Below are 57671 nucleotides of genomic sequence, written 5' to 3' on the forward strand. Positions count from 1 at the left end.
AGAAATCATCCCTGTTGCAGAGGAAGAAGAAGTCAAAATGGCGATTCATCCAGATGATCCGCCATGGTCTATCTTCGGACTTCCGAGAATCATCACAAGCAAAGAGAATTTAGACAGATTCGTCAATTTATTTGATAGTCCCTATAATGGACTTTGTTTATGCAGCGGTTCACTCGGAGCTAATCCAAACCACGATTTCCCTGAATTTGTCCGCTACTTTGGAAAAAAGGAAAAAATCAACTTCGTACATCTTAGAAATATAAAATGGATCGGCGAAAAGTCATTCCAGGAATCCGCTCACCGTTCGGAAGATGGCTCATTGGATATGTATGAAATTGTCCGTGCACTGAGAGAAGTTGATTTTTCTGGACCGGCACGACCGGATCACGGCAGAATGATCTGGGGTGAAACAGGAAAGCCGGGTTACGGGCTGTACGACCGTGCACTTGGTGCGACCTATTTGAATGGAATGTGGGAAGCGGCAACAAAAGAAAAAAACAGAGAGTCTAAATAGAAATGAGGGATATACATGAAGATTCCTTTTCAAATAGATTTAAACGGTAAAGTAGCTGTCATAACCGGAGGCAGCGGGGTTTTATGCAGTCAATTTGCCAAAGCCTTAGCTAAATGCGGAGCGAAAGTTGCTGTTATCAGCAGACGGCAGGAATCGGTTGATCGCGTGGCAGAAGAAATCCGTGCAGACGGGGGGATCACACTGGCAGTTGCGGCAGATGTCCTTGATAAAGCCAGTCTTGAACGGGCGAAAGAAGAAGTGAATGAAAAATTAGGAACATGCAGCATCCTTATTAATGGAGCGGGCGGCAATCATCCAAAAGGAAATACCGATAAAGAATACTTTTACAAAGAGGATTTGGAAGACCCTGAAACGAATACATTTTTTGACTTAGATACAGAAGGAGTCAGATCAGTCTTTGATTTAAATTTTCTCGGTGCACTTCAGACCACACAAATATTCGCAAGAGATATGGGTCAAGGAGATGTCATTATTAATGTTTCCTCCATGAATGCCTACACACCATTAACAAAAATCCCTGCTTACAGCGGTGCAAAAGCGGCAGTAAGTAACTTTACCCAGTGGCTTGCTGTCCATATGTCTAAAGCAGGCATCAGAGTAAATGCCATTGCACCAGGCTTCTTTTTAACAGAGCAAAACAGAAACCTGTTAATGGATCCAGACGGAAATCCTACTGAGCGGGCTAAAAAAATTCTTAACCAGACACCGCTCGAGAGATTTGGAGAACCCGAGGATTTGAACGGAACCCTGTTATGGCTTGTCAGCAACGAAGCATCTCGGTTTGTCACGGGAACTGTGATTCCTGTTGATGGAGGGTTTTCGGCTTATTCGGGGGTTTAACTATTGGATTGGCAGATAGACAGATTTGGTGAATAAATACGGAAAAGTGGTTGATTCCTATTTAGGTGAAATGTAACAATAGTAAAATTCTAAACTCAGATTCGTACATGGACGTCCAACTCAGCGAGCGAGTGGGAAAAAGAATAAGGAAAAACAATCAAAAAGAACAGCTTAAATGCTGTTCTTTTTGATTGGATGTTAATGTCGTTGCAGGAATAGCGATCATCGTTTTTCTTTGCTATGTCGGCGGGAGATATATCCTCTCTGGCATTGAGTACACAATGATTTCTACAGAAAAGGAATATAAAAAAGAGAGAAAGATCATTTTTTTGAAGGCAGCTGGATTTATTGCCATATCTTTAGCCGTATTTTCTATATTTATAGAAGTGCCGACTCGATTTGAGGAATGGATTGAGACGTTTGGCTTTCTGGTTTTAGCTGGCTTTTTCATGTTTTTCACAAGCTATATTTCTTTAAAAAGATCTTTTCAAAGAAATAAAGATTTACAGGATGACTCAGAGTAAGATGAACAAAAAAGAGCATCATCCGCTGATGCTCTTTCCAGTATCAATAAATTTCTTTAATCCCCGAAAGCCGGATCGAAAAGATATTTTTATTCTCATCTTCAAGTGACAACGTTTGATCGCTTAAATCCAAGTTATGGACACGTCCTTTTAACGTTTGGATTGCACCGTCAATGTAGTAGTTAATTGTAACAAGTTTATTCCGCCTCAATGCTTTTAAAATCATGTTCATTTCTCCTTTCATGTGATGGTTTTTCATTTATATTTTGTTTAGTTAGTCTAAAAGAGTTGTTTTATATGAATATATTCCTATTATACTACAAGTTTTTGAAAGCGATTACATAAAGTTTGAACACTTTGTGAAAAAAAGCACATTGGCTGCATTTTAATAACAGTATTGAAACAATCAGAGCATAATGATAACTTTAGTTATAAGAAAAATCGGATATTAGCCAATTGGATGGGCTCGAAACAATCGAATTGGTTGGTCAAATATAAACAGTTTTTCATTAAAATAAGCAGAAAAGAGCTTCTTTCTTTTCTAGGGGAAATGAGGACAAGGTAATGGGAAAAGGATTAGAAGGAAAGCGTATTGTGATTGCAGGCTCACGGAAAACAGATGAAATCAGCGCATTAATTGAAAGACAAGGCGGAATTCCGTTAGTCCGTTCCTTGCAAGGAACTGTTTTTCTTGCAGAGGAGCAGGTGGAACCAGATATTCGCACATTTATTAAGGAAGGTGCGGATTGGGTGATCTTTACAACGGGTATAGGTACAGAAACCTTGTTAAATCTTGCAAGAAAAATAGATGAGGAGCAGGCCTATCTTAGCGTTATAAATCGAGCACAAATTGCTTCAAGAGGATACAAAACCTTTGCTGCTTTAAAGAAACTTGGCCTCAAGCCTGTTGCAAAAGATGATGATGGAACAACCAGAGGGCTGATCCGCGAGCTGCAAGAACAAGACTTTAGCGGTAAGAAAGTAATGGTTCAGCTGCATGGGGAAACAGCGCCTGCTTTGATAAAGTTTCTTGAAGATAAGGGCGCAACTGTTTTGCAGATTTTGCCTTATCAGCATATTGCGCCAGATCAAGAGGCTGTTCGTTTACTATGTAAAGAAATGCAGAATAGTGAAGTTGATGCCGTCTGCTTTACTTCTGCAATCCAAGTTCGAGAGCTGTTTGACTATGCAAAAAAGGCAGATTGTCTGCAAGACATTCTTCATGCATTCAAAACTCATGTTTTACCAGTTGCTGTTGGAAAAATCACCGCAGAAGCTTTAATAGAAGAAGGCATAGATAGCCCGCTTGCGCCGGAACTTGAAAGAATGGGTGCGATGATCATTGAGCTTTCAAAGTACTACGAAGAGTTAAAAATCAAATAAAGGAAGATGAATTATGCCAAAATGGCTGAACAATACCATTTATGTTTTCGTTCTAGTTATCAGCATGGGGTGCATTTCCCACGGATTTGAGTGGAAAAAGTAAGCTTTTTGCATTCAAAATATAGCAGAAATCCATGTTTTTCTGTGAAAGGTATGCAGGAAGTTCTTGACATAAAGACGTTTACTCCGCATAATATATAAAAATCAGTGAACGTTGACGTGGGATTAGTATGCGGGTCTTTATGTGACAGAGAGCGGGGTTTATCAGCTGCAAGACCCTGCCGCAGCAAAGCCGCAGAACCTGCCCAGAGAGTCCTATGCTAAAATCATAGGCGCCATAAACCTGGCGTTATCAGGCAAAGCGGGATGCATTATGCATTCAACTAAGGTGGTACCACGGAAAAGCCAGCCCTTTTCGTCCTTTATCAGAGGATGAGAAGGGCTTTTTTTATTGAAAATAAAAGAGTTTTTGGCATCTTGCAAACCTGGAGTTAGACTGATAAACCCTGGATTTAGACTGATAAAACCTGGAGTTAGACTGATAAACTCAGGATTTAGACTGATAAACCCAGGAGTTAGACTGATAAAATCTGGATTTAGACTGATAAACCCAGGAGTTAGACTGATAAACCCAGGAGTTAGACTGATAAACCCAGGATTTAGACTGATAAACCCAGGATTTAGACTGATAAACCCAGGGACTAGGCCGTTAAACCTCGGAGTTCAACCGATAACACCAATAATCGTCATATAAAACATGCAACAAGACCGATAAAACGCAGTAATTGGCTGTGATTCCTATATGCACACCAGCCAAATCTAATAATTCAAATGAAAAAATAGAAATGAGGTCCAATGATGAAGAAAAAACGAATCGTCATCAAAATTGGAAGCAGCTCCTTAACGAACCGAAAAGGAGAAATCGATCAGGAGAAGTTTACCGATCACATCTCAGCCATAGCTTCCTTAAGAAAAGAAGGCCACGAAGTTTTACTAGTCTCTTCAGGAGCAGTAGCAGCAGGTTTCAGAAAACTGGGCTATCCAGCGAGACCCCTCACGTTAAAAGGAAAACAGGCAGCTGCAGCGGTTGGACAAAGTTTGTTAATTCAATCTTATATGGAGCAGCTTGGAAGCTACGGAATCATTCCTGCTCAAATTCTGCTTACTAGAAATGATTTTTTGAAAAAGGATCGATACAAAAATGCGTTTGCTACAATTAGCGAGCTGCTGGACCGTGGAATCCTGCCCATCATCAACGAGAACGACACGGTTTCAGTCGAGGAATTGACTTTTGGCGACAATGACATGCTGTCCGCTCTTGTCAGCGGACTTGTTAAGGCAGAGCATCTGGTTATTTTAACTGACATTAATGGCCTATATGACTCCAACCCGCGAGAGAATCCCCTTGCCGTAAAATTCGATCAGCTGCTAGAGATTACAGAGGAAATGATGGCAGGTGCAGAAGGCACAGGGTCAAACGTTGGAACAGGCGGGATGAAATCCAAACTGATTGCAGCCAAAACAGCATTGTCCCTGGGTGTAAAAGTCTTCATAGGAATTGGAAAAGGGAAAGAGAAATTTATTGATATTTTAGAAGGAAAAGGCGACGGTACCTACATAGGAGGAGACATCAGGTTAACCTTCAGCAACAGCAAACAATGGATTGCCCTTCATTCGCCTGTTAAAGGGGAAATTTATGTTGATCAAGGTGCCGAACTTGCGCTCACATCAAATGGAAGAAGTCTTTTGCCGGCTGGAATCTATGATGTGAAAGGCACGTTTGAAGAAGGAGATGTCGTTGAAGTCTTCGGAACGAACGGACTGCTTGGAAAAGGGGAAGTTCTTTATTCCTCTGAAAGTCTAAAACAAGTCATTGGAAAACGAAGCTCTGATGTAAAAGAAGAATTTTTATTCACATCTATTGAAGTTATCCACCGAGACCGATGGGTTAAAGCATAAATTAAGGGAGGGAAAGCACATGAGTGAAGTGCAAAGAAAAGGGAAGGCAGCAAAGTCAGCAAGCTATCAAATGATCAGCAAATCGACAGAGGAAAAAAATCATGCACTCGAAAAAATTGCACAGCAACTAGAATCGGAACAGGAATATCTCATCATGGAAAACCAAAAGGACATAGCTCTTGGGAAAGAAAACGGTCTATCAGATTCCCTCCTGGATCGCATGCTGCTGGATAAAAAACGGATCGAAGAGATGTCACATGCCATCCATCTCCTAATCGGCCTGAAGGATCCTATTGGAGAAACGCTGGAAACCATCGAAAAAGAAAACGGATTGCTCATTCAGAAAAGGCGTGTACCGCTTGGTGTTATTGGTATGATTTACGAAGCAAGGCCAAACGTAACGATTGATGCGGCAACCCTTTCTTTAAAAACAGGGAATGCAGTCATTCTTAGAGGCAGTTCATCAGCCAGGCATTCAAATAAGGCGCTGGTTGAAACGATCCATAGGGCTCTTGAGCATACGAATATTCCGCTGGATGCCGTTCAGCTCATTGAAGACACGAGCAGAGATACAGCTAAAGAGCTTTTCAGCTTGAATGAGTACCTGGATGTCTTAATACCACGGGGCGGAAAAAATCTGATTGATACAGTTGTAAGAGAATCAACCGTTCCTGTACTAGAAACAGGCGCCGGGAATTGCCATATTTACATCGATGAATCTGCAGAACCAAACATGGCGGAACAGATCGTGCTTAATGGAAAAACACAGCGGCCATCTGTGTGCAATGCGATCGAGACAATCTTAATTCATGAAGAATGGGTTAAGGTCAATGGAGAGCGGCTGTTTCAATTGCTCGACAATCAATTTGTTGAGATTTATGGGGATGAGCAAGTATGCAGTCTTTTTCCAAAAGCAAAACCTGCAGCAGAAGAAGACTGGAGCACAGAATACTTAGCTTTGACAGTCAGCATCAAAGCTGTGAAAGATATTGATGAGGCAATTAAGCATATCAATCAATACGGAACAAAGCATTCAGAAGCCATTATTAGTAAAGACGAGGGAAATGCTGCACAGTTTCAAACGCAAGTAGATGCGGCAGCCGTTTATCATAATGCTTCAACAAGATTTACAGATGGATTTGAATTTGGCTATGGGGCAGAAATAGGAATCAGTACGCAGAAGCTCCATGCAAGGGGACCAATGGGATTACCTGCCCTGACATCCAGCAAGCACTTTATTTACGGGAAGGGACAGATTAGGGAATAAAGTGCAAAAAGCTGTTTTTAGAACCTCTCAATAGGTTTGGAACCTAAAGTTCAATTCGCAAAACTTTTCTCAATTGAAAATATTCTTTAATACATTATTTTAACGAACAAACGTTCTTTAATCAATATATTTTTTTATGAGTATCTGATTAGGCAGACTCTAATACTATCTTTAAACATTAAAACGAAAAGGATGATGAATGTGGAAACATCAATCAAATGGACAGGACAAATGAGCTTTTCGGGCACTACGCCATCAGGCCATGAAATCATAATGGATGCAGCGGAAGAATTCGGCGGACAGAACACTGGTGCAAGGCCAACAGAATTGCTCTTGCATGCAGTAGCCGGGTGCACAGGCATTGATATTATCTCTATTCTCCAAAAAATGAGGCTGAATCCTGTCTCATTTAACATGGAATTAAACGGAACACGGGCAGATGAACATCCAAAACGATTCACAGCTATTCATATTCACTATTCATTAGAAGGGGATTTGCCTGAAGAGAAAGTCATTCGTGCCATCCAGTTATCCATGGATAAATATTGCTCTGTATCGAAATCATTGAATGCGGAAATAACAGCAGGGTATTCGATTAATGGGGTCAAGGGAAAACAGCACATCTAACGAGAGTGTCCCAGTAAAATGGGGCACTTTTTTCTGGTGTATTTAATTGATTTCCTCAACCATTTAATCTCTTTCCTCTTGGTATAGCGTACATTTTCATGCGTAGCAGGAGCCAGGAACAATTAGATTCCGACATTATTATCCAAGAAGCATCTCTTACTCTCCGCATGACTCGGCTTATGATCCAAAAAACAGGTTTTATAATCAGCAATGCGAAACTTATGATCTGCTCGTAAATGGCTTGTTTCTACCACCGTAATATGCTTCTTTTAAAAACGTTCCCCAGTCATCGTAGACATGAATTTAGAAAAAAACTGATTGTAGTCTAGATCAAAGGCGATACGATGTTTTTTCTCCTTTTCTTTAAACTTCACATATGGTCTTATATCTGCAATACTGTGTCCTCTTTCCATGCCTTCTCTCGATTGAACGACATAAACGGGCAATGACCTGCAGGTGAGCATTTCAGGGTGAAGAGGTGCCATTAATGTTAAAGCATCGTGCATTGGACTGCCGAGTGCATTCGGGTTTCTTTTTTTGTAAAAAGCATAATAGTAATCAAGAATCGGTTTAAGTAATTTTGCCTTTCCTTTTTCAGCAATGTAATCAACCATTTCCTGGCTTACAATGGCTCTTTCTGTCACATTTAAAGGGATGATGGTCAAGTTGTGGGCATGGGTTAGAACGACTTTAACAGCCACTGGGTCAGCATGAAAATTAGCCTCAGAGACAGGGGTTACGTTTCCCGGGACCCAAAAGGCTCCTCCCATTACATAATAAGCTTGTACGCTGCTCATTAATTTGCGGTAATGAATAAACATGGTGGCCAATGAAGTAAGCCGCCCAATACTGACGATGATTAATTCCTCACCATATGACTCAATAAAGCTTGCAATATCCATAAAGTTTTCTATCTGACCTTCAACATTTACATCAGGAATGATGGAACCCAATCCATATTCCCCGTGTATCTCGGGGTAATAAGTAGGCTCTTCACCAGTCAGGGGCAGCTCAGCCCCGCTGAAAATAGGGATATCTTTTTGGTTATATAATTCGTGCAAATACTGAACACTTGCAAGAGCATTTTTTCTGGGAACATTTCCGTAGTCGGCCACAACTCCTACAATATCAATCTCTTCATGCAAAGCTCCGTAAATAAGCGCTACAATGTCGTCAATGCCGATATCGCCAAATAAGAGTACCTTTAATCCCATAAAAGAAGCCCCCTGTTTTTTATCTTGTTGGGATCACTGCATTCAACAGCTTAAACAAAACTTGTTCATTTTAATATGTATCCTCGAGCAAATGGAATAATAACCCTTTTATGGGTTGCAGATGTCATTTGGTTCTAATTCCCTATTAGTTTCCGGTTACACCATTGTCGTAAATTTAAAAAAGCGAAATCCCTTGTAGGAATTTCGCTTTTCCACATTTACTTATTCAAAATGCTCTCCTCAAGAACAGCAGATTTATCCCCATACACCTTCGTAATATGGTTTTCTCCCCAAGCACAGAGGGAATCTAAAATGGTTTGCAGGCTCCATCCATATTCACTGAGCTCATATTCTACTTTTGGCGGAATTTGATGATGGACAATCCGGTTGATGACACCGTCTTCTTCTAACTCGCGCAGCTGCTGAGTCAGCATTTTTTGCGTAATGTTCGGCATCAGGCGTTTCAATTCATTTGTCCGTTTTTTTCCGTGAGTCAGATGGCAAAGAATGACGCACTTCCACTTTCCGCCAATAACTTCGAGCGTCGCTTCAACGGATATATTATATTTCTTTGGCATGGAAATCCTCCTATCTAATAGGCACCAAAAAGTGCCTACCGAACTTTATAGTTCCTATAGCACTTAAAAGTACGTACTTTTCTTTATGATTGATATCTTTCATAATAACATTTGCCGGTTGATTTTTACCATACTCTATTTTTTAATAGTTATTCAAATATTTAGGAGGAGATACTAATGAGTTTAGATAAAAAAAGAAGTACGCTGGCGCTGCTGGCATTAGCAGTCAGTGCCTTTGCCATTGGTACAACAGAATTTATCAGTGTAGGGTTATTGCCGCTTATCGCTGAAGATTTGTCGATTCCGGTGACCACAGCGGGTTTGACCGTTTCTTTATATGCATTAGGAGTAACGTTTGGTGCACCGATCCTCACATCCTTGACATCAAATATGTCACGGAAGACTTTATTGCTTTGGATCATGATTGTGTTTATTCTTGGCAATAGTCTGGCTGCTGGTGCTTCAAGCATTGGTCTTTTATTAGCTGGGCGTGTGATTGCTGCCTTCTCACATGGAATTTTCATGTCCATCGGGTCAACGATTGCAGCTGATCTTGTTCCTGAAAACCGCAGGGCAAGCGCGATTTCAATTATGTTTACCGGACTTACAGTTGCAACTGTTACCGGCGTTCCGTTTGGGACTTTTATTGGACAGCAATTTGGGTGGAGACTTGCATTTATCGTCATTATTATCATCGGTCTCATTGCTTTAATCGCCAATAGTATTCTTGTGCCGGCTGATTTAAAAAAAGGCAAGCGGACCACGTTCAGCGATCAAGTGAAGCTCGTGAAAAATGGCCGTTTACTGCTAGTATTCAGTATTACTGCTTTAGGATACGGAGGGACATTTGTTGTCTTTACGTATTTATCTCCGCTCCTTCAGGATGTAACTGGATATAAAGAAGGAACGGTTGCAGTTATTTTGCTTGTATATGGAATTGCGATTGCAATCGGCAATATGATTGGCGGTAAATTATCGAATAAAAATCCGATTGTTGCCCTATTCTATATGTTTATTGTGCAAGCGATTGTGCTCTTTATCCTAACATTTACAGCACCATTCAAGATAGCTGGCTTAGTGACCATTTTAGTGATGGGATTATTTGCTTTTATGAATGTGCCAGGCTTGCAAGTATACGTAGTGATGCTGGCGGAACGCTTTGTGCCTAGTGCCGTTGATGTTGCTTCAGCTATTAATATTGCTGCGTTTAATGCAGGGATTGCGATCGGCGCATTCTTAGGAGGGATGATTACAGATTCCATAGGACTTATACACACTGCGTGGATCGGATCATTGATGGTTCTTGGAGCGGTCATTCTAACAGGATGGAGCCGGGCTTTGGAGCGTAAGGAGCAAAAAATAAAAGGACAAAAACTAGCTGGATAATAAAAAAATCAGGAGGTCATATAAAATGATGAAAAATTTACAAGATACAACAACTTTGCATAACGGTGTCAAAATGCCTTGGTTTGGGCTTGGAGTTTTTAAAGTAGAAGAAGGACCAGAGCTTGTAAATGCAGTGAGAACAGCGATCAAACTTGGTTATCGCAGCATTGATACAGCAGCTATATATGAAAATGAAGAGGGTGTCGGACAAGGAATCCGTGAAGGGATAGCTGAAGCTGGCATCTCAAGAGAAGACCTTTTTGTGACGTCAAAAGTCTGGAATGCTGATTTAGGATATGAATCAACAATCTCAGCTTATGAGACAAGCTTAGCTAAACTTGGTTTGGAATACTTGGATCTGTACCTCATTCATTGGCCTGTAGAAGACAAATACAAGGAAGCATGGCGAGCGCTGGAGGGTCTATATAAAGAAGGAAAAATAAAAGCGATTGGTGTAAGCAACTTCCAGATTCATCAGCTTAAGAAGCTGATGAAAGACGCTGAGGTGAAACCAATGGTAAATCAGGTGGAATATCATCCGCGTCTGACCCAAAAAGAGCTCCAATCATTTTGCAGGGAGCAGGGAATTCAGCTCGAAGCCTGGTCACCATTAATGCAAGGCCAACTATTGGATCAGCCTCTGCTTAAAGAACTGGCTGATAAATACAATAAATCTATTGCACAGATCATTCTGCGCTGGGATCTGCAAAATGGAGTGATCACCATTCCAAAATCTACGAAAGAACACCGGATTGCTGAGAACGCATCGATCTTTGATTTTGAGTTAACAAAAGAAGATATGGAGCTTATTCATGGATTGAACCAAGACCACAGAGTCGGACCTGATCCAGACAATTTTGATTTTTAATAAAGGAAAGAAAGGAGCAGACGTAATCTGCTCCTTTTTTCAATTCACGCATAAATAAAAACGCCATTCTCTATGGAATAGCGATTAGAATATTATTTTTTAAAAGAAAACAATTGTAAAAACGGATTTTTCTTTTTATCTGTAATTTTAATTTCATCCATAAGAAGCTTATCTTGCCGATCGGCTATCCATTTATTTAATTCTTGTTTGTCCTGACAGTGGGTCAAGTAGGTTTCCCCGCCTTTTCCAATCGCGTTAATCACATATCTGCAAGAATTGTTTTTCATTTTTTCCACCTTTTTTCGTAATGAACAGTTAACTTCAATCCATTATAACAATTTATAAAAGATAGTCTACCCTAATTTTGATTTATTTTTTGTTTTAGAAAATGTATGTTTTTCCACAGAACCAGCCACATATAATGCTGGAACATTTGAAATAGAGTCCATATAAGTAATATTAACTAATTTTTAACAAAAATTTACACCTAATTTCCAAATTATGTTGTATATTTATTGAGTATGTCTATTTCATTTCTTTGGGGGAAAAGCAAATGTCTATTTTTACTAAGTTCTCGTTAAAAAATCGGGCAGCCATTGTCATCATGGTGTTCTTGGTGACAGTGCTCGGCGTGTATTCGGGTTCGGGCCTTCCAATGGAGCTGCTGCCAAGCGTTGACGCACCGATGATTACGGTCACCACGTTTGGTGAGGGAATGGATGCTGAAACGGTGACGGAAGATGTGACGAAACCGCTTGAACGTCAATTGAAAAATGGTACTTACCTTGACAGCATGACCTCTTCTACAAGTGAAGGAATCTCCATGATTACGCTGAATTACACGTCAGAAGCTGACATGAAGGAGGCTGCTTCAGAGGCTGAAAAGCTGGTCAATCAAGTTCAGCTGCCGCAAAATACAGGAAAGCCGGTTGTGTCCCAGCTTAACTTCTCTATGATTCCGCTTGCCCAGGTGGCACTTGAATCTGAAGAAGGCTTTTCAAAAGCAGATGAAGATCGAATTGAAGAAGACATTAAAACGAAATTTGAAGACATAGATGGTGTATCAAGCGTCACTTTTTACGGAAAGTCCATTTCGGAGCTTTCGGTCAAAATCGATCCGGAAAAAATGAAAGAAAAGAAAGTGTCCGCCGATCAACTGATGATGGCACTTCAATCTCTAAATGCATCTGTTCCTGCAGGTGAAATCGCAGTGGACGGAAAAGCAAATGCCATCAGGGTGCTCGGAGAAGTAACAGACAAAACGCAAATTGAGAATGCGATACTTGCACCGGAAACAAAAATTAAAGATATTGCGGATGTTTCCATTCGTCAGTTTTACGAGGCAGATGCGAGACTAAATGGAAAAGAAGCACTTGTCTTAGTTATTTTTAAAGAAGCAAGTAAAAACGCTGTTGAAATAGGAAAAGAAGTCGACCGGAAAGCCGAAGAATTAAACGAGATCTATAAAGATGACTTCTCCATCCGCACGGTTCAAAATACAGCAGAGGATGTTGAAGGCGCCGTGCTTGGCATGGCAAAAGAAGTGGCCATTGGGGCAATCGCTGCAACGCTCATCATTCTGCTGTTTTTAAGAAACATCCGAACAACCTTAATCGCGGTAGTCAGTATTCCGCTGTCCATTTTAATTACACTGTTTTTACTTGATCAATCAAACATTACACTAAACATTTTAACCTTGGGAGGATTAGCGGTTGCAGTCGGGCGTTTGGTTGATGACAGCATCGTTGTCATTGAAAATATTTACCGCCGTATTCAGATTGAAAGATTATCAAAAGAAGTCATTTTGAGCGGAACGAAAGAGGTTTCCACTGCTATTACGTCTTCAACGCTTACGACAATCGCGGTCTTCTTGCCTATTGGCCTTGTTGGAGGTTCAATTGGAGAAATCATGACTCCGCTGATTTTGGCGGTCGTCTATTCAATCCTTGCATCTTTGCTTGTCGCATTAACAGTAGTACCGCTGTTAAGTTTTGTACTATTGAAGAAGGTGAAGCAGAAGGAACATCAGCCGTCTGCTAAGTATTTATCGATTTTGAAATGGTCACTGAATCATAAATGGATTGTTTTAGTCGCCGCGTTCATCATTTTTGTGGGATCCATTTTCACCTTCAATTCGATTCCGCAGGCCAGTGTTAACAGTCAGTCTGAATCATTCGTAAATGTTTCATTAACCTATCCGGCAGATTATGATTTAGAAGATGCCAAGGAAAAAGCAGGGGAATTTGAACAGGAATTATTAAAAGAAGATAAGCTCAAGGATTTATTTTTCCAGATGGGCTCTACAGCAGAAGATGCAAAATACGGTCAGGTTTTTTCTGAAAAACAAGCGAATTACTCGGTGATTTTTGATAAAGGAAAAGATGTTGAAGCTTTTTTAGAAAATCTTAAGGAAAAAAATGAAGAATATGCACCGGGGAAAATTGAAGGAACTCAGTTCTCATTTGGAAGCTTTGGCGGAGGAAACGGCATTCAGCTGAACGTGACAGCTTCCAATGAAGAAGACCTTGCAGAAGCAGGAAAGCTTGCTGCAGCAGAACTTGCGAAAATCGAGGGAATCGAAAAAGTCAAAAGCAATTACGAAGAATTCAAAAACGAATGGATTGTCAGTGTGGACCAGGAAAAAGCGGGGGCACTCGGTTTAAGTCCAGTACAAATCGGCCAGCAGGTCCGCGCCATGCTGAATAAAACACCGCTTGGCCAAATCAAAGTCGGCGAAGAGCAGCTTCAAGCTGTTATTGAATACGATGATGTCGACTTCTCAACAACAACACAAGTACTCAATACTTATGTTTCCTCTCCTGTTGCGGGACCTGTCCAACTAAAACAAGTAGCAAAGATTGAAGAACGGGACATCAAAACTCAGGTGTATCATCAGGACGGAAAAGAAACGATACAAATTTCAGGTGAAATCAGTGCAGAGGACTTAAAAACGGCAGGAATGAAAATCGATCAAATGACAAAAGAAATTGACCTCCCGGAAGGTGCATCTGTCTCCATTTCAGGCGCAACTGAATCGATGCAGGACGATTTCACAGATCTCTTTAAAATGATGGGAATCGCTGTATTAGTCGTGTATCTCATCATGGTCATCACCTTCGGCCAGGCAAGAGCGCCATTTGCGATTCTGTTTTCGCTGCCGCTTGCTGCAGTTGGAGGCATTCTGGGACTCGTCATCTCACAGACACCAGTTGACATCAATGCCTTGCTCGGAGCTTTAATGCTGATTGGCATCGTGGTAACAAACGCCATCGTGTTAATCGAACGCGTTCAGCAAAACCGCGAAAAAGGTTTTGACGCCAGAGAAGCGCTATTAGAAGCGGGATCCACACGTTTACGACCAATCATTATGACAGCCGTAACGACTATTGTAGCCTTAACTCCAATGATCTTCAGCGCAACTGAAGCTGCCAGCATGGTCTCAAGAAGTCTGGCTGTTGTCGTTATCGGAGGATTAGTTGTATCTACCGCGCTGACACTTGTCGTTGTGCCGGTTATGTATGAGCTCCTTGCGAAAATGGGAAGAAGACGGAAGAAGAAAAAGGATGTTGTGGAGGAAGTTGGAATTTAAGTATAAAAGAACGCAGAGGTGCGGACTTTTGAGGTGCCCTCTGTTTTTTACAATTGAGATAGAGGATTATTAATAGGAAGGGGAAATCACGATGGCATTAGAAATGAGAACTGCTTGTGAAAAATGTTCCGTAAATCTCCATAACAAATCAGAAGCTTACATCTGCTCGCATGAATGCACGTTCTGTCACACTTGTACGGAAGAAATGGAATTTGTCTGCCTAAACTGCGGGGGAGAACTTGTGAAGCGTCTGAGAAGCGGTAAAGCGGTTTTGAGCTGATTGAAAAACGATATAGAAAAAAACAAAGAACAGTCAATATCTCACTGTTCTTTGTTTTTGCTTGCTGGCATACAAATTGATCGCAAATGATAGTCCAGGGTTTTCATCATCTTCTCGTACGTAAAGACAGAAGGATGAAGGAGATGATGAAGGGCTAGTCCGTCCACAAGTGAATGAAGGCGGTTTGTTTCAGCTTCCATCTCCAGTCCATCCTTTAACATGCCTAGTTTAAACAGCAGCTGCAGGACATGACCCAGTCCATCATGCATTTCGTGGTATACATTTTCACTTAAAGCCCTCAGCTTAGTATCGACGAGCATTTTTACAGAAAAAACGAGCCACACCTCCATTTCAATTCTTCTCTCGTCATCAGCGGGAAGCAGCTCAGAAATCGATTCTTTTACAATGTCCAGCGGATTCCCTTCATAAGACTTAGACAAGGCACGCTGCCTCACCCGTTCTGATACCAGTTTCATGGAAAAGGAAAGCAGCTCAGACTGTGTGGAAAAGTAGTGCCGTAAAGCTCCGACCGAAAGCCCGGCAACACTTGCAATTTTTCTTACCGTTGCCTGCTCAATACCTTCTTCGGCAATGACCTTCCAAGTGGATTCTGCAATTTGTATTTTACGTTTATCATGATCAATTAATTTTGGCATGTTTTTATTATAACACAGTTGTATTATTTAAAACATTTTGCTAATATATGTAATAGTACAGTTGTATTAAATAAGGGGGAGACAGTGTGATTGGCTGGTTAATTATAGGCTGTGAAATTGGATTTTGGGTCTTTGTTTTAGCGGGATTAGTCGCAAGGTATATATTGAAAAAGAAGAAGCTTGGAGCGTTCCTGCTGATTTGTACACCAGTAGTTGATTTGGTGCTGCTGGCGGCAACCGTGCTTGATTTAAAAAACGGCGCGACGGCGACAATGGTACATGGAATTGCAGCCATTTATATCGGAATCAGTATTGCTTTCGGCCATGGGATGATCAAATGGGCAGATCAGCATTTTGCCTACCGGTTTGCAAATGGAGAGAAACCGCCGAAGAAAATCAAATACGGAACCGAGCATGCACGACGAGAAAGAGAAGGATGGTTCCGCCACCTTCTTGCGTGGATAATTGGCGCATCTTTTCTAGGGGCCATTATTCTCTATATCAATAACGGACAGCAGACAGAACAGCTGCTTAAAACACTTCAGCTTTGGACCCTTGTCCTTGGAATTGATTTTCTCATCAGCTTCAGCTACACCTTATTTCCGAAAAAAGGACAGAACGCTGGAAGAGGCATGTAAATGAAAAACGGTCTGCTTTTCTCAAAAGATTAGAGGTATGAAGTATTGCGCTTCTATGTCTAGCTCCATCACTCAAACCCTTGGTCATAACGGCTCCGCCAAAAAAGTCAAACCCGGACTTTTCTGTCGGATCCTTTTATGCCTGGCGGGTCTAAACGGGTGATTCCGCTTTTCTTATTGTCTAGCTCCATCGCCTAACTCCTCGGCCAGAACAAAATCCCCCAAAAAGTCAAACCCGGACTTTTCGGGTGATTTCTTATCTGTCATGCATGCGCTAACCAGGCGATTCCGCTTTTCTTATTGTCCAGCTCCATCACCCAGACCCTCGGTCATAACGGCTCCGCAAAAAAAGTCAAACCCGGACTTTTCTGTCGGATCCTTTTATGCCTGTCGGGCCTAAACGGGTGATTCCGCTTTTCTTTATAGCATGATACAAAATGTCGCAAGCATAGGGATAAGAAAAAGCTTCTAAAAAGGGCTGATCAGTTTGAAGAGAAATCCTTATGTTCCCCTTATTGCAGGAATGAGTCTGATCTTTTTCGTTTTTGTGATTGTCAATACAATTAAGCATGTGAGAGTCTACCTTGTTTACAGCTCGGGTCTTGGTCCGTTTATTATTGGCGGGTTATTGCTTGCAGTGATTTTAGTTTTGATTGTGAAGGGGAGCAGTTATCGTTGAAACAGCAGATCATTAGTTCCTGACTACCTATACATGGGGTTTTTTTATTCGCACAGGTTAAATTAAAAAAGACATATCTATCATTTATTTGGAGGAGAAGGCTGATTTGTTAAAATATGCTGCAGGTTTAGACGCGTTTATACTTGCTCTCCTGTTTTTTTCGGTATTCATATATTGGATTTATATATCTGTTGTTAAAAAAAAATAATAATTAAGTCGATTTTCTAATGTTTTATAAAGAGAAGTATTGATATAGAAGGGATTCATCTTTTTTAAAGCGAATTACTATAAACGAGGATGCAAAAAAGAGATTAAGCAAGGGAGAACAATATGTTTCGAAAAGCTTCTGACAAAGAATTAGTCTATTTCGTAATAGTCATAGGTATATGTACAGGGTTTTATTCTGTCTCACAATGGACACCTTGGTTTTATATTATGGCAATATTCATTTTTTTAACGTGCTTTATTTTTAGAAAACAAACAAAAAAAGATATCTTATTAGACTCTCTTGGCCTTTTACTATTAGTTCTCATCATTACAGTAGGTGAATATGAGATTTGAATTAATAATTATGTTGTATTGTTTAATAAAGGGGAGGCTTTTCTTTTGTTCATAAAAAATCTTAGGGTGTGGTTCAATGTTTGAAACAGAAAGATGCCACGTTACTCTTTTTAAGAGATCGGATTTTGAAGAGGTTAAAGAAGTATTTTTAAATCATGATGTAAGGGTATATTTAGGCGGTATTGTTGAGGAAAAATCAATTGCAGCAGCATTAGATGGAATGAATAATCGCAGGGAAGAATTTTTATATTGGGTGGTTAGAGAAAAAGCTGCGAATCATTTCATGGGCTTGGTTTCTTTAGACCAGCATCATGACGGCGTTGATACAGAGATTTCCTATCAGTTTCTTCCAAAATGGTGGGGGGCTGGTTATGCAGCCGAAGTCGTTCAAGTGATTATCCACTATGCATTAACAGAATTAGGTCTTCCAAAAGTCATTGCTGAAACACAAACTGCTAATACCGCCTCATGCAGGTTATTAGAAAGATTAGGTATGAATTTAGAAAAAACAATCACTCGTTTTGGTGCTGAACAGGCAATTTATTCTATTAAAATAGAAGAAGACTCGACTTACTCAAAAACCTTTGAAAATAAGATTTAAACTAAAAATTAATACAAAAAATGTCAAGACAATGATAACTTCTACCGTGTGTTTTTTCTCTTTTCTCTGCAGTGTTTCTTTGTATATCCCCTGTACCTTTTTCATTTTCTTATCGAATTTCATAAGGATCATCCTCTAATTTCAACTTGTAATATCACAGTATATTCTATACCGATTATATAAGTCTTTTACAAAAGAGAATGATTATATAAAAAAAGACCTAAACAGGTCCAGATTGAAACGAGTTATTCAGATTTCTCATTTTTTGAATTTGAATGGTCCTGCTGTTTAGCGCCCTTACTCGTATAAGGCTTAAAGCTCTTCTTTTTATTGGCACCAGCCTGCCAGCGATTCCAGCCCTTTTTGCCTGTTCCGCCGCCTGTCCCGCCTTTACTGCTCTTCGTTTTAGCTTTGGCTTTACCCATATGATCACTCCATTATGATTGAACGCTAAGTTGCAGCGTGTTTATTTTAAGCATATTATTTATACACTACCACAAACATCAGCTTCTATGTAAAAACCAAAAATAGTTCTAATATTCGGTTTAAGTTTTGAGATTTAAAGCTTCGATCACTGCTCCAGCGTTTTCCCAAGAATCAATTGCAGCTCCTGACGCAAAGGGATGTCCTCCGCCCCCAAACCGCCGGGCGATGTCATCAATCGGAATATTCCTTGAACGAATCCTAACGCGAATTTCATTCGGATATTCAATAAAGAAAACCCAGATTCTAACTCGCGACATCGAAGACAGGACGTTCACAAGATTTGCCGCTTCCGCACGTTCCACCCCGTAAGCAGTCAGTTTCTCCTCCGTTAAATAAATATAGGCAACTCCTTGTTCCGTCAGCTTGAAAGTCCTTAAAATCGCCTCGCGTAACCGAGCAACACCGCTGCTTTTCTTATTCAGCTCATTATGAATCCGCTCAGGCTGAAAATGAAATTTCCTCAATGCCTTTACAGCCTTCAATGTACGCGGTGAAGCAGTGCCATTCAGCAAACGGCCAGTATCCCCAATAATCCCGGTATACAAAGCTCCGGCTGCTTCTTTGTTCATTTGGAAAACATCAGGATATTCCATAAATAAATCAACCAGCATCTCACTTGCAGAGCTATACGAAGGATCCCCCCAAGAAAGATCACCATATGGTTCAAGATCAGGATGATGATCGATTTTTATAAGCATGGCACCTTTAGAAAATCGCTGGTCGCAAATACGTGAAGTTTCGGCCGTGTCACATACAATGACTAAAGCTTCTTTATATGCTTCATCTGGGATGAGGTCCATCTTATTGATGAAGAGAAGACTTTTTTCATCGGTGCCGGGTGCGTAAACGTTTTTGTCAGGGAAGGAATGCTTAAGCGTTCTTTGCAAACCTGCCTGAGATCCCATGGCGTCGAGATCTGGGTGGATGTGGCGGTGGATAATGATGGTGGAGTGCTTTAGTATAGCATTTACTATTCCTTTTTGTACTGTTACCAAGTCATCATCTCCTTTAAACCTTCATAAGCCCCTTACTTTTTTAATCCATCTCTTTCTTAATGGCATCCACATATTGTTTTGCACCAAGCAAAGACAAGCCCAAATCATCACGTACCGCTTTTACTGCACGAACATCTTTCCCTTCATGCAATAGCTTTCGTACATCATCATCTACTGGATTGACCTGCACATCTCCGTTAATGGAAAGCTGATCAATCTTAACTTTCATACTTTTAATCTGATTTTCAAGTGCTTTAATTCTGCTGGAAGTGACCATGTAGATGAAAAGCAAGATCAAAATGATTATGGCGTATTCCATTGATATCCCTCCTATATCATATATCCATATCTAATACTATTACTTCTTGGTATGGATTATCAAATTTAGTAAAGTCTATTTTTATTTTATTCCTAATATAGTAGAATTTTACTTATCTATTATTAATTCAGGTCGTCAGGAGATTTTATATGATCATCGAAGAAAAATTGATCGTTAACTCAGATAAAGGGAATTTATTAAATGAACTATCACGCTCCATTCTAGAATGTGAACGGTTTTATTTCAGTGTAGCATTTATCAATTTTAGCGGTCTCCAGCTTTTACTAGATTCTTTTAAAGAAGCAGAAAAGCGAGGAATTAAAGGGAAGATCATTACCTCTACATATCTCAATTTTACGGAAGCAAAGGCCCTTCGGAAAATAAAGGACTTTGAACATATCGATTTAAAGGTATTTGTGACAGACAAGGAAATCGGGTTTCATACGAAGGCTTATATTTTTGAATATGTTGATCATTATAAGGTATTCATTGGATCTTCTAACTTAACGCAAAGTGCATTAAAAAGTAATATTGAGTGGAATGTTAAAATCATGACAAAAGAGGATACTCTTTTTATTAAAGAGGTGCTAAGTGAATACAATCAGCTTTGGGAGAGAAGTGCGGAGGCAGATGAAGACTTTCTTAAAAGATATGAAGATTTTCTAAGTAAGCTGACTGCTATTACAACGAAACAGAATCTTATCTATGAAAATTCCGACTATATTATTCCGAATAGAATGCAGAAAAGAGCGATGGAAAATCTCGAAAGGTTACGTTCTTTTGGAGAAAGCAAAGCTTTAGTTATTGCCGCAACAGGTACAGGGAAAACGTATATGTCAGCTTTCGATGTGAAACATTTCAGACCTCGCAGGCTGCTTTTTATTGTACATAGAGAAGAAATTTTGAAAAAAGCAAAGGAAACGTTTGAAAAACTGATCGTGAATGAAGCGAAAACGTTTGGTTTGTTAACAGGAAATCACAAGCAGAAGGATGCAGATTATGTGTTTACAACCATTCAGACGCTTTCTAGGTGCTATCAAGAATTTAGAAAAGACGAATTCGACTACATTATTTTTGACGAAGCCCACCACGCAACAAGTCCAAGCTATGAGGCAGTCCTAAATTATTTCGAGCCAGACTTCACATTAGGAATGACTGCTACGCCTGAACGATGTGACAACCATAATGTCTTTGAATTATTTGATAATAATGTAGCAATTGAAGTGCGATTGCATGAAGCGTTAGATGATGAGCTGATTATCCCATTTCATTACTTTGGCATTACGGATATAGCTGGAATTGATCTAAGTGATGTCGATATTGATAATATTGCTGAGGTTACGAAACGCTTAAAAGTAAATGAAAGAGTAGACTTCATTATTGAAAAAATGAATTTCTACGGCCACGATGGGAAAAAGAGAAAGTGTCTGGGCTTTTGTGCAAGCGTAGATCACGCACATTACATGGCGGAGGAATTTAATAAAAGAGGCTATAACAGTGTAGCATTGTCGGGAGAGAATTCCGTTGACCAGCGCTCATACTTTATGAAGCGATTAGAGGACGACGAAGATGCGTTAGAAATTATTTTCACCGTGGATATTTTTAATGAAGGTGTCGATATCCCATCGGTTAATTCCGTGTTAATGCTTCGACCTACAAACAGCCCGATTGTTTTCATACAACAACTCGGACGGGGATTGCGGAAACACGAAAGCAAGAGCTTCCTAACAGTTCTTGATTTTATCGGAAATCACAATAAAGCATTTTTAATTGCGCTTGCCTTAAACGGAAGCAGGTATTATGACAAAGAAAGTTTAAAGGTTGCAATTGCAACAGATTTTGCTAATATTCCTGGGTGTACTCATATTCAGATGGATCGGATTTCACAGGAACGGATTCTCGAACAGATCGATAACGAGAATTTTAACTCTATGAAATATTTGAAAGAAGAGTACTTCGAGTTTAAGAAAATGAACCAAGGTCATATTCCATATTTATTACTGGATTATTTAATGTTTGATGGGGCACCTGATCCGATTAAATTTATTCAAAAGGAAAAAACGTATTTAAAGTTCCTGAGTAAAGTTGAGAAGGATGATGATCTCAAGGGTTTGCTGAGTAATGAAGCATTCGAAAGTGCCTTAAAAGAACTATCTGATATGCTCCCATTAAAGAGAGTTTATGAATTTGTGATCATAAAATATTTAATGGAAAATGAGATGATTTCTATAGAACGTGCGAAGGTTGAGATATTAAAATATGTGACAGAGGTCCATGAAGATAGTGTCTATCATGCGTTTGAATGCATAAATCATGATTACTTTGACAGCGTTCAAAAAAAGAGTAAATTGAAACTGGGCGATTTAGAACAAGGAATACTTCGGAAAACAGTAGGTTTTTCAAGAGTGTTGAAAAATCCTGAGTACAAAAGATTTATAGAGGATATCGTGAATTATGGTATTTTCCGATATGAAAAGGAATTTAAGAATACAGACTATGGATTGCCACACTTTAAGCTTTATGAACAATATCAAATGATCGATGCAGCGCTCCTATCCAACTATCGAAAAATTCATAGCGCATTTAGAGGCTCAGGATTACTGACAAATGGGAACGATTATTTCCTCTTTATCGATTTACACAAAGAAGAGAATATCAAAGAAAGTATCAACTATCAGGATAAACTCATCAATGAATACACATTCCAATGGCAGACCCCAAACAGTACAAGCCAAAGCTCTGAACGTGGGAAGAATATAATATTCAATAAAGCTAGAGGTATTCAGCTTCATTTGTTCCTAAGAAAATATAAAGAAATTGATGGAAAAGTAGAACCCTATATTTATATAGGAAAGGGAGACGTATTTGAATACGAGGGAGAAAAACCAATAACCGTTCAAATTCAATTAGAACACGAACTTCCTGCATCTCTTTATACAGAATTCGTTGTAAAAGTATAGTCTTCTCAACCTGAGAAGACTATTTTTTCATTTATTAACGCTTCAACCGCTGGAATATCAGCTGGTGCCCAATTCAATGAAGCAAGATTTTCACGCTTTAGCCAAATCAATTTAGAATGCTCACTTGGTGCAGGAGATCCTTCTTTAATGCGAGCTTTAATACATAAAAGAGTAATAATAAATGTTTCATATTCATGTGTATGTTCATGAAATAAATAATCGGTAACAATCGTACATCCCAATTCCTCATCGATCTCTCGAATCAAAGCAGAATAGATATCTTCGTCCTTTTCTACCTTTCCTCCAGGGAACTCCCACATGTTCGGAATAGCCATCTCCGGAGATCTTAACGCGCAGAGGATTTCGTTTTGATCGTTTTCGATGATTGCTGCGACAACTTTTAGTGATTTTTTCAAGGTGGAATCCTCCCTAAATAATTTCAACTATATTTTATCATAGTGAGACAGTGGAAAAAGATTTTTCTCTTATTCTCTTATCCTGTAAAATAGGGATTAATTAGAAAAAACTATAATGAAGGAGTTTTCTCATGCCAACCTACAACAAACTAGTCCGAGATCGCATCCCGGAAGTAATTGAACGTACAGGAAAATCATTTCAAACAACAATCTTATCTCAAGAAGAATACATAAAAGAACTAAAAAAGAAAAGCTATGAAGAACTTGAAGAATATATGGAAGCTGAAAATAATGAAGAAGCTTTGGAGGAGCTTGCAGATCTGCTTGAGATTCTCCATGCATTCGCGGCTGTTCATGGTTCGTCGATTGATAAAGTAGAAGAAATTCGCAAGAAGAAAGCTGAAAAACGTGGGGGATTTCAGGAACGAATTTTCTTAGTAGATGTTGAAGATTGAGTAAGGTCCAGTTACTAACAAATCAACTTGTAGAGCGACTGATAGAAAAAATGGAAACGGCTGATACCATTTATATCTTAACATCATTTGTCATGAAATCTGGCGTCGATCTATTAGAGATCCCATTGCGGAAATCTGCTGAAAGGAACGCCGACATCAAAATCTGTACAGGAGACTATTTGTACATTACTCAACCTAAAGCCGTCGAGAAGCTTGCTGCAATCCATCCATCAATTGAAGTTCGGATGTGGAAAAGCAAAGGGGTTAGCTTTCATCCAAAAGCCTACTTATTTGAAGATGAGAGAAATGGTACATCTATAATTGGATCCTCTAATCTTTCAAGATCTGCATTAACAAAGGGATATGAATGGAACGTTGAAATAGATGAAGAGTCTGATGGGGACTTATTTTTAACCGCTGCGCAGACGTTTCTTGAAGTTTTCCATCATGAACAGACAATTGCTTTAAATGAAGTAACAGCAAAATTGTATAAGTCAGAATATGAAAACTTCCATGCGAAAACGACTCAACTCGTGAAAAAGTGGACTACATTAGAAGAGCAGGATATAATGTTTCCTGTTCCGGGGGACAAAACAGATATTGTTAAGGATCCTCCTGCATTTTACGGAACAATTCAACCACGATTTGCACAAATTGAAGCATTGGAAGAATTAAATACTGCATATGAATCTGGATACGATTCTGCAATGGTGGTGATGGCCACTGGCTTGGGGAAAACATACTTAGCTGGATTTTTTGCAGAGAAGTTTCCAAGAATTTTATTTATTGCTCATTTAGAAGAAATTCTTTATCAGGCAAAGGAATCTTTTGAAAAGATTATACAAAATCGATCTCTTGGAATCTATAATGGCAAAATAAAAGATTCAAATGCTTCTATTGTTTTTGCTTCTATTCAGACTTTAAGCAGAAAAAAGCATTTGGAAGTGTTTGATGCGCATGATTTTGATTTGATCATTGTCGATGAATTTCATCATGCCGCTGCTGCTTCCTATCGAAAAGTGATCAATTATTTTAAGCCTGCTTTTTTACTCGGAATAACAGCAACTCCAAATCGCAATGATAATCGTGATGTGTACGATCTCTGTAAAGGAAATGTAGCGTATAAAATTGATTTTCTTGAAGCGATTGAAAAGAATTGGCTGTCTGCATTCAAGTATGTAGGTGTATACGATGATACAGATTACTCCAGGATTTCTTGGCTGGGTACAAGATATGATGAAGAAGAGCTTTTGGCCGCACAGCTCAGACAAGGGATGGCAGATAAAATAATAGAGGCCTGGGAGACTCATAAACAGTCTCGGACGATAGTCTTTTGTTCTTCTATTCGACAAGCTGACTTTTTATCACAGGCTTTTACAGATAGAGGCTACAGAACAGTAAGCTTGCATTCGCAGTATAAAGGACTGAATAGGAATTTCATCATAGAGCAACTTGATCGAGGGGAACTGGATGCGATTTTCACAGTGAACCTTTTCAATGAAGGGGTCGATATTCCGTCTGTCGACACTCTTTTATTTGTCAGACCGACAGAATCATTGACCGTGTTTACACAGCAAATAGGACGGGGACTAAGGCTTCATCCTGATAAAGAAAAATGTGTCATTATCGATTTAATCGGAAACTATCGAAATGCAGACCTTAAGCTTAGTTTGTTAAGGGTTCCTGTGGCAGATCAGAAAAAATCAGGTGTTTTGCCAACGTTGCCTGCAAATTGTGTGCTTGATTTAGAGATGAAAGTCATTGATTTGCTGAATGAAATGATTAAGAAAAAGCAGCCGCGAAAAGAGATGCTGCTGGCTAATTACAATAGGGTAAAAGAAGAACTTGGGAAAAGGCCTTTGTATTTGGAGCTTCATTTAAAGGGAGCAGAGCCAGCTTCGGCCTATAAAAGTGAATTTAAATCTTACCCAGCTTTCTTAAATTGGGCAGATGAGCTCCATGCAAATGAAAGAAGAGTTTTTGAAGCATATAAGGATTGGTTTGCTGAAGTTGAGAAGACAGGTATGACGAAGAGCTATAAAATGATCGTGCTTCTCTATATGCTTAACAAAGGTCCTGAAAACTGGCTGAAGCCAGTTACACCGGAAGAGGCGGCGCCATTTTTCTTTAAGTATATGACCGAAAAAGAGTATAGAAGAAACATTGATTTTTCAGGAAAAGCAGCCATGGAAATGTGGAACGGAGATTTGAATAAAGTAGCCAAACTCATAAGAGATATGCCGATGACTATGTGGAGCGGGAGTTCGAATGGTTTGGTTATCTTTAATGAAGGGGAATTCTCTTTTAATCTTTCAGTGAATGAAAAAGATGCGGTGCAATTGTATCGATGGACCAAAGAAATCTGTGAGTATCGTTTGCATCATTATTTTGAGAGAAAAGAGAATCAAATTGTAAAAAAAGGATAAATCTTTGGGATTTATCCTTTTTTGATAACTAAAATGGGGTAACCTTAGACCAGTCACATACTTCTATAGTAAATGTCTAGTGAAATAAATTAATTATATCTGGGAATAAGAAATTATCTTTGAGATGCTCTAAAACCAGCTTTTTCTGCTTCTTCTGGAGAACAGAACCACTGTATATCATCCTGTGTTTTATCATAGTAGGCACCACCAGGCATATGATAAATTTTAGAGTTCATATTTCCCTTTATTTGTCCTTTGCAAGATAAATTAGATTCTTTATCATCACTTGGGTCATTTACAAATGCTTCTCCATTACCACTTGTTCCAGTACTTTGTTTTGAGGTTTGAGTCTTTCGCTCGGCTTCTTGTTTGGCAGCAGCTTGCTCTTGAGCTTTTCGCTCAGCTTCTTGTTTGACAGCAGCTTGCTCTTGAGCTTTGCGTTCAGCTTCTTGTTTGGCAGCAGCTTGCTCTTGAGCTTTGCGTTCAGCTTCTTGTTTGGCAGCAGCTTGTTCTTGAGCTTTTCGCTCGGCTTCTTGTTTGGCAGCAGCTTGCTCTTGAGCTTCACGTTCAGCTTCTTTTTTATCTGCTTCTTCTTGAACTTTAAGTTTTTCGTCTTCTTTATCCTTTTCTACAAGGGCAATTTGTTTGTTCTTTTTATCTTCTGCCGCAGCAAGCATTTCTGTAGATTTTTCTTTCGTTTTTGTAGGTTCAGCAACTTGAGCTTCACCTAAAAATCCAACCATAAAGAAACAAATGAAAAATAAGTAGATGTATGTATATAGGACTTTTCTTCTTGTTTGGAAGTGAACCATAGGTAATACTAATCTTGGTTTAATCAGGCCGACAATTAGAGCAAGAATACTAATGAAAACTCCTGTCGCCGCTATATTAGATATTATTTCTGATTCAGGTAAGATAAAACTTAAAAGTAACAAAATTAGAAAAGTATAAAAAAGTGACGCAAGAAACATTTTCCATCCAGTTCTTGAACGGTAACCAATTATTTTTCTACCACGATTAATAATAAAACCCCCGATTTTTTATTGTAATAGTATTTCTTTTCCATCTCTCTTTATATAGAAAAAGAGTACAAATCACTTTTTTATTATAAAGGGAAAATCTTATTTTGTAACAGAAAATTCCTTTTTATATTTTTTTCGTGGTATAAAACAAATAAGGATATGAAATAACTTCATATCCAAAAGGTGATATTTTATTTGATACATTATTCAATCATCCGGATTCAAAATCGCCAATACCTCATGATCCTCCCACTTCCCATTAATCTTCACATTCTTTCTCGCAAGTCCTTCTTTATGAAATCCTGCTTTCTCAAGTACACGAATAGATCCAATGTTGTGAGGCATGACGCCGGCTTCGATGCGGTGGAGTTTGAGTTCTTCGAAGGCATACTTGACTATGAGTTTGACCGCTTGGGTTGTGTAGCCTTTTCCGTTGTGATCCTTATCCAGGAAGTAGCCTAGGACAGCACTTTGGAGAGAGTACCGCATGACTTGGAAGAGACTGATGGTGCCGAGTAAGCGATTGTCCTCATTCAGGAAGATGCCGAATTGATATTCGGTGTCTTCTTTGCTTTTTTGTTCGTATTCTTGGATCAAGCTGCGCTGAGTTTCCATGGTGTAGAAATCAGGTGTGCGGATCATGGAGAATTGTTCAAAGAACTCGCGGTTTTTGAGCTGGAGCTGAAGTCTTTCTTCTGCATCCTCCACTGTAAAAGGTCTTATATGTATGGTTTCATTTTTAATCATTTAATCATCCCCTTCCCTCTTAATTGTATCGAAATATAAAGGATATACAAGATAGAAGGTGGAATATGATGGATGGAAATCGTTTTAAAGGTTAGGAAGTGATTGACATAAATGTCGAGATAAGAAGACCAAGAATGGAAGACATAGAAGAACTGAATCAATTTTTCAGTAAAGTTATTAGGGATACGTTTGATAGGGAAGGATTATCGGGACTGCTTGATGATATAAAAGATGAAATTGAAAGCAAGAAACAATACTTAAAAACGGACTTGGATAGCAACGGGGAAAATCGGTATTTTTTAATCGCATTATATGAAAATGAGATAGTTGGTTCAATCGAATATGGTCCTGTTAGTGAACTGATTACTACTTGCACAGAGGGAGCGTATAGAGAAGATATCGAGGTAGGTACCGTTTTTGTTCATCCCGATTACCAAAGACGAGGTTTAGGGACTTTGCTTCTAAATTTAATGATTCTTACTTTGCAGAATAGAGGAATCAACGATTTTTGTCTGGATAGTGGATATAAAAATGCTCAGAACGTCTGGACGAAGAAGTTTGGAGAACCTGATTATTTGCTGAAGGATTATTGGTGTGCGGGAAGTGACCATATGATATGGAAAAGAACCACGAATGATAGATCCCTGTTATTTCATTTAAATGCCATTTCTTAGTCGGATTAATTTGTAGCAAATTTATAAAATCTTAACAAGGAAAATAGTGGACAAGCAAGAATAATAGGGAGGGAGGTGGCATCCATGAACTATTATTTTGAAACACATGAGCGAACGGAAATCCTGGACAGTTTAACAGAAGACCAGCGTTCGTATCTGCTTGATCAAATGAAACGCGGAAAACGGACTCTTTTTTCAAATGAGCTAGCCAGGAGCAAAGGGACCTATCGGGGTTCTGATCAAGAACTGGATCGGGAAATTCAGGAGTGGGAATTTATTGAACTCCTGGACGGTGGTCTTGGAAATCGTCCGTATCGGTGTGAGTGTGGAATGCCACTGAGGTATCAGTACATTGTGAAGAATACAGAGACAGGAGAAATCAAGAAGTTCGGAAAAGATCATTTTGAATTTCATACCGGAATTCCTGCATCTGTTGTGAAAGACATCATAAAGGGATTTACGCAGATTGATTTTGAACTGGATGAGATTTTATATAAAGTTTTGAATGGCTGGGATTCTATGATCCTCACATTGGCCAAAGAATTTGAAATCGATCTTCCGCAGGAAATTCAAGATCATATTTTTCTAAAATTGCCATTGTTAGATAGGCAGATTAGCAGATTGTCCCGGATGGTTTATAAAGAAAAGCAAGAACTCAATAAGAAACGACAGCTGCAGCAGCTTGAGGAAATGAGAAGAAGTAAGCAGACAACAGGAATGGTCAAAACAAATGCTCCCGCTGTCAATACCATCCTTAGAGCAGAACCGAAAAAGATAAGTGTCATCCCTAATTTGCGTTCTCCTTTAGGAGATAAGGTTCATCAGTTCATCATTCAATTAATAGAAACTGCTGGAACGATAAGTGTGCTTGAGGTCTGTGAAGAAATGAATGAGATTAGCCATGATTTCAAAGGGTATTACGATTCTGGGAAACCGAAGGCATTTGGTTATGTCGCCATGGTGCTGGATCAGCTGGTTGATCAGGGAGCCTGCAGGTTAGACAGCAAGACGTTTGAGGATCGGTGGTATTCTGTTCGATAAGTGCTATGGTTTGGATAAAGGAAGCTTAAGAAAATTAAATGGGACAGGGTGACGAAAATGAACCAGCCACATGCGTTCGGGACGTTTCTTAAAAAGAAGAATCTTATTTTTCGCGAGTCTGCTTATCTGCAATGGGGAGAGAGTGAACAATCGATCGGCAGCTTTTTGCTTTTAAATCCGGGAAGTGCGAGTGATCATGCTGTAAGCCAGTTGAATGATGGAGAAAAAGTGAAAACACAGATTTCCTTAGATCCTACGATGAGACAAGTGACCAAATTGATTGAAACCTTTTATGATGATGAGCAGCTAAACGGAAGAGTCAATTTGTATAACTTATTTACTTTGCAAAATACAAGAGACAGTGAAGCAATTGCTCAAATTGAGTATTGGGCTGGAAGAGGAATTGTTCTTCAATCTGATATGGAAGTTTCATTGAGTGAGCTGAAAAAGAATCCCTGGATTTGTATGGGGTGGGGAGTCAAAAATAATCATACATACAGTTTTTTGAAGCAGCTTAAAAGAAGCTGGCTTGATCAAATAAAACTAGCTGGCATTCCTTCATTTGGAAAGAAGAATAGTAATGGAGATTTTTATCATGTCTGCCCTCTTGTCAGTACGCAAAGAGAAAAAATGATAGAAGAACTTCATCAATTATACTTGCAGGAAATAAAAGTTTCTAATTCCTCTCCGAAAATTGAATTTACCGCGGCTGCTACTCGGCCCAACATCTATCTCGGCCCCTTTTATACTTATCGGGATGAGGATTATGGCTGGACGATTTCAAGGGATAATCCAGAACAGGTGATTCAAATTTTTTCACAGTTAAGTATACGAAAAGGCTTTAAACTAAGAGCCTATCAATATTCAGCTGGAGGAAATGGGAATTCTGTTGTGTGGGCCATTCCACATGAGCGAGAATTGCCGCCTCCAGAAGAATGTATGTATTCAGATGAGCAAAGTATGGAGCATCCTAAACCGGATTTTGCCTGTGAAAATGTCATGCATGCAGTGGATGGGGATTATTCGCCGCTTTCTTATTTGCAGGCAGCCATCGCGTACCATGAACTCGGTGAATTTGGAGCGATGTGGCATGGGTGCTATTGGAGTGCAGAGGATATATTGCCTTTAGATGAGTATGAATACAAAGAAGCGGAGAGTGTAAAAGACTATTTATATACACTAGACGATTGGAGCGAATTTAAAACAATCCCAACCTCGCTGCGTCCTGCTTTCTTCTATAAGAATGACAGACCGACAATCGTTTTTTATACAAAGAATGATATAGGCATGATTAAACTGAGCCGGTACACACATACATTTGAGAAAGAAAGCTATGTCCAAAAAGTAGATTGTGAGGATCTTGCTTTTGCCGGATTGGGGATTATATTTTAAGGCGAAAGGGACATGATGCAGTTTCATGTCTCTTATTTTATTTCAATAAATGATATGAATGGTACAAAGTGAAAGGAGATTATGTGAATTTCATACTATTAAAACTCTCTTTGTTGAAAAAACTGTGAAATTTGATTCATTCAAAATCATATTTCCTAGTGCTAAGATAGAATTGGAAATATATGAGAAGAGAGGAGCGGTTGTTTCTGAATGCAGTCTATGAAGCTGACACTCTGATTTCTGCGATGGAAAACCGTGCAAACCAATATAAAGATTTAAGAGAACAACTGCTGGTTTTAAAAAAGACGTTCAAGGGAATCGCGAATTCCGGCGATGAGTTTCAAGGAGAAGGCGCAAACGCGATAAAGAGTTTTTACGAAGAACAGGCGTCAATCGTTAATGAATGGCTCACATTCATTGACATGCAGATTGCGTTTTTGCGTGGAGTTGCAGCTGAAGCTGAGGAGTTTAAATTATCAGGTCATACATATGTGGACATGGATTTTTTGGAAAGTGATTTATTAAATGGGTATAGGAGATCAAAGGACTTGGTCTCTGATCAGAAACAGGACTTAGACAACATTTTGCGGAGCATTGATGACCTCGTCAGTCTCCAGCCTTTTCAAACTCACACATTCGATACCCACATAGACAAGGCAGAAAAAGAACGCAAGACAACGATTGACAAAGTCAATGAACTTACGGAAAAATTGACCTATGAATATCAGCAATCCGAAGCAGTACAAGAGCACATAAGAAACCGGTTCGAAGCATTGAACAATGCAACCAGTCGAGGCGGACAGGCATCTCCAATCTATTTTGATGCAAAAGCCTACTATAATAGCGCAGCTTATAAAATGAAAGACAGCGTGCAGCATCAGGCAAAATCCTATCTTTCTTTTAAAAAGGAACAGTCTGAAAGAAGGAATATCGAGAAGCTGCAGAAAGAGCTGGAGGCGCCGAATCTATCATTAGATGAGTATTTAAAGATAGCGGAGGATCTTGGGGAAGAGAATTTGACAGCTGAGCAGAGGGAGATAGTTGGTTTAATAAAAGCTAATAAACAGCAGGGCCAAATTTTAAAAGGTGTCGGAGCTGGTTTGTGGGATTTCACGAAGGACACAGCTACGGGATTATGGAATATTCTAATGACGCCTCCTGAAAAGGTTCTCTATGATATGGGATTAGCAGTCATTAACTATGATGAAACCTATGCTCAAATCAGTGGAGCGATAGCGAGTTCCTATGAACGTGATATGGTAAACGGAAACGATTTTACAAGAGCACGGTGGGTCACTTATGCTATTGCTACCGTTGGAACCTCTATCATCGGCACAAAAGGTGTTGAGAAAGTAGGCAAAGCTGGTTTTGCCGCTGGGAAAAACACTGTAATGAATGTGAAAGAGGCTGCTTCGAATAAGTTAAATCAGGTAAATAATACTAGCTCTTTTACACCTGGTTATGGGTTCGCTTGGGGATTTGAGGGAGTTCCTTATAATGTCGTTGATTCGTTGGGTTTGAGGGATCGGTTGATGGCAAAAGCTGCGGACACTTATAAATTGTTTAAGGGTACGGGAAAATATCAAGTTGGAGCATATAAAGATATTAAAGGAGTAGAAGGACTTGATGCCCATCATGCAGGACAGAAGTCAGCAATGAAGAAATTAGTAGATAATTATGATTTAAATACTGCACCTGCAATTAATGTTCCAAAGGTGGGGCACACCATTAAAGGACCTAATGGAATAGTTTCAAGAAGTACAAAAGGAATAGATAATCCTAGACAGTTATTGGCAAGAGATATTAGGGAACTTAGAAGAGTCTATGATGACATACCGAATTCTGCTTTAAAAGAACTTATTGAATTAAACAAAAAAATGTATCCAGAAATGAGGAAATAAAATGAATGATATTTTTGTTAAATCACTTTATGAATCTATCGTTAAAGAGAACCTTCAACTATACAAAGACTTGTATGAAACAACGAATGTTACTTCTAAAACAGATGATTATTGGGAAAAAGCTATTGGTTTTTACGATAGTTTAACTGACGAAAATAAAGATACATTAATGAAGATAATTGAACAAACTATGATTGATACTATTTCAAACATGCTAGGAGTAATTGATGGAAGTTCGACTTTAAAAGATTGTTCGTTAGAACCTAAATTACTGCTCGATTCTATTGATACGGAAGGAGAACTGCAAGATTCGTTTTTAGAATTCATAGAAGAAAGAGATAGTAACAGCTAATTGGATTTTTTTTACAGAGGCCTTCATAAAGAGCACAGTTAAAATATATAAATAGTTTAAATGAATTCAATTACCTTGATTGGCTAAATGCTTTTCAAGGTTTTTTATTTTAATTTATATTAAATCAGCTGATATTTGAGTGAGAAAATAAGAAAATGATTTGTTTGAGAATCGAGAGCTCATGAAGGTAGTACCATCATGGAGTTTGGTTTTAATACTAGGATAGTGTGACAAGTACGATAATTAGGCGAGATGACATTTTACATGGCAGGGGTAGTATGACATGGAATGGCTAAAAAACTAACGAGAATGACAAAGCTAGTGCCGAATGCACCACATATTATTTACAGTATAGAGATAAACCTTGTAAGCCCTATAGGATATTTTAACAAAATCTAAAGTACGTACAACAACCTTTAAAACGTATGCCTATTTAATGTATTCTACCTCAAGAAATTAATCATAAAATCATCATTTACCACCATTTTATTCTCCAATACGATACCTTTGTTTTCTCCCTGCCTTTAAAATTTTTTCGCAACTTATACGTACAAAAGAACGATTACATTATTGAGAGGCTACTCCACCTCGATTAACTCCTGAATGTCGATGTCTATAGATAAAGAAGCTAATAACTTTGAAGAATGGTTAAAACAGTTGCCGACTTTTTTGAGCTGATAAATAAAAAACCTTGATTGGCTAAATGCTTTTCAAGGTTTTTTTGTGATGGACTACCCAGTGCCGAATAAACTGAAATACTGGGGAATAACCAATAGGAGCCGTAAGCTATTTTCTTTATAGAACTAACGGGTGCTTACCTACAATAATTTAAGGAAAATGAATGCTCAGACCTTTTATAAGGCTCTGAGCTTTTTGTGTGCTAATTTTTCTGCTAAATTACCTACTAATTATGTGGTGATTTCTTTGTTATTTCCTTCTGCGAAAAATACTGCTAATTGCTATTTTGTACTTCAAAACCGAACCCGTTACAGTTAACCTAGACGGTGTTTTTAATAGTTGTTTAATATCTCTGTATTGTGAATTACAACATTGCTTAAATCGAATAACAATAAAATCGTTTAAAATTTAAGTCTCATTCCACAATTGCGCCCGATTGCTTAATATAACCTATTAATTATTATTGCTTTTTTAATAGCATTCTGTTCCCTTTATAGAGAGATCTTTTAAAACTACAGAGCCACTATATTTCTTATCCTCCCGTTTAGTTCTTTAGTTAAAAAAATCTTTTTTATATCGAACAGCTAGATAGATTCCTGAAGCGAGGAATGCAAGAGAATATTTAAATAAGATGAAAATTTGCCACATATATTCTTTCGGGAAAATCATGTCGCACAAAATTACTACCCATAACATAATGAGGGCACTTTTTAAGGATATTTGCATTGTTCTTTCGTCAGCTTTACCCATTTTTTTTTGAAATACGTATGTGAGAATCCCTCCGACTAAAAGCAATACAAAACCGCTACCAATGAGGATATTCCAATTTCCCGGAGATTGTTCAGCCCAGGACCTTAAAGAGTGAAAAATTGCGTCATGGATATCTGAGATAAAATTAATTTTCATTTTGATCATTTCCTTTCACATAAGTAAAAATATCGTTTACATCAACATTAAAAAATTCGGCAATTCGAAACGCTAACAGCAGAGTCGGAACATAATTTCCTTTTTCCATTACGAAGATGGTTTGTTTGGAAACCCCGACCTTCTCTGCTAATTCTTGCTGAGACATTCTGGCAAGTACACGATATTCATAAACCTTATTTGATATGGAATCACCAAAATCTTTCTTCACGACCATCACCTCTTGAATCAAATTATAAACTAAATTTTACAAAAAGCAAAGTAAACTTATACAAAATTATAAAATAACTTTGTTTTCGCTTAGATTAATTTGATTTAACAAAAGCCAGAATGCAGCTATAACGCAACGGGGGGCAGGCACAGGGGGGATGGAAGGAAGAATTAATCCCGTTTTATAGTATAGGTAATGGTGACTACTTTTGCCTTCTTTCTAATGAGTGTCCAAACACAGGAGTTTACTATTATTAACATGAAGAAACTAGTATAGATAAAGAAGCTAATAACTTTGAAGAATGGTTAAAACAGTTGCCGACTTTTTTGAGCTGATAAATAAAAAACCTTGATTGGCTAAATGCCTTTCAAGGTTTTTTTGCCGCTGGGAAAAACACTGTAATGAATGTGAAAGAGGCTGCTTCGAATAAGTTAAATCAAGTAAATAATACTAGCTTTGTTACACCTAGGTATGGGTTCGCTTGGGAATTTGAGGGAGTTCCTTTTAATGTTGTTGATTCGAATAATCTTAAAAATCAATTGATGACAAAAGCTGCTGCATATTCTTTCAAAGATGATCATGGCAAAATAAAAACCATTAATCTTAGGATGGGGCATTTGAAAAATGATGTTCATCCAATAACGAAAGTACCATATGATTATGACGGATTTCCTATTTTTGAAGTGAAATATACTTTATACTTAGATAAAAAAGATTTTATGAAAGATCGAACACCTCAATTTAAGATTCTAAATAAGCGACTATATAACCAAGTAACTAATAATCCTAATTTAATTAAAGAACTTAAATTAGATGAAGATGACTTAATAGATTTAAAAGCAGGTAAGACTCCTGAGAAGTATACTTGGCATCATCATCAAAAACCAGGAAGAATGGAACTTGTAGATAGTGAGATCCATTCAAAAACTGGACATACATGGTGGACAAAAAATATGGGGTAAAGACTCTGAGTAAGGAGAAATGACATGCAAAAAATAGATTGGCATAAAAGAAAAACCTTTAAAAAAGCTTCAGAGCAAGAAATCGCTTCTGTCGAAGAAATATTGTCTATTAATTTTCCTATAGATTATAGAGGCTTTATTAAGGAGCATAATGGTTGTTCACCATTAGATAAAGACGTGGTTAACATTAACTCATTTAGAGAGACCCTTAATTACTTATTAAGTTTTGGGGATGATAACAGGCCTATTGATATGTTGAGAACTTATGAAAATATTAAAGATAGACTTATAGATAATGTTATTCCATTTGCTAATGATCCAGGGGGCAATATGTTCTGTTTTGATTTTAGAGAACAAAAACATGAACCTGCTATTGTTTTTTGAGACCATGAAGAAGCTTATGAAAATCCTAATGGAGCTTTAACATATGTGTGCTCGGGTTTTACAGAACTAATCAATTCATTACAATCATTCAAAGAGGAAGATTAATTTTCGAATCATTGTTCCATGTTTATTGAAAGAAACCACATACAAAAAGACGATTCTCATTCAAAAAGAATGTTATCGTCTTGTTTAATGATTATAAAAAACTAGAGTCTGTCTTCCCTAATGATGAATACGTTCCTTTCAAAAGATTATGCAAAATATAAGAATAATAATAGAGAAAGTTAGAAAATATACCTATAGGCATTGAGGATAACCGATTGTTGGTGTTCATTGAAATGAAAGTGGAAAGTATTCCGTACAATCATCCATTTTCAATCCAGCACTGTTTATCCCTCAACCAATGCTAAATAATATTTAACTTTACCGTTATCCTTAACAATAAGAATATCATCTCGTTCTTTAGCCGTGAAAATTTTTGAACCTTTTTGCAGCTTGGTAGCCATTCCATCTTTAAATTCATTTAAATGTTCTGAATAGCTTTCAGTAATCTCACCAAGTTGTTTTTCCTTCGACAATTTTAGGTCATTTACCCAATCCACATCTGTTTTATATACAATGTTATTCCATTGGAAAAGATCTGCGTTTTTTTCAAGTGCAAGTATTTCTGATGCATCTGGATTCTTAGAAGAGACAATCTTTGTTTCTGAATCTGCACAGCCTGATGCGTAAATCGAAAGTAATAACAATAGCATAATAAATAATTTCTTCATTTTTCACCTCCAATTAGTAAGTCGTTTTTGATTGGAATATAGTTACATATTTTAAGTGTGGTAAAAAAATAGGGCTGATGCACATCATGCATCAGCCCTATTTATAATGGAACCTACTTCACCTGTGCCTTCGTTTTCTCTTTCTTTTTCATAAACATATTCTGTCTTTTCTTCATCGACTTTGTCAAATATCCGCCTTTAAATGATCTGATCTCATAGGACATCATGAAAGCAGTTGGTTCTCTTTCTTGGATAATATCCAGCAGTTCCTCTTCACGTGACCGTTTTGAAACGATGTCTAAGCGGAAGCGGGTTGAGTTGATGCCTTGGCCTTCGAATGAAGTAACCCCAAACCCGGCATTGCGCAAGTCATTGACGAGCTCCGTATTTCTTTCTGGAATGTTTGCCTGATACGTAATATATCCGATGGCCAGTTTCTTTTCCAATAATCCGCCGAGCAGCAGTCCAACGCTGAACCCAACGACGTAAGCAATAATGTTATAAAAGTTTGATAGATCTTGAAAGACGATCCCTAAGCTGATGATGTAAATAATCGCTTCCAATAATCCAACACCAGCTGCTGACGTTGTTTGGTTTTTAACAAGAAGGATCGTTCTTATTGTAAGGACCGGTACATAAATAAGCTGCAATAAAAAGATTAGTAGCGCTTGAAGCAACATGGATAAAACTCCTTCTTCCCGACATAGGGAAAGTTTAACATATTTCGTATTTATTACGAAGTAATTCATGAATTTACCAAAGATAAAATATGATATATGATAAACTTGCAATAGAAACGACCAGAGAGGGAGCTAATATTACAAGCAAATCAGACAACCGTGCTGGTGTACTTTTGTATTTTGGGGATTCGTACTGCTTGTAAAATCGCTTTTTAAACTTCTGTTAAATAAACCATCTATATCAAGGTGATTATCTATTATGAAATAATCATATTAGAGAATAGAAAACGCAATCAATAAATGAAAATGAAGCTGCAAAACGGCCTATTAAACTTATATACTTACTAAAATATTGAAAAATGAAAATGATACAGAAGCAAAGGAGTGCACGTATTGTTTGAGAATATTGATGATCCAAATCTAAAACACGATATAAGTCGCAGCAATCTGCGTGCTGACTGCGAGAACTGCTTTGGCTTGTGTTGTGTTGCGCTGCCCTTCGCAGCTTCGGCAGATTTTGCAATCGATAAAGACGCCGCCAAGCCTTGTCCCAATCTGCAACCGGACTTCCGTTGCGGCATTCATAAAAGCCTTAGAGAGCAAGGTTTTAAAGGGTGTACTGTTTTTGAATGCTTCGGAGCAGGGCAAAAGGTTTCACAAGTCACTTTCGGAGGAGCCGACTGGCGTGAAGGCCCCGAAACAGCTAAGAAAATGTTCGATGTGTTTCCAGTGATGCAACAACTTCATGAGATGCTTTGGTATCTGACCGAAGCACTTACGCTGAAAGCGTCCCGTCCGATTCACAGAGAGCTTAGCTCCATGCATGGTGAGACGGAACGACTTACACAGCTTAGTCCAGATGCACTCATGCAGCTAGACGTTCCATCACACCGTGCTGATGTAAATGTTCTGCTTTTGAGGACAAGCGAACTGGTGCGGACCGAGTCACATCGCAAGCATAAATATTCCCAAAAAAGTAAGAGAATCGATCGTAGAGGAGCAGATCTTATAGGTACAAATCTTAAAGGAGCTGATCTCAGAGGAGCGAACTTAAGAGGAGCATACCTTATTGCTGCTGACCTCCGTGGCGCTGACTTGAGAGCTGCAGACCTAATCGGGGCAGATTTTCGTGATGCCGACCTTAAAGGGGCCGATCTCACAGGGAGTATCTTTCTCACCCAGGTTCAGGTTAATTCGGCAAAGGGTGATGCACATACAAAATTACCAGCCTTGCTTTCCCGCCCAGCACACTGGTCAGCGTTATAGCAAAAAATACTTACAAGAATCCCAATCTCACTCAGTAGTATATGAGAGATTGGGATTTTTATTACACATCAAGCGTGCAAGGAACGCAGATAAGTGACAAAGTTTTTGAAGCCAGTGAAAGCTTGAAAGAGATTTTTGATAGATTTTATCGGAACGGTAAAGAAATGAGTAAATAAATGAAAAATGAGGACTGTTACAGCGGGGAAGCGTCCGATAGGTGAGTTGAATCGGGATTTAATAAAGCATAAATAGATCTTGATGCCGGCGCACCCCTGAGCCGGCGTTTTAATTTGCGATAAGCAGAAAAAAATGAGGTTCTCATAGGAAAAAGTGGTGTAAAGGATGCATATGGAAATTTTTAAAAAAGGAAATAAGACCCAATTATAAAGTATCAGAAAATTTAGAAAACAGTAACAATTATCCATTTAATAAACCATGGCATCATGTGATAATGGAGTAGAATTTCACTTAATAAAAGCATTGGAAAAAGTAAGTATCAAAATTTCCCTCACCTAGATTGAAACTATCAATCCTTCGTCTATTCACTAAGTATTTTCATCATGAATTCACCAAGAACTTTCACATAAAATACCATAAGCATTTATTTCGTTCTCATTTTTACAATCTTATTAAAGTCAATGGAAAAAGTAAGTTATTTATCGGGGGTGTTTACCTGAATGCGCAGAACTGGGGATTTGAAACTAATTCAAGAACTCAATCGCTCTATTATTCTTGACATGATCCGTAAAGAAGCTCCAATCTCCAGGAGTGAAATCGCCAAACGAATTAATATTAGTCCAACAACTGTGACCTCTGCTGTAAATGAGCTGATGAATGAAGGGTTTGTCCGGGAGGATGGCATAGGTGTTTCGAATGGAGGGAGAAAACCAGTTTTGCTGAGGTTTGATCCGAACAGTCATTTTATTATAGGTGTTTCCATTTCAAATTCCTATATAAAGGTTGCTGAGATGAATCTGGACGCAGAAATACGGCGCAAGGCTGTTTACTCTACAAATCTGCATTTCGGGCAAGCTGTAATTGACCATATTTTAGAACTTATTAAACGGTTCCTTGAAAATACAGATAACATGGAGAAATGCGTTGGCATTTCAGTTATTACACCGGGAATTGTCGATGCGGATCGAGGCATCATCTCCTATAATACAAAATTAAATTTAAGACGTGTTCCCCTGAAGAAATTAATCGAGCAGCAATTTGGTCTTAAGACCTATTTAGACAATGACACGAATTCCTTTGTTCTTGCCGAAAAGCACTTTGGATCTTACAGCCAATATAAAGACGTAATTTACATTACGGTCGGGGATGGCGTTGGATCTGGTCTAATGATCAATGGTTCCATACACCGCGGTTATAGAGGAAGTTCCGGGGAACTTGGGCATACAACCGTCAATAGAGGAAGCGGCGTAAAATGTGAATGCGGCAATATCGGATGCTTGGAAAGCTATGTGAATTGGCCTGCGATTTATTCGAAAATCCTTACGGCAATTCTGACAAGAGGCCAGCAAACGAAAATACAGGAACTTGTGCCTGAGGATGTCAGCCAAATTACTCCAGAAATTTTCATAAAAGCATTAAATATGGGAGACGTGCTCTGCTTGAAAATTATGGATGAAGTTGTCTCCTATTTATCTGCAGGCATCGTAAATTATATCCATTTATTTAATCCGGAAGTAATTATTCTTGGAGGCAACATTGTCCAAGATAATCCAATGTTTATAGAAGCTATTCAAAAGGAGGTGTCAAGACACGTCATCCCAGTCCTAAAGGATGACATTCATATTCTCCCAACGACACTCGGATCTGAATTTGAAATGATGGGAGCAGCGGCTGTGCTTTTACAAGAAAAGTTTCGTTCACCGGTTTTTTAACTAAATAAATTTCTGAATATTTAAAAAGTGGAGGGATCAATATGCTGAAAGGTATTAATCAATGGTGTTATCCGGATGGAACATCACTTGAAAAAATATTTGAATACAGTTCTGAAGCTGGCTTTGAAGCAGTAGAACTAAATGTTTATGAAGAAGGCGGAATAGGGCTGACGATGGATACGGCTCCTCAAGAAGCGGCTGCTATCGTAAAAATGGCGGAGAAATATGGTCTAAAGCTGCCGAGTCTTTCGACGGGGTTATTATGGAAAGCTCCTCTTTCCTCACCTGATGAGAATGTAAGAGAAAAAGGCAGAGGCATTGTGGAGAAACAAATCGAGCTTGCTGAAGCCATGGGAATTGATACGGTATTGGTTGTTCCTGGGATTGTCAATGCAGAAACTTCTTATGCAGAGTGTTATGAGCGAAGTCAGAAAGAACTTCGCACGCTGGCTTCTTTTGCTGAAGAAAAAAAAGTGCACATTGGCATCGAAAATGTCTGGAATAAATTCCTGTTAAGCCCCCTGGAAATGGCAAGATACATTGATGAGATTAAATCTCAATATATAGGTGCTTATTTTGACGTAGGTAATGTTCTTCAATTTGGTTATCCAGAACAATGGATCCTGATCTTAAATGACAGGATTCGAAAGGTGCATGTAAAAGATTTTCGGACAAGCATAGGAAATATAACCGGTTTTGTCCCATTGTTGGCAGGGGATGTCAATTGGGCTGCAGTGATGGAGGCTCTGAACGAAATTAAGTATGACGATGTATTAACTGCAGAACTATCACCTTATTTGATTTCACCAAAAGAACTCGCAAATGATACAGCTCGACACATGGATGTTATTTTATCAAGCTCTACCACCGCTCAAAAAGTATAGGAGGGAAAATAAGATGGCAAAGGTAAAGGTTGGATTTATTGGAGTAGGCGGCATTGCATCAGTGCATTTAAAGAATTTGAGCTTAAATGAACATGCGGAGATTGCAGCCGTATGTGATCTATCAGAAGAGAGAGTAAAAGAAGCAAGTCAATTGTACGGAGCAAAAGGGTACACAGATATTGATTTAATGCTTGAAAAGGAAACAATGGATGCGCTGTTTATTTGTGTTCCGCCTTTCGCACATGGGTTTATTGAAGAGAAAGCAGCGTCTAAAGGGATTCATTTGATGGTTGAAAAACCGCTGGGGCTTGAACTGGAAGGTGTTGCTGCGAAAGCAAAAGCGATTGAGCAAGCAGGGATTATCTGCGCATCCGGATATTGTTTGCGCTATCTGGACACTGTGCAAAAAGCAAAGGAATATTTGCAGGATAAGGAAATTGCTATGGTACGCGGTCATTATCTGACTTCTTTTGTTTTAACTCCATGGTATCGAAACATGGACAAATCGGGCGGGCAATTAGTCGAGCAATCAACACATACCCTGGATCTCATCCGTTACTTGGCTGGAGATGTAAGCACGGTTTATGCAAACATGTCGCTGCAGGTGATGAATGATGTACCTGAAATTGATATTCCGGATGTAACTTCTGTCAGCTTTACACTTGAAACAGGCGCAGTAGGTCATCTTGCCAGTTCGTTTATCCAGGCGGATCACAATTCAGGAGTTGAGCTTTATGGGCGGGACTTTAGAGTAGTTCTTGATAACACAACGCTTCACATTATTGAAAAAAATAAAACGGTCACTTACAAATCGAGCATTGATTTCTATGCTGAGCAGGATCGGGCATTTATTGAAGCCATTCGGTTAAAGAATAAAGCTTTTATTCTTGCACCATATGAAGAAGCATATAAAACGTTGGGTGTAACGCTTGCTGCCAATGAATCAAACAAATTGGGCCGGGCTATTCATTTAAAAGAATTTATGTCTGCTGCTGCAGGGGTTCACTAAAAACACTTTAACCAAAATGAGGTGAGAAAATGAGGAAAGTAGCGGTTGTCGGGACGGGAACTATGGGGAAGCTGCACCTTGAAGCATGGTCTAAATTTAACGACTGTGAAATTACAGCAATTATTGGACGCAATGAATCAAGGACGCTTCAGCTTGCTGAACAGTACGGAGTTAAAGGGTTTACAGATTTAGGTGATGCGCTTGAGCTAGTAGAGGCAGATATCGTGGATGTATGTGTGCCAACTCATCTTCACAAGGAAGTCGTTCTGACCGCAGCTAAGGCTGGAAAGTCCATCATTTGTGAAAAGCCTTTAGCTTCGAGCACGAATGAGGCTTTACTCATTTCAGAAGAATGCAAGAAACATAATGTTCCTTTATTTGTCGGACATGTTCTCCGTTTTTCGCCTGAATACATGGAAGCAAGGAAGCAGATAGAAAAGGGTGCAATCGGGAATCCGGGAATCATGAAGCTCTCGAGGGTTGGACCATATCCTCTGGGAAGAGATGATTGGTACGATGATGAATCCAAAAGCGGAGGAGTTGTCCTTGACCTGGGAATTCATGACTTTGATTGGCTGCGCTCTGTTTTTGGAGAGGTTCGGCGGGTGATGGCGAAAAGAATTAAACGTGAGAGACTTGAATACGCTTTGATCACCTTGCGATTCCAATCAGGAGTTATTGTGAATGTATCCCTGGCATGGGGGATGAAAAGCTTCACAAGTTCCTTTGAACTGGCTGGAAGTGAAGGTATGATCACGTATACAAGCTCTCACCATGAACCAGTAAAGGTCGAACTGTTTGGAGAGAGAGAAAAGAATCAAGAAAAGGTCAGCGTCCCGAGCTATCTTATCGTAAGGTCACCGCTGGAAAATCAGCTTCATCATTTTCTGGATTGTATTCAAAACAAAAGTGAATCCAACGTCTCCGTATGTGATGCAATCAAGGCGATTGAAATCGCAGAAGCTGCTTTGGAATCAATGAAAACAAATAAGCCTTATGAACTGATTAAAGGGGAGGTGATGAAATGAAAATCGGCATCATTAGTTTTGCCCACATGCATGCTGCCAGTTATGCAGAGCATTTAACCGCACATGCAGATATCGAGCTTACGGCCATTTGGGATGACAGTTTTGATCGAGGAAGCAAAATGGCTGAACGATTCAGCTGTGAGTATTATGCAGATCTTAAAAGCTTTTTGGAATTGGACCTTGCAGCAGTGGTCATTTGTTCAGAAAACGCAAACCATAAAGAGCATGTTATAGCCGCTGCTAAGGCTAAAAAACATATTTTATGTGAAAAGCCAATTTCAACGAACATAAAAGATGCAGAGGAAATGATTCGTGTATGCAAGCAAGAGGAGGTCATTCTTCAGATTGCGTTTCCTGTTCGTTTCGTACCGGCCATTCAGCGGGTGAGGGAAGTCATTCAAAGCGGAGCACTTGGTGAAATTGTTGCAATTGAGGCCACGAATCACGGTCAAATGCCAGGAGGCTGGTTTGTGCAAAAAGAATTGTCAGGCGGAGGCGCTGCCGTTGATCACATCGTCCATGTGATGGATTTAATCAGATGGATGACAAAAGAAGAAGTAAAGGAAGTATATGCTGAGCTTGATACACGCTTTTATGACATCGGTGTTGAAGATTGCGGCATCGTGACGCTTGAGCTGCAGTCAGGGGCAATCGTGACAATCGATCCAAGCTGGTCGAGACCTGGTTCATTCCCTGCATGGGGAGATGTCACAATGGAAATCGTCGGAACGAAGGGAAGAATAACACTTGACGCTTTCAAACAGCATCTTGTCTTTTTCAATGAACAGGCTAAAAAAATGCAGCATATCGGCTGGGGAGATGACATGGATCATGGTCTTGTCTTGGATTTTATTCAATGCGTAAAAGAAAAGCGGGCTCCATCGATTACAGGAGAGGACGGACTGCGCACGTTAGAGGTTGTTCAGGCAGCTTATGAATCTTATAAGAACAAAGCAATGATCACATTACTTAATGAATAGGAGGGGGAGATATGAGGAAACCATATTCAATTTTATTATGTGTGTGTTTATTGTTGATTATGACAGCCTGCAGCAGTTCCAATCAATCTTCTGCTGATGGGAGAGTTACATTGGAAGTTGCTCTTTGGGATCAAAACATTAGCGAAGTCGTTGACAAATCCATTGATCTATTTGAAAAGGAACATCCAAATGTAAAAGTCAATGTCACCTATATACCTTTTGGGGAATATTGGGCAAAGCTGAGAACGAGTGCAATGGGAGGAAGCGGGCCAGATATTTTTTGGATGAACGGTCCGAACTTTTATCAGTATGCTTCAAAGGGTTTAATAAAAGATCTTCAGCCGTTTATTGAAAAGGATCAGCTTGATACAAGTGTCTATACACCAGCACTTGTTGAACTTTATACGTACGAAGACGATTTGTATGGAATGCCTTATTTCTTGGATTCAGTTGGACTCTTTTATAATAAAAAGTTATTTGATGAAGCAGGTGTGCCTTATCCGAATGAAACATGGACATGGGCAGATATTGAAGAGGCAGGGATGAAATTAACGGATAAAAACAAGAAAGTTTTTGGCTACATTGCACGGTTTGATAATCAGCAGGGCTATTACAATTTGATCCATCAGGCAGGCGGCTTCATCATCAATGAAAAGAAAACGAAATCGGGATTTAGTACCCCGGAATCGAAGGATGCCCTGCTTTTTACAAAAAAATTGATGGACAAAGGAATTTCCCCTTCCGCGAAAACCCAGATCGAGACCAAGGCAGACCAGATCTTTGGATCAGGTAAAGCAGCCATGGTTCCTGCGATTTCCGTTATTGCCCCGACATATAAGGAAATGCTTGGGGATGATCTGGGGGTTGCCCCTCTGCCAAAAGGAAAACAGAAAGCAACAATCGTTCATGGATTGAGCTGGGCAATGAATGGAAAGACAAAGCATGAGGAGCTTGCCTGGGAATTAATGAAGAAACTTTCGGGCGAAAAAGCAGGCAAATATATGGGTGAATCAGGATTCTCCATTCCAGCTTATCAAGAAGCAGAAACAATCTGGATTGAATCCATTCCATCTTTAGATTTAAAAGTGTTTACGGACTCGCTTGCGTTTGGGGTTCCTTATCCAGTCTCAGAAAATACGCAAAAATGGCAAGATACCGAGGTTAAAGAGTTCAAAAATTACTTCTTAGGAAAAACGTCAATAGATGAAGCTGCTGAAAAAGTACAAAAAGAAATGGATAAAATTTTGGAAAGTGAAAAGTAAAGAATAAAAAATTGGCAACTGGATGGTCATATCTTTTCGCTATTCTAAATGAAGGGAGTGTATCGCATGAACTATCCTCCAACGATTAAGGCAGAAACAAGAGAGGTCCTTTCCATCCATCGAAAAAAGAAAAAATGGAATAAAGAAGCCATTGCAGCCTATTTATTTATTGCACCGGTTGTGCTTGGACTTTTTGCATTTTATATGATGCCTGCCATCGCCTCCTTCTATCTTTCCTTTACAGAATGGGATGGACTGACAGCACCTGTTTTTACTGGCTTAGAAAATGCAGTGACCCTGATGCAGGATGAAACCTTTCTGCTTTCAATGAGAAATACACTGTTCTTTACCTTTGTCTCTGTTCCGCTTTCCATCGGCCTGGCTGTGATCGTAGCAGTAATGCTGAATCAAAAGATTAAAGGGATGGTCATTTACAGAACCTTATACTTCTTGCCAGTTGTGACCATGCCGGTTGCCGTTGGGATGGTTTGGAAATGGCTGTACAACTCAGAATTTGGTTTAATCAACTTTGTTCTTGGGAAGCTCCATCTTCCTCAGCCCGAGTGGCTCTTTGATGAAAAAATAGCACTATTTTCAATCATTCTCGTAAGTGTCTGGATGGGTGTTGGGCACAACATTGTACTATTGCTTGCAGGTCTTCAAGGAATTTCAGCATCTTATTATGAAGCTGCAAAGCTTGACGGGGCTTCGCGTTTGCATCAATTTTTTCATATCACCGTTCCATTGTTAACTCCGAGTATTTTTTTCGTTTTCATCATGTCGATGATCAGTGCTCTGCAAATGTTTGATTTGATTTTTATTATGGTCGGCAGTGAAACATCCATCCTTGATCCAATGCGAACAGTGGTATATGGCGTGTGGGAATCAGGATTTAAATATTTTGAGATGGGCTATGCATCAGCCAAAGCGTTCATCCTGTTTATTATCATTTTAATCATTACAATCATTCAAATGCGTCTGCAGAACAAATGGGTACATTACGATTCGTAAAGAAAGGGGAGAGTAAGATGAAAATTCAAAGAGTCTCCATACATGTCTTATTAATCTTCGGAGCTTTTATCATGATCATTCCATTCCTGTGGATGCTTTCCACCTCTTTAAAGACATTTACAGAATCTATGCAGGTTCCGCCGTCTATTTTTCCGAAAGAATGGAAGTTCAGCAACTATGCAGAGGTTTTTACAACAGTCGATTATTTAAGATATTACTCCAACACCATTATTGTAACAGTCTGCAGGACGGCAGCTCAGCTTTTGCTGTGTTCATTGGCTGCATTCGCTTTCGCAAGATTGAATTTTCCATATAAAAATCTGATCTTTATTTTGCTCTTATCTGTTTTAATGGTCCCTGCACAGGTTGTCATGATTCCAAGCTTTGTCATCATGAGCAAGCTGGGCTGGATCAACACGTTTTATGCGCTGATTGTTCCCGGCATGTTCAGTGCTTTCGGAGTCTTCCTCTTGCGTCAATTTTTCATGTCCATCCCTAAAGAGCTTGATGAAGCAGCGAAAATGGACGGCTGCTCGCTGTTCGGAATTTATTGGAGAATTATTCTGCCTCTATCAAGGCCGGCGCTTGTCGCACTTGCTATCTTTACCATCCTTGCCTCGTGGAATGATTTCTTATGGCCATTAACGATGACCAATTCTGAGAGCATGCGGGTATTGTCTGTCGGAATAGCGAACTTCCAGGGACAGCACGCAACCAATTATCCATTGCTCATGGCGGGCGCCTTAATGGCAACTATCCCAATGATTCTGCTGTTCCTTTTCCTGCAGAAGTATTTAATAGAAGGAATTACATTGAGCGGAGTTCGGAAGTAAGCGCATTTAATTAAAATACTAAATGATATAAATGGTTTTAAAGTTGGATATTCATAGAGAAATGGGGGGATTATGTGCAAACAACAACTCAAACATCTCCAGGTAACTCTAGCAAACTGGTTCTAAACAGACGGAAGAAAATTTTTACAAAGCGAGATGCTGCTGGATATCTTTTTTCAGCACCTCTATTATTAGGAATCTTTGGATTTGCTGTTTATCCAATGATTGGTGCGCTTATCTTGAGTTTTAAAAAATCATCAAGCTCATTTGAAGGAAGCTGGGCAGGTTTCAGCAATTACAAATATGTTCTAACGGATTCATTGTTTTGGCAATCAATCTACAACACTCTTTATATGGGAGCTTTGACGGTTATATTGGGAGTTTCTTCTTCCTTTATTCTGGCAAGTTTGATTCATAATGTCGCTTCCTCCAAATGGAGAAATTTCTTTAAAGGTGTCTATTTTCTTCCTAATGTGGTTTCGCTGGTTGCAACAAGTATCTTATTCTCTTTGCTTTTCAGTCCTGGAAATGAAGGGCTTCTAAATTACGTTCTCGGCTTGATTGGAATGGAGCCGATCGGATGGTTTACTGATCCCTCCTATTCTCGTTTTAGTATTGTTTTGATGACGCTTTGGGGAATGCTCGGCTATAATACGATTATTTTTATAGCTGCTTTGACTAGCGTTCCAAGGGATTTATATGAAGCAGCTGAAGTTGACGGAGCGAACTGGTTTCAGAAATGGCTTTATATCACTGTTCCATATTTAAAGCCAATTATTATTTTTATGGTCATTATAGGAACGATTAATGCAATGAAGCGTTTTACGGATGTTTGGCTGATCGGGGGAACAGCCGGAAATCCTGCAGGATCTTTGATGACAGCTGTCCTTTATATTTATAGAAATGCCTTTTTGGCTTCTCAAATGGGAATTGCAACAGCGGCATCCTATATTCTCTTTATGATCATTCTTATCCTAACCATTATCATGCTGTACTCAAATAAAAAAAATAATCTGGATTAAAGGAGGAATATCATGAAAATTGTACCGGATCAAATCCAACAGAAACACTCTGGAAGATTTATCCTTAAAGAAATGGCCCCCCAAAAAAAGGTTCGATTTGGAGGACATCTGTTGACTGGAATTTTGTTTTTGGGCTCTCTCATCATGATTGTCCCCTTTATCTGGATGGTCACGACAAGCTTTGACTGGGGAGCAAGGCTGAATATTCCTTTTCCCCCAAGATTTTGGCCAGAGGAGCCTTCGCTTATGCCTTATGAGGCAGCATTTACAAATGTTCCAATGATCAAATACATGATTAATTCGCTTCTTGTAGCAATAGGTGTAATTTTAATCAGTTTAATGTCAGCCTTATTTTCCGGATATGCCATTTCCAAGCTTAAATTTAAAGGAGCAGGGATTGTTTTGGTTCTTGCACTCAGTACGATGATGATTCCATTTGAGATGACAATGATTCCTCAATATTTGCTTTTCGATAAACTGCAGCTTCTTGATACTTACTGGGCCTTTTATCTTCCCGCATTAAATTATGCATTTGGCACTTTTTTGGCAAAGGCATTTATTGATCAGCTTCCAGGGAGTCTGCGAGAAGCTGCAATCATAGATGGTGCGAATGAATTCACCGTTTTTTTAAGAATCTATCTTCCGCTATGCATTCCGATTCTTGCAACGATGGTCATCCTGCAATTTCTGGGTGTCTGGAATGATCTATTATGGCCGCTGCTCGCACTGAAAAGTCCCGATAAATATACCATTCAATTAGGGCTTGCTATGTTTACGTACAACAAAGATATTCCTCTGCCTTCTATTATATTGGCGGCAACAAGCGTAAGTCTTGTGCCAATCGTTGCTGTTTATTTATTTCTGCAAAAATATATCGTGGAAAGCATTGCTTTATCAGGAATTAAGCAATAATTGTCCTGCTTTGCCGGGATAAATTGCATAAAAAAGAAGAGAGGGGAACCAAAATGAAAAAACTCATGATCATGTTTCTTGCATTTCTTATGTTTTTTTCGCTGATCGCTTGCTCTTCAGAATCCGGCAGTACAAGTGTAAACAAAAATATCAAGGTGGTCTCAGAGGTAAAAGGAACGGTCAGGGTGGCTCTTGCAGGATGGCAGTTAGAGAATGGACTTGACCCAATCACAGGCATTCAGGCAACGGGATTAAAAGAATATGTGGAAAAAGAATTCAAACCGAGATATCCCAACATTAAATTAGAACTGTATCAAGTTCCATGGGAAAATGCTCAGGCGAAACAGACAGCTCTTCTGCAATCAAACGATGTTGATGTTCTTTATACTGGAGGCGCATTCGCTTCACAATGGATGGAAAAGGGATTGCTCCGTGGAATCGACGATTTAATCGAAAAGGATTCATCATTTGATTCAAGCATTTATTTAGATGGTATTTGGGAGAATTCGTACAGTACAAAATCGTTTAAAGGAGAGAGATACGGTCTTCCTGCAGTACTTGGAAGAAGGATAACCATCTACGATAAAAAAATCTTTGATGAATGGGGAGTAGATTATTTATCTGACAAGCCTACTCCTGAAGAGATCTTGGATAAAGCGAAAGAAATGACAGGTAAAAATCCGAAAACAGGCAAGCAAAACTACGGGTTATGGTGGAATGGAAATGCATTAAATGCTTCTACTTTTGTTGCATTGGCTCATGCTTATGGTGCTAAAGGGGCAGAAGGAAGCCTGGATGATGCTGCTAATATTAAATGGATGCTTAATACTCCAGAAATGGTAAAGGTTCTTGAATGGCTTGAAAAAGCTGCAAAGTATCCTCCGAAAGCATTTATTAATAATCAAGGAGCAGAAAACTTCGGACTGGAAAAAAATCGAATTGCCATTGCTTTAGATCATTCTGGAGCAGGCACAATGGGAGAATTCCAGGCAAATAAAGACGAAAAGCTTTTAGATCGATTTGAGACAAGCTTAAATCTTGGACCAAACGGCGAGGGCTGGGTGGCTGCAGATCCTTTTGTTATGGCAAAAGACGCAAATAATGTTGAGGCCTCGTGGGAGGTCATGAAATTTTTAACTGGCTATGAAACTCAAAAGCACAACTATGATAACTACAAATTTACGCCAACTTTAAAAGAATCTGACTTCGTGAACAAAAATGACAAATATATGAAACGGGCAATGGAGGTAGCGGATATCTCGAAATCGACGCTAATGGATGAGGCAAATCCGTTTTTCAGCAGTGAAATAGCTCCGGCTATTAATGGATTTATCAGTAAAGCAGCAAATAAACAGGCACCTGATATTCAAACATTTCTGGATGATCTGCAAAAACGTGCTGAGAGCTGGTCTGCCAGACAATAGAAAAGATATGAAGGCGCCTGATGTTACGACTCAATTAAGAGGTGGTTAAATATGAAAATTGGATTAAGTTCGTATAGTCTGGTTTCTGCGCTGAAATCAAAAGAGATTGATATTTTAGAAGCGATCAGCTGGATTGCGGAACAAGGGGGAGAGCACATTGAAATTGTTCCCTTCGGATTTACACTTGATCACAATCCTGATTTAATCGAAGCAATTTGCCAAAGGGCCGATAGCACCGGCATCGAGATATCTAATTATGCAATTGGAGCTAATTTCATTTCTTTAACAAGCGAAGAATTTGAGAAAGAAATCGATCGTGTTAAGGGACAAGTTGATATCGCCTCACAATTAGGAGTTAAGCTGATGCGCCATGATGTTGCCTCAAGGCCTCCGCATGATGCTTCCATCCAGCAATTTGAAAAAGATCTGCCGGAGATTGTTGAGGCGTGCCGCAGGATTGCTGATTATGCTGCTGAGCATGGAATTACAACGAGCATTGAAAATCATGGGTATTTTGTTCAGGCGAGTGACCGTGTTCAAACCGTTGTGAATCATGTGAATCGGCCTAATTTTAAAACAACGCTTGATGTGGGAAATTTCATGTGTGCGGATGAGGAATCTGTATCAGCGGTAAAAAAGAATATACCGATTGCTTCCATGGTTCATATTAAAGATTTTTATTTGCGTCCGTCGCATTTCAATCCTGGAGAGGGCTGGTTCCCGACAGCATCTGGAAACTATCTGCGGGGAGCAATTATTGGTCATGGCGATATCGCGATGAGGGAGGTTTTAAAAGTGATCAAACACTCAGGATATGACGGGTATCTGTCAGTAGAATTTGAAGGAATGGAAGAGTGTAAAACAGGCTCAAGAATCAGTATGGAAAATGTGCGCAGAATGTGGGAAGAAGTTTAAACTAATGTGGAAAATGGGAGGATTAAGCGATGAGTAAACTAAAGATCGGAGTCATTGGTGCTGGTTCTATTTCAGAGATGCATCTGCAGTCCTATGAAAATAATGATTTTGCAGAATTGTATGCGATCTGTGATTTGAATGAAGAAAGAGCACATGAAAAAGCAAAAAAGTACAATGCGTCAAAGGTTTATTATGATCATGAATCGCTACTTGCTGATCAGGAGATTGATGCTGTCAGCATATGTACTTGGAATAACTCTCATGCCGAAATTGCCATTGCTGCACTTGATGCAGGCAAACATGTATTAGTTGAAAAACCGCTTTGCACAACAGTAGCTGATGCATTGAAAATTGAAGAGGCGGTCAAACGAAGCGGTAAGCTCCTGCAAGTTGGTTTCGTCAGACGTTACGCATCAAATACTGCAATTATTCAAAAATTCGTGAATCAAAATCATTTTGGCGAAATCTACTACGCAAAAGCCTCTTGTTTGCGCCGTTTAGGAAATCCTGGAGGCTGGTTTGCGGATAAAGACAGATCAGGAGGAGGACCTCTCATTGATCTTGGAGTCCATGTCATAGACATTTGCTGGTACTTAATGGGGAAACCGAAAGTGAAATCGGTCAGCGGCAATACGTATTCAAAGCTCGGAAATCGGTCTAATGTTGAGCATCTATCGTTTTATCAAGCGGCAGATTATGATCCTGATAAGAACACAGTGGAAGATCTGGCTAACGCCATTATCCGATTTGAAAATGGCGCTTCATTGATGGTGGATGTCAGCTTTACCCTTCATGGGAAAAAAGATGAATTATCAGTGAAATTGTATGGAGATAAGGGAGGATTTGAGCTTGAGCCCGAATTATCCATCGTTACTGAACATCATGATATTATTTTGAATGCAACGCCTCAGATCGATAAGCTTTCTTTCGATTTTATACAGGCTTTCCAAAATGAAATTGATCACTTTATTGCAGCATGTAAAGGAGAAAAAGAAACGCTGAGTCCGGTAGAAGATGGAATTGAAATGATGAAAATACTTTGTGCGATCTATGAATCCAGTGAAAAAGGTATGGAAATACAGTTCGGACAGAGCGTTGAAGTGTAATAGAATCTAAATTGTGTATGGAAAGGAGGAGAATCGTCTAATGAGTACCGGCTGGGTTACTGGAAATCTCTACAGACTATGCGATTGGTTTTACAGGCTCGCTTTCTTAAATTTAATATGGATTGCGTTTACTCTGGCCGGATTCATTCTATTTGGCATCTTTCCTTCCACGACAGCTGCATTTTCTGTCATACGGAAATGGTTAAGAGGAGAAAAAGATGTGCCGCTTGTCCGCACGTTCTGGCAATCCTACCGTAAGGAATTCATTCATTCTAATAAGCTTGGCATACTTTTTGGACTCACTGCCTGCATCCTATTAGTTGATTTGAAGTTTGTACAAACTTTGCATGGGGTGGCATTCATCTCTTTAACAAGCATTTTTAGCTTATTGATTATTTTGTTCGTATTTACTCTGATCTACATTTTTCCTGTATATGTTCATTATGAGCTGAGGACACTTTTATACATTCGGCAAGCTTTCTTGATTGCTATCGTAAATCCTATTCAGACCATTTTGCTGGTGCTTGCGTCAGTACTCTCCTTCTACGTCACTATGATGCTGTCAGGTCTCTTTCTTTTCTTTGGAATAAGCGGTATCTCGCTTTTGATTATGTGGTATTCATTACGAATCTTTATGAATATGGACATGGAAATAAAAAAGCATCTTGCACCAGAAAGTTAAGGTGAATAACTAAAAAATGATTTTTATTTTAAAAACCTTCTACTTTTGTTTCAGCTTAAGCGTAGGATCCCTTCAATTTCTTAATTTATACTATGGTGAGATTGGGCTTGCGAAAGGGCAGATTGGCATCCTGTTTGCAATCGGGCCGCTTGTGATGATTGTTGCTCAGCCTGTATGGGGTGTACTGACGGATTTATGGGACCGGCCCAAGGCAACGCTGCTATTGACTCTCTTTGGTTCAGCAGGGACAGCCGTCTTTTTTCCCTTTGCATATGAGTTTCATCATTTCGTCGTTTTAAATCTTTTTTATTGGTTTTTTCAAAGCTCCATTAACCCAATTGCCGATAGTACAGCTCTTGCTTTGCTGGAAGATCGCAATGATTTTGGCAAAGTCCGTTTGTGGGGCTCGTTAGGGTATGCAATCGGTGTCATCAGTATAGGGAGAATTCTTGATTATATCGGGTTAGAATTCATGTTCTTGCTGCACAGTGCAGTGCTGCTTTTAACATTGCTTGTATTATTGAGACTGCCGATTCAAAAAGGCGAGAAGAAGCATTTTCGTATGAAGGAAGCGGCTGGCCTCCTAAAAAATCAAGCATTTGTGGTGTTCTTGTTATTTAATTTTTTGCTGCAGCTGACGATCAATGCGAATAACTCGTTTTATGGCATTCATTTGCAGTCCCTTGGTGCCAGCATTACAATAGTAGGGTTTACGCTGCTTTTAAAATCAATTTTGGAAATTCCTTTTTTCGCGGTATCGGGCAAACTGATGAAGAGATTTTCTTATCCTATGCTTTTGTCATTTGCCGCTTTTAGTTATGCATGCAGGTGGAGTGTGCTGGGTTTCAGCGATCATTTGCAAGTGCTGATTTGGACTCAGATCTTGCTTAGTTTTTCTTTTAGTATTCACTATTTTGCATCTGTAGCCTATGTAGATGTATTGACACCGCAAAATTACCGGGCTACCGGTCAAACTCTTTATACGGCTGTAACCCTTGGATTGGGCGGAGTATCAGGCAATCTTTTAGGCGGAGGGGTTCTGAATCATTTTGCAGCAGACACAATGTACCAGCTCACGACTATCTTTGCACTTGCTGGCATTCCGTTTTTATGGATGAAAAAGAAAGGTCCCTCAATAAAGGCCAGCCAAATTAAAGATATCTAAAAAAGAATTTGTTCTTTTCCTGAATATAAATCTAGTAAGTCTCTCCCATAACAGGGAGGGGCTTTTTCTTTATTTTTGACCGTATTTTTAGCGAAAATGTAAAAATAGTATGAACTTAATGACGAATGATCCCGAATCTTTACACAAAACTAAAACTCTTTTACACTGCCTTAACCATGCCAACTTGTTGATAAGTTAGATTATAGATAGTAAGTGAAGAGGAAGGAGGAATCAGAATGAAAGTTCAGGATGAGGCGATCTTGCACTTGCAGATTGCAGAGTCGATTATTGAAAAAATTCGCAGCGGAGAGTATCTGGAAAGCGAAAAGATTCCTTCGGAAAATGAGCTTTGCCGTCAATTTCATGTGAATCGGCATGTGGTGAGGCAGGCGATTGCGAGAATGACCAATCTCGGGTGGGTCACACCTGTTCAGGGAAAGGGCTGCTATATTAATCGCATTATGAAACCCGTCCAGTACGTTCTGTCCTCTCAAACTCGGTTTTCAGAGAATATGTCAAATCAAGGCGTTCCGCATAAAAGCAAGCTTCTGCATTGGGAAATAGGCATGCCGTCAGAAGAGGAGCGAGTCCATCTGGAGCTTGAGGAAAGTGATACCATCTATCGTTTAGAGATTTTGAGATATGTAGATGAGACACCGATGTCCGTCACGACGACCGTTTTTCCAGTAATAGAGGTCCCTGGACTGGAAAACAAGTTTGAAGGGTTTCATTCCTTATATGGGCTGCTTGAAAAGCACTATCAGTTTCGTCCTGTGCGAAGCAAATCGATCTTTCATGCGAGTCTTCCATTTTTGAAGGATGCAAAAGTATTGCGTATTCCTGAGAGCGTGCCAATTGTGCAAATTGAAAGTCTGATGAACCATCCAGGCGGTTCACCAGTTGAATACAGTATTGCAAGAGTCAGAAGCGACATGCATCGATGTCTGATCGAATTTTAAGGGGGTGTTGTCTGCATTTATTTGGAGAGATTTTGTGTTTGCTGAAAATTCGATTTACACCACACTAAAACAATTTAAAAGGAGAATTTTCTATGAAAAAATGGTTTGTTCTTATGTTCCTCTTTACTTTTGCAGCAGTGATGTCAGCATGTTCAGCAGATGCTCAAAGCGGAGGCGGAGGCAGCGATGATACTTTAACGATTGCCTGGTATCCAAATGAGTCGGGTGCGGATTTAAAAGGTGCCCGTGAAGAGATTGGAAAAGTAATTGAAGAAGCAACAGGCAAGAAAGTCGAGCACAAAACGACGACAGATTACATCATTGCAATCGAATCAATTGCAAATGGAAATGCAGACATCGCATTTATGGGTGCGCAAGGATATATTGAAGCAAATGCTAAAAATGATAAAGTACAGCCTTTAGTCGTTCCAAGCGGAGCATCAGGCACAATTGATGACGCTGTTTATCACAGCTGGCTTGCGGTTCAAAAAGAGAATGCAGACTCTTATAAAGACGGAGAAGAGTTTAAGATTGATTCTATCGCAGATAAAAAGTTTTCTTTTGTTTCAAATAGTTCAACTTCAGGCTTTAAAGTACCATCTGACGGAATTGTTTCTTATTTCGGCAAAATGGACGAGTACAAGGATTTAAAAGCAGAGGATTTGTTAGAAGGCGGGAAGTTCTTCAGCGAGGTTCAATATGGCGGTTCTCACCAAGGATCAGCAGTGAATTTGCTGACAGGAAAATCGGATGCAGCAGCATTTTGTGATACATGTGTACAAAACTATGTAGAGCTTTCTGAAGGTAAACAGAATACTGCTGGTGCGGTTTACAAAGTGAAAGAGGATGCTGCAGAGCCATTTAATACAGTACCAGGAAAAGAATTCACGTTAATTTCTGTTACACCAGTATTGAATGCACCATTTACAGTCAATACAGAATCAGTCAGTGAAGAAGATATTAAATCTCTTAAAGAAGCGTTTACTTCTGATGAAATGGCAAGCAATGAGAACATTTTTGTTCCGGAAGATTCAGAGACTTCAGGCTTATTCTACAAGACGGATAAAGAGCGTTTCCTTGAGGTTGAAGATGCATGGTTTGATCCGATTCGCGAATTATCAAAATAAATAAATGAAGAAGAGGGAGATAACTATGACAACGTTGCTTCAATTAAACGGAGTATCTAAGCAGTATGGAAAAGATACGAAGGCGTTATCAGATGTTACCTTCTCTGTAAACGAAGGAGAGTTTGTTTCCATTATTGGTCCATCAGGAGCAGGGAAATCAACGCTCCTTCGTTGCATCAACAGGATGATTGATGCGACTGACGGAGAAATTATG

Annotated in this window: 59 protein-coding genes and 1 pseudogene (2 of these 60 only partly in view); 45 read left to right on the forward strand and 15 right to left on the reverse strand. The window is 39.2% G+C overall.

What is annotated here, in order from left to right; genetic code table 11:
* From uxuA to CYJ36_RS01330, 3 genes are all read left to right on the forward strand, one after another.
* Nucleotides 1-514 carry the 3' portion of a mannonate dehydratase gene (uxuA, locus tag CYJ36_RS01320; RefSeq protein WP_101564073.1) on the forward strand. The gene continues 545 nt to the left of window position 1, outside the view, so 514 of the gene's 1059 nt are visible here — the last part of the coding sequence; the start codon falls outside the window, past its left edge; its stop codon occupies nucleotides 512-514.
* Between the two features lie 15 nt (nucleotides 515-529).
* Nucleotides 530-1375 (forward strand): SDR family oxidoreductase, encoded by an 846-nt coding sequence (locus tag CYJ36_RS01325; RefSeq protein WP_101564075.1) that lies wholly within the window; start codon nucleotides 530-532, stop codon nucleotides 1373-1375.
* 191 nt (nucleotides 1376-1566) lie between these two features.
* A complete protein-coding gene (locus tag CYJ36_RS01330) occupies nucleotides 1567-1899 on the forward strand; it encodes a hypothetical protein (RefSeq protein ID WP_101564078.1) in 333 nt (110 codons plus the stop codon).
* A gap of 43 nt (nucleotides 1900-1942) precedes the next feature.
* Here CYJ36_RS01330 and CYJ36_RS01335 read toward each other — a convergent pair whose 3' ends face one another.
* Nucleotides 1943-2125, reverse strand: a complete 183-nt coding sequence (locus tag CYJ36_RS01335; RefSeq protein WP_101564080.1) for a YolD-like family protein — start codon at nucleotides 2123-2125, stop codon at nucleotides 1943-1945.
* Nucleotides 2126-2463: 338 nt separating this feature from the next.
* Between CYJ36_RS01335 and CYJ36_RS01340 the strand changes: the two genes are divergently transcribed.
* The 5 genes from CYJ36_RS01340 (at nucleotide 2464) to CYJ36_RS01365 (ending at nucleotide 7135) form a co-directional block, all read left to right on the forward strand.
* A complete protein-coding gene (locus tag CYJ36_RS01340; protein WP_101564082.1) occupies nucleotides 2464-3282 on the forward strand; it encodes a uroporphyrinogen-III synthase in 819 nt (272 codons plus the stop codon).
* Between the two features lie 451 nt (nucleotides 3283-3733).
* Nucleotides 3734-4036 (forward strand): hypothetical protein, encoded by a 303-nt coding sequence (locus tag CYJ36_RS01350; RefSeq protein WP_101564086.1) that lies wholly within the window; start codon nucleotides 3734-3736, stop codon nucleotides 4034-4036.
* Nucleotides 4037-4140: 104 nt separating this feature from the next.
* Complete coding sequence (gene proB, locus CYJ36_RS01355) at nucleotides 4141-5241, forward strand: glutamate 5-kinase (protein ID WP_101564088.1); 1101 nt, start codon at nucleotides 4141-4143, stop codon at nucleotides 5239-5241.
* Nucleotides 5242-5260: 19 nt separating this feature from the next.
* Nucleotides 5261-6508: a glutamate-5-semialdehyde dehydrogenase gene (locus tag CYJ36_RS01360; protein ID WP_101564090.1), complete on the forward strand. Its 1248-nt coding sequence runs from the start codon at nucleotides 5261-5263 to the stop codon at nucleotides 6506-6508.
* A gap of 195 nt (nucleotides 6509-6703) precedes the next feature.
* A complete protein-coding gene (locus CYJ36_RS01365) occupies nucleotides 6704-7135 on the forward strand; it encodes an OsmC family protein (RefSeq protein WP_101564092.1) in 432 nt (143 codons plus the stop codon).
* Between the two features lie 269 nt (nucleotides 7136-7404).
* Here the strand turns inward: CYJ36_RS01365 and CYJ36_RS01370 are convergent, their stop codons facing one another.
* Both CYJ36_RS01370 and CYJ36_RS01375 read right to left on the reverse strand, forming a co-directional pair.
* Complete coding sequence (locus CYJ36_RS01370; protein WP_101564094.1) at nucleotides 7405-8349, reverse strand: nucleoside hydrolase; 945 nt, start codon at nucleotides 8347-8349, stop codon at nucleotides 7405-7407.
* A gap of 218 nt (nucleotides 8350-8567) precedes the next feature.
* Nucleotides 8568-8927, reverse strand: coding sequence for a winged helix-turn-helix transcriptional regulator (locus CYJ36_RS01375; RefSeq protein ID WP_101564096.1), 360 nt, complete (start codon nucleotides 8925-8927; stop codon nucleotides 8568-8570).
* A 177-nt stretch (nucleotides 8928-9104) separates the two neighbouring features.
* On the opposite strand from CYJ36_RS01375, the gene CYJ36_RS01380 reads away from it, so the two are divergent.
* Both CYJ36_RS01380 and CYJ36_RS01385 read left to right on the forward strand, forming a co-directional pair.
* Nucleotides 9105-10313, forward strand: a complete 1209-nt coding sequence (locus tag CYJ36_RS01380) for an MFS transporter (protein WP_101564098.1) — start codon at nucleotides 9105-9107, stop codon at nucleotides 10311-10313.
* Between the two features lie 25 nt (nucleotides 10314-10338).
* On the forward strand, nucleotides 10339-11181 hold the full coding sequence (locus CYJ36_RS01385) for an aldo/keto reductase (RefSeq protein WP_101564100.1): 843 nt from the start codon (nucleotides 10339-10341) through the stop codon (nucleotides 11179-11181).
* Nucleotides 11182-11273: 92 nt separating this feature from the next.
* Here CYJ36_RS01385 and CYJ36_RS01390 read toward each other — a convergent pair whose 3' ends face one another.
* On the reverse strand, nucleotides 11274-11468 hold the full coding sequence (locus CYJ36_RS01390) for a hypothetical protein (RefSeq protein ID WP_101564102.1): 195 nt from the start codon (nucleotides 11466-11468) through the stop codon (nucleotides 11274-11276).
* A gap of 266 nt (nucleotides 11469-11734) precedes the next feature.
* On the opposite strand from CYJ36_RS01390, the gene CYJ36_RS01395 reads away from it, so the two are divergent.
* Both CYJ36_RS01395 and CYJ36_RS01400 read left to right on the forward strand, forming a co-directional pair.
* Nucleotides 11735-14770 (forward strand): efflux RND transporter permease subunit, encoded by a 3036-nt coding sequence (locus CYJ36_RS01395; RefSeq protein WP_101564105.1) that lies wholly within the window; start codon nucleotides 11735-11737, stop codon nucleotides 14768-14770.
* Nucleotides 14771-14873: 103 nt separating this feature from the next.
* Nucleotides 14874-15050 carry a DUF1272 domain-containing protein gene (locus CYJ36_RS01400; protein ID WP_308315263.1) on the forward strand — a complete coding sequence of 59 codons (177 nt, stop codon included), beginning with the start codon at nucleotides 14874-14876 and terminating at the stop codon, nucleotides 15048-15050.
* Between the two features lie 41 nt (nucleotides 15051-15091).
* On the opposite strand, the gene CYJ36_RS01405 is transcribed toward CYJ36_RS01400, so the two are convergent.
* Nucleotides 15092-15706 carry a TetR/AcrR family transcriptional regulator gene (locus CYJ36_RS01405; protein WP_101564109.1) on the reverse strand — a complete coding sequence of 205 codons (615 nt, stop codon included), beginning with the start codon at nucleotides 15704-15706 and terminating at the stop codon, nucleotides 15092-15094.
* 86 nt (nucleotides 15707-15792) lie between these two features.
* Between CYJ36_RS01405 and CYJ36_RS01410 the strand changes: the two genes are divergently transcribed.
* The 3 genes from CYJ36_RS01410 (at nucleotide 15793) to CYJ36_RS01425 (ending at nucleotide 18185) form a co-directional block, all read left to right on the forward strand.
* The gene (locus CYJ36_RS01410; RefSeq protein WP_101564111.1) at nucleotides 15793-16344 is read left to right on the forward strand and encodes a hypothetical protein; all 552 of its coding nucleotides are present in this window, start codon (nucleotides 15793-15795) and stop codon (nucleotides 16342-16344) included.
* A 487-nt stretch (nucleotides 16345-16831) separates the two neighbouring features.
* The gene (locus CYJ36_RS01415) at nucleotides 16832-17023 is read left to right on the forward strand and encodes a hypothetical protein (RefSeq protein WP_101564113.1); all 192 of its coding nucleotides are present in this window, start codon (nucleotides 16832-16834) and stop codon (nucleotides 17021-17023) included.
* Nucleotides 17024-17660: 637 nt separating this feature from the next.
* Nucleotides 17661-18185: a GNAT family N-acetyltransferase gene (locus tag CYJ36_RS01425; RefSeq protein WP_101564117.1), complete on the forward strand. Its 525-nt coding sequence runs from the start codon at nucleotides 17661-17663 to the stop codon at nucleotides 18183-18185.
* 245 nt (nucleotides 18186-18430) lie between these two features.
* On the opposite strand, the gene CYJ36_RS01430 is transcribed toward CYJ36_RS01425, so the two are convergent.
* The 3 genes from CYJ36_RS01430 to CYJ36_RS01440 form a co-directional block, all read right to left on the reverse strand.
* A complete protein-coding gene (locus CYJ36_RS01430) occupies nucleotides 18431-18610 on the reverse strand; it encodes a DUF3934 family protein (protein WP_101564119.1) in 180 nt (59 codons plus the stop codon).
* A 120-nt stretch (nucleotides 18611-18730) separates the two neighbouring features.
* A complete protein-coding gene (locus CYJ36_RS01435; RefSeq protein ID WP_101564121.1) occupies nucleotides 18731-19666 on the reverse strand; it encodes a DHH family phosphoesterase in 936 nt (311 codons plus the stop codon).
* 40 nt (nucleotides 19667-19706) lie between these two features.
* On the reverse strand, nucleotides 19707-19985 hold the full coding sequence (locus tag CYJ36_RS01440) for a hypothetical protein (protein ID WP_101564123.1): 279 nt from the start codon (nucleotides 19983-19985) through the stop codon (nucleotides 19707-19709).
* A gap of 149 nt (nucleotides 19986-20134) precedes the next feature.
* On the opposite strand from CYJ36_RS01440, the gene CYJ36_RS01445 reads away from it, so the two are divergent.
* Complete coding sequence (locus CYJ36_RS01445; RefSeq protein ID WP_101564125.1) at nucleotides 20135-22945, forward strand: DEAD/DEAH box helicase; 2811 nt, start codon at nucleotides 20135-20137, stop codon at nucleotides 22943-22945.
* A gap of 5 nt (nucleotides 22946-22950) precedes the next feature.
* On the opposite strand, the gene CYJ36_RS01450 is transcribed toward CYJ36_RS01445, so the two are convergent.
* A complete protein-coding gene (locus CYJ36_RS01450) occupies nucleotides 22951-23361 on the reverse strand; it encodes a (deoxy)nucleoside triphosphate pyrophosphohydrolase (protein WP_101564127.1) in 411 nt (136 codons plus the stop codon).
* A 131-nt stretch (nucleotides 23362-23492) separates the two neighbouring features.
* Between CYJ36_RS01450 and CYJ36_RS01455 the strand changes: the two genes are divergently transcribed.
* The gene (locus CYJ36_RS01455; protein ID WP_101564129.1) at nucleotides 23493-23816 is read left to right on the forward strand and encodes a nucleoside triphosphate pyrophosphohydrolase; all 324 of its coding nucleotides are present in this window, start codon (nucleotides 23493-23495) and stop codon (nucleotides 23814-23816) included.
* 50 nt (nucleotides 23817-23866) lie between these two features.
* A complete protein-coding gene (locus CYJ36_RS01460) occupies nucleotides 23867-26242 on the forward strand; it encodes a DEAD/DEAH box helicase family protein (protein ID WP_257962360.1) in 2376 nt (791 codons plus the stop codon).
* A gap of 113 nt (nucleotides 26243-26355) precedes the next feature.
* Here CYJ36_RS01460 and CYJ36_RS01465 read toward each other — a convergent pair whose 3' ends face one another.
* Complete coding sequence (locus CYJ36_RS01465) at nucleotides 26356-27213, reverse strand: sunset domain-containing protein (protein WP_101564133.1); 858 nt, start codon at nucleotides 27211-27213, stop codon at nucleotides 26356-26358.
* 258 nt (nucleotides 27214-27471) lie between these two features.
* A complete protein-coding gene (locus tag CYJ36_RS01470) occupies nucleotides 27472-28011 on the reverse strand; it encodes a GNAT family N-acetyltransferase (RefSeq protein WP_101564135.1) in 540 nt (179 codons plus the stop codon).
* A gap of 134 nt (nucleotides 28012-28145) precedes the next feature.
* Between CYJ36_RS01470 and CYJ36_RS01475 the strand changes: the two genes are divergently transcribed.
* The 5 genes from CYJ36_RS01475 to CYJ36_RS01495 all read left to right on the forward strand — a co-directional run bounded on the left by CYJ36_RS01475 (nucleotide 28146) and on the right by CYJ36_RS01495 (nucleotide 33371).
* On the forward strand, nucleotides 28146-28685 hold the full coding sequence (locus tag CYJ36_RS01475) for a GNAT family N-acetyltransferase (RefSeq protein WP_180849999.1): 540 nt from the start codon (nucleotides 28146-28148) through the stop codon (nucleotides 28683-28685).
* A gap of 84 nt (nucleotides 28686-28769) precedes the next feature.
* Complete coding sequence (locus CYJ36_RS01480) at nucleotides 28770-29726, forward strand: DUF3895 domain-containing protein (RefSeq protein ID WP_101564137.1); 957 nt, start codon at nucleotides 28770-28772, stop codon at nucleotides 29724-29726.
* Between the two features lie 57 nt (nucleotides 29727-29783).
* A complete protein-coding gene (locus CYJ36_RS24215; RefSeq protein WP_257962361.1) occupies nucleotides 29784-31118 on the forward strand; it encodes a hypothetical protein in 1335 nt (444 codons plus the stop codon).
* 200 nt (nucleotides 31119-31318) lie between these two features.
* Nucleotides 31319-33019 carry a ribonuclease YeeF family protein gene (locus CYJ36_RS01490; RefSeq protein WP_180850001.1) on the forward strand — a complete coding sequence of 567 codons (1701 nt, stop codon included), beginning with the start codon at nucleotides 31319-31321 and terminating at the stop codon, nucleotides 33017-33019.
* Between the two features lies 1 nt (nucleotide 33020).
* On the forward strand, nucleotides 33021-33371 hold the full coding sequence (locus CYJ36_RS01495) for a transposase (protein WP_101564140.1): 351 nt from the start codon (nucleotides 33021-33023) through the stop codon (nucleotides 33369-33371).
* A 1230-nt stretch (nucleotides 33372-34601) separates the two neighbouring features.
* Here CYJ36_RS01495 and CYJ36_RS01500 read toward each other — a convergent pair.
* Together CYJ36_RS01500 and CYJ36_RS01505 are read right to left on the reverse strand one after the other, a co-directional pair.
* Nucleotides 34602-34955, reverse strand: coding sequence for a DUF2178 domain-containing protein (locus CYJ36_RS01500; protein WP_101564142.1), 354 nt, complete (start codon nucleotides 34953-34955; stop codon nucleotides 34602-34604).
* Nucleotides 34945-35190, reverse strand: a complete 246-nt coding sequence (locus tag CYJ36_RS01505; protein WP_101564144.1) for a helix-turn-helix transcriptional regulator — start codon at nucleotides 35188-35190, stop codon at nucleotides 34945-34947. The genes CYJ36_RS01500 and CYJ36_RS01505 overlap by 11 nt, the downstream gene beginning before the upstream one ends.
* Before the next feature lie 143 nt (nucleotides 35191-35333).
* On the opposite strand from CYJ36_RS01505, the pseudogene CYJ36_RS24605 reads away from it, so the two are divergent.
* From CYJ36_RS24605 to CYJ36_RS01520, 3 genes and pseudogenes are all read left to right on the forward strand, one after another.
* Nucleotides 35334-35519 (forward strand): annotated as a pseudogene (locus tag CYJ36_RS24605) (SMI1/KNR4 family protein); the annotation flags it as partial.
* A gap of 66 nt (nucleotides 35520-35585) precedes the next feature.
* A complete protein-coding gene (locus CYJ36_RS01515) occupies nucleotides 35586-36146 on the forward strand; it encodes an HNH endonuclease (protein ID WP_257962362.1) in 561 nt (186 codons plus the stop codon).
* Nucleotides 36147-36170: 24 nt separating this feature from the next.
* Nucleotides 36171-36530 (forward strand): SMI1/KNR4 family protein, encoded by a 360-nt coding sequence (locus tag CYJ36_RS01520; protein ID WP_257962363.1) that lies wholly within the window; start codon nucleotides 36171-36173, stop codon nucleotides 36528-36530.
* 389 nt (nucleotides 36531-36919) lie between these two features.
* Here CYJ36_RS01520 and CYJ36_RS01525 read toward each other — a convergent pair whose 3' ends face one another.
* Nucleotides 36920-37303 carry a hypothetical protein gene (locus tag CYJ36_RS01525; RefSeq protein ID WP_101564146.1) on the reverse strand — a complete coding sequence of 128 codons (384 nt, stop codon included), beginning with the start codon at nucleotides 37301-37303 and terminating at the stop codon, nucleotides 36920-36922.
* Between the two features lie 113 nt (nucleotides 37304-37416).
* Nucleotides 37417-37980, reverse strand: coding sequence for a DUF2179 domain-containing protein (locus tag CYJ36_RS01530; RefSeq protein WP_101565591.1), 564 nt, complete (start codon nucleotides 37978-37980; stop codon nucleotides 37417-37419).
* Between the two features lie 396 nt (nucleotides 37981-38376).
* On the opposite strand from CYJ36_RS01530, the gene CYJ36_RS01535 reads away from it, so the two are divergent.
* From CYJ36_RS01535 to phnC, 19 genes are all read left to right on the forward strand, one after another.
* Entirely contained in the window at nucleotides 38377-39249 is an 873-nt protein-coding gene (locus CYJ36_RS01535) for a pentapeptide repeat-containing protein (protein ID WP_101564148.1), read from the forward strand.
* 677 nt (nucleotides 39250-39926) lie between these two features.
* Nucleotides 39927-41138 (forward strand): ROK family transcriptional regulator, encoded by a 1212-nt coding sequence (locus CYJ36_RS01540; protein ID WP_101564150.1) that lies wholly within the window; start codon nucleotides 39927-39929, stop codon nucleotides 41136-41138.
* 41 nt (nucleotides 41139-41179) lie between these two features.
* Nucleotides 41180-42022 (forward strand): sugar phosphate isomerase/epimerase family protein, encoded by an 843-nt coding sequence (locus CYJ36_RS01545; protein WP_101564152.1) that lies wholly within the window; start codon nucleotides 41180-41182, stop codon nucleotides 42020-42022.
* A gap of 13 nt (nucleotides 42023-42035) precedes the next feature.
* Nucleotides 42036-43031, forward strand: coding sequence for a Gfo/Idh/MocA family protein (locus CYJ36_RS01550; RefSeq protein ID WP_101564154.1), 996 nt, complete (start codon nucleotides 42036-42038; stop codon nucleotides 43029-43031).
* A 29-nt stretch (nucleotides 43032-43060) separates the two neighbouring features.
* The gene (locus tag CYJ36_RS01555) at nucleotides 43061-44059 is read left to right on the forward strand and encodes a Gfo/Idh/MocA family protein (protein ID WP_101564156.1); all 999 of its coding nucleotides are present in this window, start codon (nucleotides 43061-43063) and stop codon (nucleotides 44057-44059) included.
* Nucleotides 44056-45039, forward strand: coding sequence for a Gfo/Idh/MocA family protein (locus tag CYJ36_RS01560; protein ID WP_101564158.1), 984 nt, complete (start codon nucleotides 44056-44058; stop codon nucleotides 45037-45039). The genes CYJ36_RS01555 and CYJ36_RS01560 overlap by 4 nt, the downstream gene beginning before the upstream one ends.
* A gap of 11 nt (nucleotides 45040-45050) precedes the next feature.
* Nucleotides 45051-46301, forward strand: a complete 1251-nt coding sequence (locus CYJ36_RS01565; protein WP_101564160.1) for an ABC transporter substrate-binding protein — start codon at nucleotides 45051-45053, stop codon at nucleotides 46299-46301.
* Between the two features lie 66 nt (nucleotides 46302-46367).
* Entirely contained in the window at nucleotides 46368-47312 is a 945-nt protein-coding gene (locus CYJ36_RS01570; protein WP_101564162.1) for a carbohydrate ABC transporter permease, read from the forward strand.
* 17 nt (nucleotides 47313-47329) lie between these two features.
* Nucleotides 47330-48145, forward strand: a complete 816-nt coding sequence (locus CYJ36_RS01575) for a carbohydrate ABC transporter permease (RefSeq protein WP_101564165.1) — start codon at nucleotides 47330-47332, stop codon at nucleotides 48143-48145.
* A 74-nt stretch (nucleotides 48146-48219) separates the two neighbouring features.
* The gene (locus CYJ36_RS01580) at nucleotides 48220-49167 is read left to right on the forward strand and encodes a carbohydrate ABC transporter permease (RefSeq protein ID WP_101564167.1); all 948 of its coding nucleotides are present in this window, start codon (nucleotides 48220-48222) and stop codon (nucleotides 49165-49167) included.
* A 72-nt stretch (nucleotides 49168-49239) separates the two neighbouring features.
* Nucleotides 49240-50079: a carbohydrate ABC transporter permease gene (locus CYJ36_RS01585; RefSeq protein WP_101565593.1), complete on the forward strand. Its 840-nt coding sequence runs from the start codon at nucleotides 49240-49242 to the stop codon at nucleotides 50077-50079.
* 53 nt (nucleotides 50080-50132) lie between these two features.
* On the forward strand, nucleotides 50133-51503 hold the full coding sequence (locus CYJ36_RS01590) for an extracellular solute-binding protein (protein ID WP_101564169.1): 1371 nt from the start codon (nucleotides 50133-50135) through the stop codon (nucleotides 51501-51503).
* Between the two features lie 51 nt (nucleotides 51504-51554).
* A complete protein-coding gene (locus CYJ36_RS01595; protein ID WP_101564171.1) occupies nucleotides 51555-52418 on the forward strand; it encodes a sugar phosphate isomerase/epimerase family protein in 864 nt (287 codons plus the stop codon).
* 29 nt (nucleotides 52419-52447) lie between these two features.
* Nucleotides 52448-53524 carry a Gfo/Idh/MocA family protein gene (locus tag CYJ36_RS01600; RefSeq protein WP_101564173.1) on the forward strand — a complete coding sequence of 359 codons (1077 nt, stop codon included), beginning with the start codon at nucleotides 52448-52450 and terminating at the stop codon, nucleotides 53522-53524.
* 40 nt (nucleotides 53525-53564) lie between these two features.
* Nucleotides 53565-54206, forward strand: a complete 642-nt coding sequence (locus CYJ36_RS01605; protein WP_101564175.1) for a YesL family protein — start codon at nucleotides 53565-53567, stop codon at nucleotides 54204-54206.
* A 16-nt stretch (nucleotides 54207-54222) separates the two neighbouring features.
* The gene (locus tag CYJ36_RS01610; RefSeq protein WP_101564177.1) at nucleotides 54223-55371 is read left to right on the forward strand and encodes an MFS transporter; all 1149 of its coding nucleotides are present in this window, start codon (nucleotides 54223-54225) and stop codon (nucleotides 55369-55371) included.
* A gap of 236 nt (nucleotides 55372-55607) precedes the next feature.
* Nucleotides 55608-56330: a phosphonate metabolism transcriptional regulator PhnF gene (gene phnF / locus CYJ36_RS01615; RefSeq protein ID WP_101564179.1), complete on the forward strand. Its 723-nt coding sequence runs from the start codon at nucleotides 55608-55610 to the stop codon at nucleotides 56328-56330.
* A gap of 92 nt (nucleotides 56331-56422) precedes the next feature.
* Complete coding sequence (locus tag CYJ36_RS01620; protein ID WP_101564181.1) at nucleotides 56423-57457, forward strand: PhnD/SsuA/transferrin family substrate-binding protein; 1035 nt, start codon at nucleotides 56423-56425, stop codon at nucleotides 57455-57457.
* Between the two features lie 25 nt (nucleotides 57458-57482).
* A protein-coding gene (gene phnC, locus CYJ36_RS01625; RefSeq protein ID WP_101564183.1) for a phosphonate ABC transporter ATP-binding protein crosses the window boundary here: on the forward strand, nucleotides 57483-57671 show its 5' end (the start). It continues 600 nt past the right edge of the window; only the first 189 of its 789 coding nucleotides appear in the window; it begins with the start codon at nucleotides 57483-57485; its stop codon lies beyond the right edge, outside the window.

Source organism: Bacillus sp. UMB0893 (assembly GCF_002858905.1).
In the GTDB taxonomy this organism is placed as follows: domain Bacteria; phylum Bacillota; class Bacilli; order Bacillales; family Bacillaceae; genus Bacillus_P.

What these genes read in the sequence shown, in the direction of transcription:
- CYJ36_RS01325 (WP_101564075.1), top strand. Translation starts at nt 530, where the DNA reads ATGAAGATTCCTTTTCAAATAGATTTAAACGGTAAAGTAGCTGTCATA.
- CYJ36_RS01335 (WP_101564080.1), bottom strand. Translation starts at nt 2,125, where the DNA reads ATGATTTTAAAAGCATTGAGGCGGAATAAACTTGTTACAATTAACTAC.
- CYJ36_RS01340 (WP_101564082.1), top strand. Translation starts at nt 2,464, where the DNA reads ATGGGAAAAGGATTAGAAGGAAAGCGTATTGTGATTGCAGGCTCACGG.
- proB (WP_101564088.1), top strand. Translation starts at nt 4,141, where the DNA reads ATGAAGAAAAAACGAATCGTCATCAAAATTGGAAGCAGCTCCTTAACG.
- CYJ36_RS01360 (WP_101564090.1), top strand. Translation starts at nt 5,261, where the DNA reads ATGAGTGAAGTGCAAAGAAAAGGGAAGGCAGCAAAGTCAGCAAGCTAT.
- CYJ36_RS01365 (WP_101564092.1), top strand. Translation starts at nt 6,704, where the DNA reads ATGAATGTGGAAACATCAATCAAATGGACAGGACAAATGAGCTTTTCG.
- CYJ36_RS01370 (WP_101564094.1), bottom strand. Translation starts at nt 8,349, where the DNA reads ATGGGATTAAAGGTACTCTTATTTGGCGATATCGGCATTGACGACATT.
- CYJ36_RS01375 (WP_101564096.1), bottom strand. Translation starts at nt 8,927, where the DNA reads ATGCCAAAGAAATATAATATATCCGTTGAAGCGACGCTCGAAGTTATT.
- CYJ36_RS01380 (WP_101564098.1), top strand. Translation starts at nt 9,105, where the DNA reads ATGAGTTTAGATAAAAAAAGAAGTACGCTGGCGCTGCTGGCATTAGCA.
- CYJ36_RS01385 (WP_101564100.1), top strand. Translation starts at nt 10,339, where the DNA reads ATGATGAAAAATTTACAAGATACAACAACTTTGCATAACGGTGTCAAA.
- CYJ36_RS01390 (WP_101564102.1), bottom strand. Translation starts at nt 11,468, where the DNA reads ATGAAAAACAATTCTTGCAGATATGTGATTAACGCGATTGGAAAAGGC.
- CYJ36_RS01395 (WP_101564105.1), top strand. Translation starts at nt 11,735, where the DNA reads ATGTCTATTTTTACTAAGTTCTCGTTAAAAAATCGGGCAGCCATTGTC.
- CYJ36_RS01400 (WP_308315263.1), top strand. Translation starts at nt 14,874, where the DNA reads ATGAGAACTGCTTGTGAAAAATGTTCCGTAAATCTCCATAACAAATCA.
- CYJ36_RS01405 (WP_101564109.1), bottom strand. Translation starts at nt 15,706, where the DNA reads ATGCCAAAATTAATTGATCATGATAAACGTAAAATACAAATTGCAGAA.
- CYJ36_RS01425 (WP_101564117.1), top strand. Translation starts at nt 17,661, where the DNA reads ATGTTTGAAACAGAAAGATGCCACGTTACTCTTTTTAAGAGATCGGAT.
- CYJ36_RS01430 (WP_101564119.1), bottom strand. Translation starts at nt 18,610, where the DNA reads ATGGGTAAAGCCAAAGCTAAAACGAAGAGCAGTAAAGGCGGGACAGGC.
- CYJ36_RS01440 (WP_101564123.1), bottom strand. Translation starts at nt 19,985, where the DNA reads ATGGAATACGCCATAATCATTTTGATCTTGCTTTTCATCTACATGGTC.
- CYJ36_RS01445 (WP_101564125.1), top strand. Translation starts at nt 20,135, where the DNA reads ATGATCATCGAAGAAAAATTGATCGTTAACTCAGATAAAGGGAATTTA.
- CYJ36_RS01455 (WP_101564129.1), top strand. Translation starts at nt 23,493, where the DNA reads ATGCCAACCTACAACAAACTAGTCCGAGATCGCATCCCGGAAGTAATT.
- CYJ36_RS01460 (WP_257962360.1), top strand. Translation starts at nt 23,867, where the DNA reads ATGGAAACGGCTGATACCATTTATATCTTAACATCATTTGTCATGAAA.
- CYJ36_RS01465 (WP_101564133.1), bottom strand. Translation starts at nt 27,213, where the DNA reads ATGTTTCTTGCGTCACTTTTTTATACTTTTCTAATTTTGTTACTTTTA.
- CYJ36_RS01470 (WP_101564135.1), bottom strand. Translation starts at nt 28,011, where the DNA reads ATGATTAAAAATGAAACCATACATATAAGACCTTTTACAGTGGAGGAT.
- CYJ36_RS01475 (WP_180849999.1), top strand. Translation starts at nt 28,146, where the DNA reads ATGGAAGACATAGAAGAACTGAATCAATTTTTCAGTAAAGTTATTAGG.
- CYJ36_RS01480 (WP_101564137.1), top strand. Translation starts at nt 28,770, where the DNA reads ATGAACTATTATTTTGAAACACATGAGCGAACGGAAATCCTGGACAGT.
- CYJ36_RS24215 (WP_257962361.1), top strand. Translation starts at nt 29,784, where the DNA reads ATGAACCAGCCACATGCGTTCGGGACGTTTCTTAAAAAGAAGAATCTT.
- CYJ36_RS01495 (WP_101564140.1), top strand. Translation starts at nt 33,021, where the DNA reads ATGAATGATATTTTTGTTAAATCACTTTATGAATCTATCGTTAAAGAG.
- CYJ36_RS01500 (WP_101564142.1), bottom strand. Translation starts at nt 34,955, where the DNA reads ATGAAAATTAATTTTATCTCAGATATCCATGACGCAATTTTTCACTCT.
- CYJ36_RS01505 (WP_101564144.1), bottom strand. Translation starts at nt 35,190, where the DNA reads ATGGTCGTGAAGAAAGATTTTGGTGATTCCATATCAAATAAGGTTTAT.
- CYJ36_RS01515 (WP_257962362.1), top strand. Translation starts at nt 35,586, where the DNA reads ATGAATGTGAAAGAGGCTGCTTCGAATAAGTTAAATCAAGTAAATAAT.
- CYJ36_RS01520 (WP_257962363.1), top strand. Translation starts at nt 36,171, where the DNA reads ATGCAAAAAATAGATTGGCATAAAAGAAAAACCTTTAAAAAAGCTTCA.
- CYJ36_RS01525 (WP_101564146.1), bottom strand. Translation starts at nt 37,303, where the DNA reads ATGAAGAAATTATTTATTATGCTATTGTTATTACTTTCGATTTACGCA.
- CYJ36_RS01540 (WP_101564150.1), top strand. Translation starts at nt 39,927, where the DNA reads ATGCGCAGAACTGGGGATTTGAAACTAATTCAAGAACTCAATCGCTCT.
- CYJ36_RS01545 (WP_101564152.1), top strand. Translation starts at nt 41,180, where the DNA reads ATGCTGAAAGGTATTAATCAATGGTGTTATCCGGATGGAACATCACTT.
- CYJ36_RS01550 (WP_101564154.1), top strand. Translation starts at nt 42,036, where the DNA reads ATGGCAAAGGTAAAGGTTGGATTTATTGGAGTAGGCGGCATTGCATCA.
- CYJ36_RS01555 (WP_101564156.1), top strand. Translation starts at nt 43,061, where the DNA reads ATGAGGAAAGTAGCGGTTGTCGGGACGGGAACTATGGGGAAGCTGCAC.
- CYJ36_RS01560 (WP_101564158.1), top strand. Translation starts at nt 44,056, where the DNA reads ATGAAAATCGGCATCATTAGTTTTGCCCACATGCATGCTGCCAGTTAT.
- CYJ36_RS01565 (WP_101564160.1), top strand. Translation starts at nt 45,051, where the DNA reads ATGAGGAAACCATATTCAATTTTATTATGTGTGTGTTTATTGTTGATT.
- CYJ36_RS01570 (WP_101564162.1), top strand. Translation starts at nt 46,368, where the DNA reads ATGAACTATCCTCCAACGATTAAGGCAGAAACAAGAGAGGTCCTTTCC.
- CYJ36_RS01575 (WP_101564165.1), top strand. Translation starts at nt 47,330, where the DNA reads ATGAAAATTCAAAGAGTCTCCATACATGTCTTATTAATCTTCGGAGCT.
- CYJ36_RS01585 (WP_101565593.1), top strand. Translation starts at nt 49,240, where the DNA reads ATGGCCCCCCAAAAAAAGGTTCGATTTGGAGGACATCTGTTGACTGGA.
- CYJ36_RS01590 (WP_101564169.1), top strand. Translation starts at nt 50,133, where the DNA reads ATGAAAAAACTCATGATCATGTTTCTTGCATTTCTTATGTTTTTTTCG.
- CYJ36_RS01595 (WP_101564171.1), top strand. Translation starts at nt 51,555, where the DNA reads ATGAAAATTGGATTAAGTTCGTATAGTCTGGTTTCTGCGCTGAAATCA.
- CYJ36_RS01600 (WP_101564173.1), top strand. Translation starts at nt 52,448, where the DNA reads ATGAGTAAACTAAAGATCGGAGTCATTGGTGCTGGTTCTATTTCAGAG.
- CYJ36_RS01605 (WP_101564175.1), top strand. Translation starts at nt 53,565, where the DNA reads ATGAGTACCGGCTGGGTTACTGGAAATCTCTACAGACTATGCGATTGG.
- CYJ36_RS01610 (WP_101564177.1), top strand. Translation starts at nt 54,223, where the DNA reads ATGATTTTTATTTTAAAAACCTTCTACTTTTGTTTCAGCTTAAGCGTA.
- phnF (WP_101564179.1), top strand. Translation starts at nt 55,608, where the DNA reads ATGAAAGTTCAGGATGAGGCGATCTTGCACTTGCAGATTGCAGAGTCG.
- CYJ36_RS01620 (WP_101564181.1), top strand. Translation starts at nt 56,423, where the DNA reads ATGAAAAAATGGTTTGTTCTTATGTTCCTCTTTACTTTTGCAGCAGTG.